Annotated in this window: 50 protein-coding genes, 1 tRNA gene and 1 other RNA gene (2 of these 52 only partly in view); 34 read left to right on the top strand and 18 right to left on the bottom strand. The window is 70.8% G+C overall.

The annotated features are described in order from the left end of the window. The 4 genes from MTE01_RS05935 to MTE01_RS05920 all read right to left on the bottom strand — a co-directional run. Window positions 1-247, bottom strand: the 5' portion of a protein-coding gene (locus MTE01_RS05935; protein WP_103206424.1) for a methyltransferase domain-containing protein. The gene continues 416 nt to the left of window position 1, outside the view; the window shows 247 of its 663 coding nt (coding positions 1-247); the start codon lies at window positions 245-247; its stop codon lies beyond the left edge, outside the window. 38 nt (window positions 248-285) lie between these two features. Further along, complete coding sequence (locus tag MTE01_RS05930) at window positions 286-1380, bottom strand: type III polyketide synthase (RefSeq protein WP_141376241.1); 1095 nt, start codon at window positions 1378-1380, stop codon at window positions 286-288. Between the two features lie 77 nt (window positions 1381-1457). Further along, window positions 1458-2654, bottom strand: coding sequence for a glycosyltransferase (locus MTE01_RS05925; RefSeq protein ID WP_141376239.1), 1197 nt, complete (start codon window positions 2652-2654; stop codon window positions 1458-1460). Window positions 2655-2828: 174 nt separating this feature from the next. After that, window positions 2829-3017: a hypothetical protein gene (locus MTE01_RS05920; protein ID WP_103206050.1), complete on the bottom strand. Its 189-nt coding sequence runs from the start codon at window positions 3015-3017 to the stop codon at window positions 2829-2831. A gap of 215 nt (window positions 3018-3232) precedes the next feature. On the opposite strand from MTE01_RS05920, the gene MTE01_RS05915 reads away from it, so the two are divergent. Next, the gene (locus tag MTE01_RS05915; RefSeq protein ID WP_103206051.1) at window positions 3233-3685 is read left to right on the top strand and encodes a MarR family transcriptional regulator; all 453 of its coding nucleotides are present in this window, start codon (window positions 3233-3235) and stop codon (window positions 3683-3685) included. A gap of 33 nt (window positions 3686-3718) precedes the next feature. Here MTE01_RS05915 and MTE01_RS05910 read toward each other — a convergent pair whose 3' ends face one another. Then, complete coding sequence (locus tag MTE01_RS05910; RefSeq protein WP_103206052.1) at window positions 3719-4060, bottom strand: hypothetical protein; 342 nt, start codon at window positions 4058-4060, stop codon at window positions 3719-3721. 419 nt (window positions 4061-4479) lie between these two features. On the opposite strand from MTE01_RS05910, the gene MTE01_RS05905 reads away from it, so the two are divergent. Beyond that, on the top strand, window positions 4480-5415 hold the full coding sequence (locus MTE01_RS05905) for an AraC family transcriptional regulator (protein ID WP_218026325.1): 936 nt from the start codon (window positions 4480-4482) through the stop codon (window positions 5413-5415). An 11-nt stretch (window positions 5416-5426) separates the two neighbouring features. Here the strand turns inward: MTE01_RS05905 and MTE01_RS05900 are convergent, their stop codons facing one another. After that, a complete protein-coding gene (locus MTE01_RS05900; protein WP_141376237.1) occupies window positions 5427-6920 on the bottom strand; it encodes a SulP family inorganic anion transporter in 1494 nt (497 codons plus the stop codon). 117 nt (window positions 6921-7037) lie between these two features. Here MTE01_RS05900 and MTE01_RS05895 point away from each other — a divergent pair, with 117 nt between their 5' ends. Next, the gene (locus MTE01_RS05895; protein ID WP_141376235.1) at window positions 7038-7409 is read left to right on the top strand and encodes a MerR family transcriptional regulator; all 372 of its coding nucleotides are present in this window, start codon (window positions 7038-7040) and stop codon (window positions 7407-7409) included. Next, complete coding sequence (locus MTE01_RS05890) at window positions 7406-7981, top strand: GNAT family N-acetyltransferase (RefSeq protein WP_141376233.1); 576 nt, start codon at window positions 7406-7408, stop codon at window positions 7979-7981. Before MTE01_RS05895 ends, MTE01_RS05890 begins: the two co-directional genes overlap by 4 nt. A gap of 99 nt (window positions 7982-8080) precedes the next feature. On the opposite strand, the gene MTE01_RS05885 is transcribed toward MTE01_RS05890, so the two are convergent. Further along, a complete protein-coding gene (locus tag MTE01_RS05885; protein WP_116239162.1) occupies window positions 8081-8824 on the bottom strand; it encodes a FadR/GntR family transcriptional regulator in 744 nt (247 codons plus the stop codon). A 78-nt stretch (window positions 8825-8902) separates the two neighbouring features. Between MTE01_RS05885 and MTE01_RS05880 the strand changes: the two genes are divergently transcribed. From MTE01_RS05880 to MTE01_RS05860, 5 genes are all read left to right on the top strand, one after another. Then, the gene (locus tag MTE01_RS05880; protein WP_141376231.1) at window positions 8903-9793 is read left to right on the top strand and encodes a proline iminopeptidase-family hydrolase; all 891 of its coding nucleotides are present in this window, start codon (window positions 8903-8905) and stop codon (window positions 9791-9793) included. 34 nt (window positions 9794-9827) lie between these two features. Then, window positions 9828-11252: an APC family permease gene (locus MTE01_RS05875; protein WP_103206059.1), complete on the top strand. Its 1425-nt coding sequence runs from the start codon at window positions 9828-9830 to the stop codon at window positions 11250-11252. Continuing rightward, entirely contained in the window at window positions 11249-12175 is a 927-nt protein-coding gene (locus MTE01_RS05870; protein ID WP_141376229.1) for an acetamidase/formamidase family protein, read from the top strand. Before MTE01_RS05875 ends, MTE01_RS05870 begins: the two co-directional genes overlap by 4 nt. A 52-nt stretch (window positions 12176-12227) precedes the next feature. Next, window positions 12228-12968: an MgtC/SapB family protein gene (locus tag MTE01_RS05865; RefSeq protein ID WP_116239359.1), complete on the top strand. Its 741-nt coding sequence runs from the start codon at window positions 12228-12230 to the stop codon at window positions 12966-12968. A 22-nt stretch (window positions 12969-12990) separates the two neighbouring features. Continuing rightward, window positions 12991-13082: transfer RNA gene (locus MTE01_RS05860), tRNA-Ser, on the top strand. 51 nt (window positions 13083-13133) lie between these two features. Here the strand turns inward: MTE01_RS05860 and MTE01_RS05855 are convergent. The 3 genes from MTE01_RS05855 to MTE01_RS05845 are packed head-to-tail and all read right to left on the bottom strand — an operon-like array spanning window position 13134 to window position 17747. Beyond that, window positions 13134-15455: a transglutaminase TgpA family protein gene (locus tag MTE01_RS05855; RefSeq protein WP_246078007.1), complete on the bottom strand. Its 2322-nt coding sequence runs from the start codon at window positions 15453-15455 to the stop codon at window positions 13134-13136. Beyond that, window positions 15442-16698, bottom strand: a complete 1257-nt coding sequence (locus MTE01_RS05850; protein WP_246078000.1) for a DUF58 domain-containing protein — start codon at window positions 16696-16698, stop codon at window positions 15442-15444. Before MTE01_RS05850 ends, MTE01_RS05855 begins: the two co-directional genes overlap by 14 nt. Continuing rightward, a complete protein-coding gene (locus tag MTE01_RS05845) occupies window positions 16695-17747 on the bottom strand; it encodes an AAA family ATPase (protein WP_103206061.1) in 1053 nt (350 codons plus the stop codon). Before MTE01_RS05845 ends, MTE01_RS05850 begins: the two co-directional genes overlap by 4 nt. 167 nt (window positions 17748-17914) lie before the next feature. Here MTE01_RS05845 and MTE01_RS05840 point away from each other — a divergent pair, with 167 nt between their 5' ends. The 6 genes from MTE01_RS05840 to MTE01_RS05815 all read left to right on the top strand — a co-directional run bounded on the left by MTE01_RS05840 (window position 17915) and on the right by MTE01_RS05815 (window position 26536). After that, on the top strand, window positions 17915-18847 hold the full coding sequence (locus MTE01_RS05840; RefSeq protein WP_141376227.1) for an ROK family protein: 933 nt from the start codon (window positions 17915-17917) through the stop codon (window positions 18845-18847). Between the two features lie 88 nt (window positions 18848-18935). Further along, window positions 18936-20141, top strand: coding sequence for an ROK family transcriptional regulator (locus MTE01_RS05835; RefSeq protein ID WP_141376225.1), 1206 nt, complete (start codon window positions 18936-18938; stop codon window positions 20139-20141). Between the two features lie 137 nt (window positions 20142-20278). Continuing rightward, on the top strand, window positions 20279-21637 hold the full coding sequence (locus MTE01_RS05830) for an extracellular solute-binding protein (protein WP_103206064.1): 1359 nt from the start codon (window positions 20279-20281) through the stop codon (window positions 21635-21637). Between the two features lie 2 nt (window positions 21638-21639). After that, the gene (locus MTE01_RS05825) at window positions 21640-22572 is read left to right on the top strand and encodes a carbohydrate ABC transporter permease (protein ID WP_103206065.1); all 933 of its coding nucleotides are present in this window, start codon (window positions 21640-21642) and stop codon (window positions 22570-22572) included. Next, entirely contained in the window at window positions 22569-23480 is a 912-nt protein-coding gene (locus MTE01_RS05820; protein ID WP_174799647.1) for a carbohydrate ABC transporter permease, read from the top strand. The genes MTE01_RS05825 and MTE01_RS05820 overlap by 4 nt, the downstream gene beginning before the upstream one ends. A gap of 29 nt (window positions 23481-23509) precedes the next feature. After that, window positions 23510-26536 (top strand): alpha-mannosidase, encoded by a 3027-nt coding sequence (locus tag MTE01_RS05815; protein ID WP_141376223.1) that lies wholly within the window; start codon window positions 23510-23512, stop codon window positions 26534-26536. 335 nt (window positions 26537-26871) lie between these two features. Here the strand turns inward: MTE01_RS05815 and MTE01_RS05810 are convergent, their stop codons facing one another. The 3 genes from MTE01_RS05810 to MTE01_RS05800 are packed head-to-tail and all read right to left on the bottom strand — an operon-like array spanning window position 26872 to window position 29143. Beyond that, a complete protein-coding gene (locus MTE01_RS05810) occupies window positions 26872-27699 on the bottom strand; it encodes an alkaline phosphatase family protein (RefSeq protein ID WP_141376221.1) in 828 nt (275 codons plus the stop codon). Further along, a complete protein-coding gene (locus MTE01_RS05805) occupies window positions 27699-28388 on the bottom strand; it encodes a phosphonatase-like hydrolase (protein ID WP_103206068.1) in 690 nt (229 codons plus the stop codon). The genes MTE01_RS05810 and MTE01_RS05805 overlap by 1 nt, the downstream gene beginning before the upstream one ends. After that, a complete protein-coding gene (locus MTE01_RS05800) occupies window positions 28385-29143 on the bottom strand; it encodes a GntR family transcriptional regulator (RefSeq protein ID WP_141376219.1) in 759 nt (252 codons plus the stop codon). Before MTE01_RS05800 ends, MTE01_RS05805 begins: the two co-directional genes overlap by 4 nt. 171 nt (window positions 29144-29314) lie before the next feature. Between MTE01_RS05800 and MTE01_RS05795 the strand changes: the two genes are divergently transcribed. From MTE01_RS05795 to MTE01_RS05770, 6 genes are read left to right on the top strand one after another with little or no spacing between them, the layout of a single operon-like run. Beyond that, window positions 29315-30454: a TIGR03364 family FAD-dependent oxidoreductase gene (locus MTE01_RS05795; RefSeq protein WP_141376217.1), complete on the top strand. Its 1140-nt coding sequence runs from the start codon at window positions 29315-29317 to the stop codon at window positions 30452-30454. Window positions 30455-30499: 45 nt separating this feature from the next. Next, window positions 30500-31675 carry an ABC transporter substrate-binding protein gene (locus MTE01_RS05790; RefSeq protein WP_116239358.1) on the top strand — a complete coding sequence of 392 codons (1176 nt, stop codon included), beginning with the start codon at window positions 30500-30502 and terminating at the stop codon, window positions 31673-31675. A 7-nt stretch (window positions 31676-31682) separates the two neighbouring features. Continuing rightward, complete coding sequence (locus MTE01_RS05785) at window positions 31683-32603, top strand: ABC transporter permease (protein WP_116239152.1); 921 nt, start codon at window positions 31683-31685, stop codon at window positions 32601-32603. Continuing rightward, window positions 32600-33412, top strand: a complete 813-nt coding sequence (locus MTE01_RS05780; RefSeq protein ID WP_141376215.1) for an ABC transporter permease — start codon at window positions 32600-32602, stop codon at window positions 33410-33412. The genes MTE01_RS05785 and MTE01_RS05780 overlap by 4 nt, the downstream gene beginning before the upstream one ends. Then, window positions 33409-34476 carry an ABC transporter ATP-binding protein gene (locus MTE01_RS05775; protein WP_103206072.1) on the top strand — a complete coding sequence of 356 codons (1068 nt, stop codon included), beginning with the start codon at window positions 33409-33411 and terminating at the stop codon, window positions 34474-34476. The genes MTE01_RS05780 and MTE01_RS05775 overlap by 4 nt, the downstream gene beginning before the upstream one ends. A gap of 41 nt (window positions 34477-34517) precedes the next feature. Next, a complete protein-coding gene (locus MTE01_RS05770) occupies window positions 34518-35015 on the top strand; it encodes a hypothetical protein (RefSeq protein ID WP_141376213.1) in 498 nt (165 codons plus the stop codon). On the opposite strand, the gene MTE01_RS05765 is transcribed toward MTE01_RS05770, so the two are convergent. The 3 genes from MTE01_RS05765 to MTE01_RS05755 form a co-directional block, all read right to left on the bottom strand. Next, window positions 34993-35487 carry a hypothetical protein gene (locus tag MTE01_RS05765; protein WP_141376211.1) on the bottom strand — a complete coding sequence of 165 codons (495 nt, stop codon included), beginning with the start codon at window positions 35485-35487 and terminating at the stop codon, window positions 34993-34995. The genes MTE01_RS05770 and MTE01_RS05765 overlap by 23 nt on opposite strands. Before the next feature lie 4 nt (window positions 35488-35491). Then, window positions 35492-37498 (bottom strand): primary-amine oxidase, encoded by a 2007-nt coding sequence (locus MTE01_RS05760; protein ID WP_141376209.1) that lies wholly within the window; start codon window positions 37496-37498, stop codon window positions 35492-35494. 80 nt (window positions 37499-37578) lie between these two features. Beyond that, window positions 37579-39054, bottom strand: a complete 1476-nt coding sequence (locus tag MTE01_RS05755; RefSeq protein ID WP_141376207.1) for an APC family permease — start codon at window positions 39052-39054, stop codon at window positions 37579-37581. A 213-nt stretch (window positions 39055-39267) separates the two neighbouring features. Here MTE01_RS05755 and MTE01_RS05750 point away from each other — a divergent pair, with 213 nt between their 5' ends. The 3 genes from MTE01_RS05750 to ffs all read left to right on the top strand — a co-directional run bounded on the left by MTE01_RS05750 (window position 39268) and on the right by ffs (window position 41575). After that, on the top strand, window positions 39268-40767 hold the full coding sequence (locus tag MTE01_RS05750; protein ID WP_141376205.1) for an APC family permease: 1500 nt from the start codon (window positions 39268-39270) through the stop codon (window positions 40765-40767). Further along, window positions 40760-41458, top strand: coding sequence for a helix-turn-helix domain-containing protein (locus tag MTE01_RS05745; protein WP_116239147.1), 699 nt, complete (start codon window positions 40760-40762; stop codon window positions 41456-41458). Before MTE01_RS05750 ends, MTE01_RS05745 begins: the two co-directional genes overlap by 8 nt. A gap of 20 nt (window positions 41459-41478) precedes the next feature. Beyond that, window positions 41479-41575: signal recognition particle sRNA small type (gene ffs, locus MTE01_RS05740), an RNA gene on the top strand. A gap of 25 nt (window positions 41576-41600) precedes the next feature. On the opposite strand, the gene MTE01_RS05735 is transcribed toward ffs, so the two are convergent. Continuing rightward, window positions 41601-42269, bottom strand: coding sequence for an NUDIX domain-containing protein (locus MTE01_RS05735; protein WP_141376203.1), 669 nt, complete (start codon window positions 42267-42269; stop codon window positions 41601-41603). Between the two features lie 41 nt (window positions 42270-42310). On the opposite strand from MTE01_RS05735, the gene MTE01_RS05730 reads away from it, so the two are divergent. Genes MTE01_RS05730 through MTE01_RS05720 form a run of 3 tightly spaced genes read left to right on the top strand, consistent with a single transcriptional unit; the run spans window position 42311 to window position 46501 of the window. Next, window positions 42311-43069: a DeoR/GlpR family DNA-binding transcription regulator gene (locus MTE01_RS05730; protein ID WP_141376201.1), complete on the top strand. Its 759-nt coding sequence runs from the start codon at window positions 42311-42313 to the stop codon at window positions 43067-43069. Window positions 43070-43127: 58 nt separating this feature from the next. Next, window positions 43128-45272 (top strand): phosphate acetyltransferase, encoded by a 2145-nt coding sequence (gene pta, locus MTE01_RS05725; RefSeq protein WP_103206081.1) that lies wholly within the window; start codon window positions 43128-43130, stop codon window positions 45270-45272. Next, entirely contained in the window at window positions 45269-46501 is a 1233-nt protein-coding gene (locus MTE01_RS05720) for an acetate/propionate family kinase (protein WP_141376199.1), read from the top strand. The genes pta and MTE01_RS05720 overlap by 4 nt, the downstream gene beginning before the upstream one ends. An 11-nt stretch (window positions 46502-46512) precedes the next feature. Here MTE01_RS05720 and MTE01_RS05715 read toward each other — a convergent pair whose 3' ends face one another. After that, a complete protein-coding gene (locus tag MTE01_RS05715; protein ID WP_103206083.1) occupies window positions 46513-47262 on the bottom strand; it encodes a GntR family transcriptional regulator in 750 nt (249 codons plus the stop codon). A 168-nt stretch (window positions 47263-47430) separates the two neighbouring features. On the opposite strand from MTE01_RS05715, the gene MTE01_RS05710 reads away from it, so the two are divergent. The 7 genes from MTE01_RS05710 to MTE01_RS05680 all read left to right on the top strand — a co-directional run. Beyond that, window positions 47431-47880, top strand: coding sequence for a PTS sugar transporter subunit IIA (locus MTE01_RS05710; protein ID WP_141376197.1), 450 nt, complete (start codon window positions 47431-47433; stop codon window positions 47878-47880). A 29-nt stretch (window positions 47881-47909) separates the two neighbouring features. After that, entirely contained in the window at window positions 47910-49475 is a 1566-nt protein-coding gene (locus MTE01_RS05705) for a PTS transporter subunit EIIC (protein ID WP_141376195.1), read from the top strand. Between the two features lie 49 nt (window positions 49476-49524). Then, entirely contained in the window at window positions 49525-50310 is a 786-nt protein-coding gene (gene nagB / locus MTE01_RS05700; RefSeq protein WP_141376192.1) for a glucosamine-6-phosphate deaminase, read from the top strand. Beyond that, window positions 50310-51467 (top strand): N-acetylglucosamine-6-phosphate deacetylase, encoded by a 1158-nt coding sequence (locus MTE01_RS05695; protein WP_218026324.1) that lies wholly within the window; start codon window positions 50310-50312, stop codon window positions 51465-51467. Before nagB ends, MTE01_RS05695 begins: the two co-directional genes overlap by 1 nt. Before the next feature lie 83 nt (window positions 51468-51550). Then, window positions 51551-52285, top strand: a complete 735-nt coding sequence (locus tag MTE01_RS05690) for an HAD family hydrolase (RefSeq protein ID WP_103206087.1) — start codon at window positions 51551-51553, stop codon at window positions 52283-52285. A gap of 121 nt (window positions 52286-52406) precedes the next feature. Then, window positions 52407-54944, top strand: a complete 2538-nt coding sequence (locus MTE01_RS05685; RefSeq protein WP_103206088.1) for a glycoside hydrolase family 65 protein — start codon at window positions 52407-52409, stop codon at window positions 54942-54944. Window positions 54945-55345: 401 nt separating this feature from the next. Further along, window positions 55346-57671: the 5' portion of a DNA polymerase III subunit gamma and tau gene (locus MTE01_RS05680; RefSeq protein ID WP_141376190.1), read on the top strand. 608 nt of this gene lie beyond the right edge of the window; 2326 of the gene's 2934 nt are visible here — the first part of the coding sequence; its start codon is at window positions 55346-55348; its stop codon lies beyond the right edge, outside the window.

Here is a 57671-nt window from a genome sequence, read left to right as displayed (position 1 = left end):
GGTCGGGGTCGGCCCCGACGCAGTCGAGCTCGAAGCCGTCGCGCGCGGCCAGATCCGCCAGTCTCACGAGCACGTCCCCTCCGCCGCACCCCAGATCGAGCACGCGCGCGGGCCGGCCGAGGGCGCGCAGCTCGGGCCGCACGCGCGAGCGGTACACGTGCCCCCAGGCGGAGACCAGCCGGTTCACGAGATCGAAGCGACGGTAGGTCGCGGCCAGCGTACGGGGGTCGCAGTCGGGATCGTCCATGAGCTCGGTCAGCGCGGTGTCGCGCTGCGCCAACCCGGTCACGCCGTCGGGCGGCGCAGCGTCAGACGCGCCGCCTCCACCGTGAGGCCCGGGCCGAAGGCGAGGGCGGCCACGCGGTGGCCGTCGCCGCGAGAGGTGTCGGCGAGCAGGTCGCGCAGGATGAACAGCAGCGTGGCACTCGACATGTTGCCGTGCTGGCGCAACACCTCTCTCGAGGGTGCGAGCGCTGCGGCATCCAGGGAGAGGGCGCTCTCGACCCGGTCGAGGATGCTGCGCCCTCCGGGGTGGACCGCCCACGCGTCGATCTCGTCGATGTCACCGATCACGTCGGCGGCTATCGCGGATATCTCGCGGCCGATGATGCGCGGAACCTCGGGGGTGAGCGTCATCTGGAAACCGGAGTCGCCCACCGTCCAGGCCATGTCCTCTTCGCCCTCGTCGATCAGGCGCGTGGCGAAGCCCTCGAGGTCGAGACCCTCGTGTGTGGAATCTCCGGATGCCACGACGGCCGCCCCCGCCCCGTCGGCGAACACCGAGGCGGCGACGATCTGGTCGGGGTGGGAAGAGGTCTGCCAGTGCAGCGAGCACAGTTCGGTGCACGCGACGAGCACGACCGCATCCGGGTCGTCGCTCACGATGCGGGCCGCCAGGCGCAGCGCCGGGATCGCCGCCGCGCACCCGATGAAGCCGAGGTGATACCGCTCGACCGTCGCAGAGAGACCGAGGTCGCGCACCAGGTGGTAGTCGGGTCCGGGTGCGAACATACCGGTGCACGAGACGGTCACGACGTGCGTGAGGGCATCCGGGCTCCGTCCCGAACCGGCGATGGCGGCGCGAGAGGCTTCGGCGAACAGCGGCGGAGCGGTGCGGCGGTACTCGTCGTTGCGCGCACCGGTCGGGGGCATGAGAAGAGTGTCGCCGTCGCGAACCTCGAGCTCGTCTCCGGTTCCGCCGGCGAGTTGGGGAAGGACGACGTGCCGGGTGTCGATGGCTGCGGCGTCGAAGGCCGCCCCCACGAGGCGCTGGGCCTTGCGGTCGAATCCGGGCTGAGCGGCGAACAGGTCACGGAGGGTCGACTGGGCGACACGAGTGTCGGGCAGGGCCGTGCCGATCGAGAGGATGCGGGCGGTCATGCCTCACTGTAGGCACGCTCGCGTCTCCCTCGTCGGGGATAGCGCCGTGTCGGCACGCCGTCTATGGTGGGGCGGGGTCAGGCCGCGAGCGCGCGCGACACGAGCAGGCCCTCGACCGCTGCGCGGTAGTCGGCGATCATGCGACCGCGGTCCATCCGCGTTCGGGCGGACAGGGCGGCTGCGCGCAATGCCGGGCCGAGGGCGAGGGCGTCTCCCCAGGCTTCGACGATCGCGCCGACTTCGCGTGCCGTCACCAGGCCGAAGCCCTCGACGAGGCGCGCGGCGTCTCCGACGTCGGTCGTCACCGGAACGGCTCCGGATGCCGCTCCCTCGACGAGGCAGAGGGGAGAGGCTTCGCCGAAGGCGCTGGTCAGGGCGATGACGTCGGCGATGCGGTACAGCTCGGGCATGTCTTCCCGAAGACCGAGGGCGTGCAGGTCCACGCCTTCGTCGACGCCGCTGTCGGCGAGCAATGAGACGAAGGCCGGGTTCGTGCGGGTCATGCCCGATCCGCACACGACGTAGTGCGTCCCCGGCGCCGAGCGCGCGTGCGCCGAGACGGCGCGGAGGAACAGCCCCGGGTCTTTCATGGCGTCGAAACGTGCGGCCAGCAGCACCACGGGAGCAGAATCGGGGATGCCGAGACCCGCGCGGATCCGTCGCCGCTCGGCGCGCGTGCCGGGCCGGAAGCGACGGGTGTCGATGCCGTTGTCGATGACCCAAGCCTCACCGGCCGAGACACCGGCGCGCGCGTAGGCGCGGGAGGTCGATTCCGCGCAGGAGATCGTCGCCGTGACCGCCCCCGTCGCGGCCGCCTCGACCAGCCAGCCGAGGGCGGGTCCGGAGTGGCCGGGGTCGGAGCGGTGCAGGCAGGCGGCGATCGCCCGGTCGGGCAGCAGGCCCGCGCGCTCCAGAGCGACGACGAGGCTCAGGGGCTGCTCCTTGAGCGAGAGGATGACGTCGGCCTCGTCGAAGAGCCGCGCGGCGTGTTCGAGCTCGCTCCTCGTGAAGTCCTCGGGAGCGAGGGGACGGTCGCCCGCGATGCGCTCGAACGTGTCGATGCGCACCCCGCGGTCTTTCAGGCGACGGAATCGGGTGTCGTCGTGCGCGAACTGCAGGGAGGCGTCCCGCCGCGCGGCTGACGTCAGCGACAGCACGCGGTGCTCCTGCGTTCCATCGGCCACGAGCCCCGTGACGACGTCGGAATGAAGGATTCGCGCCCCTCCGGCGAAGAAGCCTTCATAGAGCGAGAGCACGCGCACGGGTCGGGTCATCGAGGTCGCTTTCCAGGCCGGGATCCACCACCGCGGGTGCGGTCGTCCCATGCTGAGGCCTCGACCCTGCGCGGTGGGTTACACCGCAGAGACCATCGTGTGAACGCCCGGGCACGAGCCGACGCGCCGACTTCCGGGGGAGAAGCCGACGCGCCGGGGAACGGGGCGGTGGGATCAGGCGCGGGGCGCGACCGTGATCTCTTCACCTGCCGAGTCCGGGCGCGACCACGGCCACCGTTTCGCCATCCGTGGCGCGGGGGACTCCTCGACGAAACGCGGCCCGATGCCGTTGCCCATGGCGGCGGTCATGGCGATGCTCCACACCGAGCCCGTCTGTCGTGCGCTCTGCTGTCCGTAGATCATGGCCTTCTCCTCATTCCCGTCTCCCGACGGGGTCGGCCGTCTCCCGACGGCGTGTGCTTCCGTCATAGACCTCGGAAGCGGGGCTGGAGACCGGCTTGACAGGGGTCTCGACGTGCCTGTCGCCCGTTGCGCCCGGCCGCGTGGGCGGTCGGACACGTCGGGACGATCGATGCGCGCTCCACGGCGCATGGCCGAAGTGGGTACGATCATGGGTCGTGCACCCGTCCAGCGAAACGTCGTCTTCCCCGTCACCGGGGTCGGAGCTCGGTCGTGCCCTCCTCGCCTACGGCGAAGCGCGCCGGGTGGCCGCCGCGGAGGCGCGCCGAGAGCTGTCGCTGAACGAGCTCGATGCCCGCGCCCTGCTCTTCGTCGCGGACAATCCCGGGGCCCGGCCCTCGCACGTCCGCGACCATCTCGGCATCACCTCGGCCGGCGTCACCACCCTGATCGACCGCCTGGTGCAGCGTGGGGCCGTGCGCCGCGACCTCGACGACGAGGACCGTCGCGTGAACCACATCACGGCGATCATCGACCTCGACAGTCCGCCCTGGTCTCAGCTCCGCGCCTTCGACGCCGCCGTGGAAGAGGCGGTGTCGGACGTGGATCCCGCCGAAGCTCATCGGCTGGCCCGACTCCTCGATCGCATCACCGCTCGCGCCGTCCGCTGAGCTCGCGGTACCGGACGGCCGCCGTATTCGGGGTCAGACGTTCGCGAGGAACGCCTCGGAACGCGCCTGCAGGAACGAGCACAAGGCGGACAGCGTCGCGAGTTCGCCCGACAGGGCCATGACGCGACCGGCAGCCAGGGGGGCGGCGTCTTCGCGGGGCTCGAACGTCACGGCCCACTCCGTGGAATGCAGCTCGGGGCCGGGTGCGATGAAGAATGTCGTCGAGACGCTCTTGAGCCGGGCGGCGATGAGACCCGCGTCGTCACCGTCGTCGTTGTCCTGGGGGATCACGCGCAGCATGTCGGCATTGTCGTAGCCCAGGGCTCGGAAGTCGTCGACCCAGGCCTGAAGTGTGGTCGTGGTCCGAAACGGCATGAAGCTCCCCTCCCCGGGTGGGTGCCGGGCGGCAGCCTCTCCCATTATGGTCCGCAGTCGGCGCCCCGGAGCGGGGTCACGAGCTCCGCGCCGAGGCACCTGACGACCACCGCGCCGGGGAACGGGGAGCGGCCGGCTTGCAACACGGGGTTGCTCGGGAATGGTGGCGCGCTGAGATGCATCCGGTCAATGTGGACTACGTCCACTTTTCGCATTGCGGATGTCTCCTCGCGCCTGTAGGCCGAATGCGCCGAAATGCGCATTGTGATTCCTATGAGCGATAGCGTGGATGCCGGATGGGGGGGCATCCACGACGCCGCAGTCTCCTGAACTGAGTGCGTGAGAGCGTTCCCATAGTGGCACCCGCCACGAAGCGCAATGGTCTTGCCGCATACTCTCGGACTCTTTAGGAAAAAGGCGTGGAGCACACGAACATCGAAACCCGCGACGCCGAGACGGTGGAGCACCTGTGGCAGACCGTCGTTCCCGGAGCGCGCATCTCGCGCGCTGATGTGATTCAGCCGGCTCTCGCCTGGCACGCGGCATCCGAGCCCGGCTTCGGTTTCTGCGACTACACGATCGGTTCGACGATGCTCGTCGAATCCGACCCCCTCGACCAGGTCGTGGTCGGGCGTATCGCGGGCCCGCGGGTCTCGGGAACGTACCGTCGCGAGCGCATCGACACCGCCGTGCCGTTCATGGTCGTCGACCGCCCTCTCGAGATCGCCTTCACCGGCCGCATCGCCGGCACCGCCGTCTCGTTCGCGCGCTCCGACTTCGACGAGGCCGCGCGGCGTCTGTCGGGCGACGACACTCTGCGCGTCCGACCGACCGGTTACGCCCCGGTGAGCGAGCAGCGCCTGCGCTACTGGTCGCGCACCTGGGAGTACGCCCGCGACGTGCTCCTGCGGTCGCCTGAACGGACCCCCCTCATCGAGCAGCAGGCGCGGACGCTCCTGCTCGAGGCTTCGCTCCTGGCCTTCCCGACGACCTTCACCGAGGCCCTCGCCGCCGGTCGCCCGTCACGGCCCCTCCCCGCCCCGGTGCGCCGAGCCAAGGCGTACGTCGAGGCCCACGCGGCGGAGCCCGTGGTGCTGTCCGACATCGCTCAGGCCGCTCGGCTGTCGCCGCGCGGGCTGCAGTACGCGTTCCGTGCCGCCACCGGGCGCACCCCGATGCAGTACCTCCGCCGTGTGCGGCTGGACGCCGCGCGCGGCGAGCTGCGCAGCGCCGATCCGTCCGTGGAGACGGTGGCCGCGATCGCCGCTCGGTGGGGCTTTTCGAACCTCGGTCGCTTCGCGGCGATGTACCGCGGAGAGTTCGGCGAGACGCCGTCGGCGACGCTGCGGTCGTGACCCCCGCGCGGTCAGTGCCCCGCGCCGAGCCCTCCGCTCAGGCGCGCGTGCAGTCGGGCCGCGGTGTCGTTCATGCCCTCGATCTCGACCGTCGTGCCGAGGTGGGCGTATTTCGTCTCCACCGCGTCGAGCGCCGCCACCGTGGACGCGTCCCAGACGTGTGAACGCGACAGGTCGATGACGACCCGCTGGGGGTCATCGTGGTACGCGAACCTGGTGGTCAGATCGTTGCTCGAGGCGAAGAACAGCTCGCCCTCCACGGTGTAGCGCGCGGTCTCGCCCTCCACGGACCGCGTCACGGCCGTGACGCTCGCGACCCGTCGGGCGAAGAGCACCGCCGCGGCCACCACGCCCACGCCGACGCCGATCGCGAGGTTGTGCGTCCAGACCGTGATCGCGACCGTGAGGACCATCACGATCGTCTCGCTCAGCGGCATCCGCCGCAGAGTGGACGGGCGGATGCTGTGCCAGTCGAACGTGGCGATCGAGACCACGATCATCACGGCCACGAGCACCGCCATGGGGATGACCGCCACCACGTCGCCGAAGACGAGCACGAGCACGAGGAGGAAGACGCCCGCGAGGAAGGTGGAGATCCGCGTGCGCGCACCCGACGCCTTGACGTTGATCATCGTCTGACCGATCATCGCGCAGCCGCCCATCCCGCCGAACAGCCCCGAGAGGACGTTCGCAACGCCCTGGCCGAGCGATTCGCGCGTCTTCGACGACGGGGTGTCGGTGATGTCGTCGACGAGGGTCGCGGTCATGAGCGATTCGAGCAGGCCGACGACGGCCATGGCGACGGCGAACGGCAGGATGATGGCGAGCGTCTCACCGGTGAGCGGCACGTTCGGGATCAGCAGGGCGGGCAGGCTCTCGGGCAGGGCGCCCTGGTCGCCGACGGTGGGTACCGAGATGCCGAAGACGACCGCGGCACCGGTGAGCAGCACGATCGCGACCAGCGGGGCGGGCACGATCCTGGTGAGACGCGGGAGCAGATACATGATGGCCAGTCCCGCCGCGGCGATCGGGTAGACCGCCCAGGGCACGCCGATGAGCTGCGGCACCTGGGCGATGAAGATGAGGATCGCGAGGGCGTTGACGAACCCCACCATGACGCTGCGCGGGATGAAGCGCATGAGCTTCGCGACTCCGAGGAGGCCGAGGATCACCTGCAGGATGCCGCCCAGGACCACGGTCGCGAGCAGGTATTCGGCCCCGTGCTCGCGGGCGACCGGGGCGATCACGAGCGCGATCGCTCCGGTCGCCGCCGTGATCATGGCCGGGCGGCCGCCGAGGAACGCGATGGCCACGGCCATCACGAACGACGAGAACAATCCGAGGCGCGGGTCGACCCCCGCGATGATCGAGAAGGCGATCGCTTCGGGGATGAGGGCGATAGCGACCACGAGTCCGGCCAAGACCTCGCGGGTCAGGAGGCGGGGGGATCGTAGCGTCTGCAGGACGGTGGGATCGGTGTGCGGGCGCGCAACGGAAGTTGTCATGGGCAGGCTCCGGGGTGGGGGAGGAGGGACCCGCGTCGACGCGGGGGAGAATAGGGGGGTCGCGATCGCGACATCGAAGACTCTACCGTAACGAGAGGGTTGCGGGATGGGGGATACATGACCGACGCGCGACCGATGCAGATCGGTGAGCTCGCCGAGCGGACCGGGCTGTCCATCCGCACGCTTCGCCATTACGACGAGATCGGGCTCCTCCGGCCCTCCGCGCGGAGCGAGGGAGGGTTCCGGCTGTACACGGCCGACGACGAGTCGCGCCTGCTCCTCATTCGCCGCATGAAACCGCTCGGTTACTCCCTCGAGCAGATGGGAGAGCTGCTCGAGGTGGTCGACGGGCTCGCCGAGGCGCCGGGCGACTCCGCTCTCGCGGCCCGTCTCGCCGATATCCGCGACGAGGCGCACCGCCGCCGCGAAGACCTGCGTCGCCAGCTCGACGCCGCCGACGAGTTCGTCCGCCAGTTAGAGTCCCGATGACCGCGCACGACACCACGCTCGAGGGGTACGGCATCCGTCTGACTCCGGCGGAGCCGCGCGACGCGACGGAGGCCTGGGCGCTGACCGATGCGGAGCTCTGGAGCCGGATGACGACCCCGTGGGCGGACTCGGTCGAGGCCTACGCCGCTCGTGTCGAGCAGCAGCGTGCCACGCCGGGCCTGTACGCCTTCACCGTGCGGGAGGCCGAGACGGGGGAGGTCCGCGGGGCGACGACGTTCTACGAATACGTTCCCGCGCAGGGGCGGGTCGAGATCGGGACGACCTGGTACGGCCGCGCCTTCCAGGGCGGGCGGACCAATCCCGCCGCAAAGCTGTTGCTGCTGACGCACGCGTTCGACGAATGGCGCGTGAACCGGGTCGCGCTGCGCTGCGACGCGCGGAACGAGCGCAGCGCGCGAGCGATCGAGCGCCTCGGCGCGACGCGCGAAGGACGGCTGCGGCAGCACCGCATCGCGCCCGACGGCAGCGTGGCGGACACGCTGTACTTCTCGATCCTCCGGGAAGAGTGGCCGGCCGTGCGGGCGGGTCTTGAGGGGCGTTTGCGCGACTGACGGCGCCCTCGGGAGGAGGTTCGCGCGGCGGAGGACGTCGGCGCGCGCGGGCTTGCTCCCGAGGCGCATTCTCCTCCGCTCGCGGGACGAGCGGCGGGATCAGCCGGCGGCCGCCTCGGCTGCTCGGCGGCGCGCGAACGCGCGCGACTCGCTGAACAGCTCCAGGTCGATCTGCACGTGCCGCCGCGCGAGCTCGGCGGCTTCGTCGGGGGCGGCGTGGACGATCGCGTGGACGATCGCGTCGTGCTCCCGCGCGGCACGCGTCTCCATGCGGCGATGGCTCTCTCGGTCGCCCCACGGGTGCGCGGGGGCCGAGAGGGACAGGCGGCGTTCGTGCGCGAGCAGGATGTCGCGCAGCGCGGTGTTGTGGGCCGCCTCGATGATGGCGAGGTGCAACAGACTGTCGGCGCGCTGCTTGTGGTCGCCCGACTCGGCGGAATGGAAGTCGTCGAGGCGGCCGCGCAGGGCGGTGATGTCGGCGTCGGTGCGCCGCTCCGCCGCCAGGCGTGCGAGCGAAGAGTGCAGCATCGAGCTCGCGGTGCACGCGTCGACCAGGTCGCTCCAACGCTCCTCGAACCAGCGGTCCACGCCGACGACGATCGACGCGGGCCATTCCTCGGCCACGAACGTGCCGCCCCCGCGCCCGCGACGGCGCTCGATCAGACCCTTCGTGGACAGGTCGTCCAGGGCCGCGCGCACCGTCGTCCGACCGACGCCCAGCAGGGGCGAGAGCTCGCGCTCGGCGGGGAGCCGTGTGCCCGGGAGGAACTCGCCCACCGCCACGGCGGTGATGAGTCGCTCGGTCACGCGTTCCACCAGGGACGCGTCGTCGGTGTCGGCCATGGGCTCCCGTCGTTTCTTCCATGTTAATTCCGCAGAAAAGGTTTGCCAACGCACCTTTAAGGGGTCCACGATGACTCCATGCAACACGAGACCACCGTTCCCTTCCGCGACGGCTTCACCTGGGCGCGCCTTACCGAACCCGCCGAGCCCACCGGTCGGGCCCCCCTGTTCGTCCTCCACGGCGGACCCGGAATGGCCCACGACTACGTGTCGAATCTCGACGCCCTCGCCGACCTGACCGGGCGCACCGTCGTGCACTACGACCAGATCGGCTGCGGCAAAAGCTCGCACCATCCCGACGCCCCGGCGTCGCAATGGGTGCCGCAGCTCTTCGTCGACGAGTTCCACAACCTGCAGCGCGCGCTGGGCTTCGACGAGTACCACGTGCTCGGGCAGTCCTGGGGCGGCATGCTCGGCGCCGAGATCGCCGTCCGCCAGCCCGCGGGGCTGCGGAGCCTCGAAATCTGCAACTCCCCGGCATCCATGGCTCTCTGGCTCGCCGGCGCGGCCCGGCTCCGTTCCGAGCTGCCCGCGGAAGCCCGCGAGGCGCTCGACCGCCACGAAGCCGCCGGCACCCTCGACGACCCCGAGTACGCGGAGGCCACCCGCGTGTTCTATGAGCGGCACGTCTGTCGCGTGACGCCCATGCCGCAGGACTTCGTCGACAGCGAGCAGCAGATGCTCGCAGACCCGACCGTCTACTTCACCATGAACGGCCCGAACGAGTTCCACGTCGTCGGCACCGGTCGCGACTGGTCGATCATCGACCGCCTTCCCCTGATCGCGGCACCCACCCTCGTGGTCGCCGGCGAGTTCGACGAGGCCACTCCCGAGACGTGGGAGCCCTTCGTCGAGCACATCCCCGGCGCCCGTTCGCACGTCTTCGCCGGGGCGAGCCACTGCACCCACCTCGAGATGCCCGAGGCCTTCCGCGCGGTCATCGCCGACTTCCTCGCACCCCTCCCCTGACACCCGCCCCGCCCCACCCGAACCAGGAGACCCGATGTCGCACCCCGCCCCCGAGGCCCAGCAGTCGCTGGAGTCGTTCGGCTACACGCAGGAGCTCAAGCGCTCCATGTCCACCCTCGACCTCGTGGTCTACGGTCTCGTCTTCATGGTGCCCATCGCCCCGTGGGCGATCTTCGGCGTCGTGTTCAACGCCGCGAGCGGCATGGTGCCGCTGGTCTACCTCACCGGCGTGATCGCCATGATCTTCACCGCCCTCGCGTACGCGCAGATGTCGAAGGCGTTCCCGATCGCGGGCTCCGTGTTCTCGTACGTCGGGCGCGGTCTGCACCCCACCGTGGGCTTCTTCGCCGGCTGGGCGATCCTGCTCGACTACCTGCTCGTGCCGACCCTGCTGTACGTCTTCGCCGCGTCGTCGATGGCGGGCATCTTCCCCGACGTCCCGCAGTGGATCTGGGCCGTGGCCTTCGTCATCATCAACACCGTCATCAACGTGCTCGGCATCGGTTCGATCAAGATCGCCAACCGCGTCATGCTCACCATCCAGCTCGCCTTCGTGGTGATCTTCGTCGTGATCGCGATGGTCGCCCTGTCGTCCGGCACGATTCCGGGTGCGCAATTCACGATGGCTCCGCTCTGGGATGCCGAGAAGGTCAATCCAGCGCTGATCGCCACCGCCCTCTCGATCGCGGTGCTGAGCTTCCTCGGCTTCGACGGCATCTCGACCATGGCCGAGGAGTCCACGGGGGATCGTAAGTCGGGCGGCCGCGCCATGATCATCGCTCTGCTCGTCGTCGCGGTGCTCTTCATCGCGCAGACGTGGTTCGCCAGCGCCCTGGCCGCCGGCACCATCGCCTTCGGCGACGACGAGGTCAACAACGCCTTCTTCCTGCTCGTGGCCAAGGCCGCGGGCAGCGGGTGGGCGACCGCGTTCCTCGCGGTCAACGTCATCGCGGTGGGGATCGCCAATGCGGTCGCGGCTCAAGCGGCGACCTCGCGTCTGCTCTACTCGATGAGCCGCGACCGGCGCCTGCCCGCCTTCCTGTCGAAGGTCACCTCGCGCCAGGTGCCGATGGCGGCGATCCTTCTGGTGAGTGCGATCTCGCTCGTGCTGGTGCTGTTCTTCGTCGGCCAGATCGCGGTGATCTCGTCGCTCGTGAACTTCGGCGCCCTGCTCGGATTCATGCTGCTGCACGTGTCGGTCGCGGCGTACTACCTCGGCAAGAAGAAGTCGAAGAACTACCTGCTGCACCTCGTCGTGCCGCTCGTCGGGTTCCTCATCATCGGATACGTGCTGCTCAACGCCGACATGACCGCCAAGATCGGCGGCATCCTGTGGCTGGTCGTCGGCGGGATCGTCTACCTGATCTTCGCCCGCAAGAACGGCGGAGCCGCAGGTCCCCTGCCCGAGCACGCCACGGCCACCGCCGGAGAAGGCGGCGGCGAAGTGGCTCCGCGATGAGCGCCGAGCACTGGCTCGGCCGGGAGCACGGTCGTCCCGGGTACGACGCGGCGGTGGCCCCGGCGCTGCGCGTGCGGCCCGGGACCGGCGAGACCATCGCGTTCGAAACCGACGACGCGGTCTACGCCGAGCTCCACGATCACGGCGATCTCGGCGCCCTCACGGCCCCGATCAATCCGGTCACCGGCCCCGTGTACGTCGAGGGTGCGAAGCCGGGCGATGCCCTCGTCGTCCACGTGCACGAGATCCGCCTCGGGGAGTACGGGTGGTCGCAGAGCCTCCCCGGCGCCGGGGCGCTGCAGCACCGCATGCCCGATCGGGTCGTCAGCCGGCGCATCCCCATCGACGCGGGGGGCGTGCACCTCACCGAGAGGCACGTGGTGCCCCCGCGCCCGATGATCGGGTGCATCGGCACGGCGCCCGCCAGGGGGCGGAACTCCACCGTCATGCCCACGACGGCGCTCGGCGGCAACATGGATCTCACCGACGTCGCTCCCGGCGCCACGGTGTACCTGCCGGTCGAGGTCGAGGGGGCGCTGCTGTCGATCGGGGACATCCATGCCGTCATGGCGAGAGGCGAATCGTCGTTCGTCGCGATCGAGGCGGCGGGCGTCGCCGTGGTCTCGATCGATCTGCTGCCGGATGCCGCTCTGCGGGCGCCCCGCATCGAGACCGACGAGGAGTGGATCTTCGTCGGCCTGGGCGACCCGGTGCAGGAGAGCATCCGGCGCGGCTACGAAGACGTGTTCGACGAGCTCGTCGACGCACGCGGGTGGGACCCGATGGACGCGTACGCGGTCATGAGCGCGCTCGTGCACAGCGAACTGGGCGGCCCGACGGGCTCGGAGGCACCTGACCCTCTGCATCCGTTCCGGGCCGTGGGGGCGGTGACCGTGCACAGGTTGCCGAAAAGCGTGCTCTGACATACTGCGCCGGTGACTCGTGCTTTCGACCGCGTCGGGAGGGGTGCCGCCCGTGGCTGACCTGGACTTCGTGCTGCGGCTGCTGTTGGCCGCCGGCTGCGGCGTGCTCATCGGTTTGGAGCGGCAGTATCGCTCCCGCACGGCGGGCCTTCGCACGCAGGCGCTCGTGGCGATGGGAGCCGCCGCCTTCGTCCTCTTCGGCAGCGAGCTGGGGGTGGGTCAGGGCTCGCTGCAGATCGCGGCCTACGTCGTCTCCGGCGTCGGTTTCCTCGGCGGTGGGGTGATCCTCCGGCAGGGCCTGTCCGTGCAGGGGCTCAACACCGCCGCGACCCTGTGGTGCTCGGCGGCCGTCGGGTGCCTGGCCGCGGGAGGGCTGGTCGTGCCGGCGCTCGCGATGACGGCGCTGGTGCTCCTGGTACACCTGCTTCTGCGCCCGCTCGGGCGCCTCGTCGACCGCGCCCCCGACGCGAACGCCGAGACCATCGGGGCGTTCGTGCTCACGGTGCGCGCGCTCGAGGAGCGCGAGCAAGAAGTACGCGAGCTGCTCTCCGACACCCTGGAGTCACCCGATGTCCTGGTGCTCGCGATGTCGAGCCACGACGACGACGGCTCCGAGGACGAGCCGGCGGGCGTCGTCCTCGAGGCCGAGCTGCTCATCGAGGGAGACGCGCCCGAGTTCCTGGATGCCGCGACCACGCGGCTCTCCCGCGACACCGGCGTGCGCGCGATGTCGTGGAGGGCGGAGGACAGTCCGATCACCGTGCAGACCCGGCGGCGATTCGGGCGGGGCTGAGCGCCGTGTAAGATCGTCCCTTGGAAGTGTGTCCGAGCGGCCTAAGGAGCATGGCTGGAATCCATGTAGGCGGGGTAACTCGCCTCGCAGGTTCAAATCCTGTCACTTCCGCCACACGAAGAGCGTCACCCGGAAGGGTGGCGCTCTTCGCTTCTCCGGCCGTGACTACCGCGACACGCTCTCGCGCTCGACCGCGCCGACGGTGCCGGGTCGCGTGACGAGCGAGCGAGGGTACGCCCGCGCGAGGAACCGGCGCAGCGGTGCAGTTCTCTCATCGAGAGCCGCACGCACGCCCGTGACGGCGGCGACGAGACCGGGTCCCCGAGCGGGGTCGAAGCTGTCGCCCGCGTAGCTCACCCGTTCGACGGCCTCGCGGAGAAGACCGACGTCGTCGGACGGTGCGCCATGCTCCTCGACGAGCAGCACCGCGAAGGCGCGCGGAGACAGCGCGGACGAGACCGGGATGCCGAGATCCACCGCGTCCTCGAGCATCGCGGTCCACGCGGCCACCGGGTCGCCCGCGCGCGCGGCGGCGAGGCGTCGGCGACGCCGCACGATCCGGGCGACGGCCGGGACCCCGGCGAGCACCAGCAGCACGAGGATCCCGAGGACCGGGGCGACCCACGCGGTGCTCTGCCGCGCGGCGACTGAACCACCGCCGGTGGTCTGCGCCCCGGGGTCGTTCTCGGCGGCCTCCGACGGCGCCGACGAGGGCTGATCGGCCGGGGCCTCGGCATCCTGGCTCGGGGTGTTCGGGGTGGTCGTGTTGTTCCCGGAGGAGCCCGAAGCGAAGTTCGTGGGGACGCCGAGGCTGTTCGTCGGCTCGAAGGGCACCCATCCGATGCCCTCGAAGTACACCTCGGGCCACGAATGCAACTGACTCGAGCTGACCGAGTACTCGGTGCCGCCCTGCTGGGGGATGCTCGAGGCCGTGCCGGGAAGGTACCCGATGACGATGCGCGCGGGGATGCCGAGAGTGCGTGCCATGACGGCGAAGGCCGAGGCATAGTGCACGCAGTATCCGGCGCGCACCTGCAGGAACTGCGCCACCGCGTCGAGACCGGCTCCGTCGAAGCCGGAATCGACGGGAGCGTCGAGCGAGTAACGGAATTGACTGCTGCGGAACCAGTTCTGCAGGGCGACGAGCTTGTCATAGGGCGTCTGCGCGTTCGCGGTCACCTCGCGGGCGGTGTCGCCGATGACGGCGGGCACCTCGGCGGGGAGCGCGGTCAGCGCGGGGTCGAGGTCCGTCCCGCCCACGGTCTTCGAGCGGATCTGCTCGAGGGTCGGGCGGGGGACGCTCGCCTGCACCTCGTAGACCTGCTCGCGGGTGGACCCGGCGCGGGTGACCACCGTGCGGTTCTGCGGCATGCCCAACCAGTCGCCGTCCAGACCCGTGACCGTCGAGGCGGGGTAGGGCACCGGCAGCCACGGGCTGTCGAGCTGATCGACGGTGATCGTGGTCGTCCAGTCGGCGAGGGTGATATCGCCGTCCACGCTGACGCGGTCGAACACCGTGCCGTCGGAGGGGAGGGGGACCGTGTCGAAGGTATCGGGCTGCCAGACGGCGCCGTCGAAGCGGGACAGAGTGACCGCGCGCAGGTAGGGGGCCGTCGGGCCCGTGGTGCGCACCTTGAGCACCTCGACGTCGCGCGGCTGACGAAGGTCGTTGCCGAGCTCGAGGTTGGGGTTGATGGTCGTCCCCAGCCCGCCGGTGCCGCCGCTGGCAAACCTCAGGCCCGGCTGGGGGAGCAGAGGAGTGGCGACCACGGCGACGATCACAGCCACGGCCGCGACCCCCAGGGCGGTGGCCGATACCCCGAAGAGACGGCGGCCCTGCGCGGGGCGAGCGCGATCGTCGCGGCGTGCGGACGCCGCGGCACGTGCCCGTGTGTCGACCCGCAGCAGGAAGAGCAGAGCAGCCGCCAGCAGCACGAAGCTCGCGACGTCGACGTCGGAGGGGATCGCGATCGTGGGGATGAGCGAGACGGCGACCAGGCCCACTCCGGCGAGCAACGGCATCCGCGCCGTCAGGACCACGTGATCCAGCACGATGGCGAGCGCACCGATCGCGGCGACCAGGAGGAACGCCAAGCCCTCATCCGGCGGGACGGGGGCGACGCCGTCGCGGATCTCCGCCGAGGCCTGGGCGACGAGGCCGGGGACCGAGGCGAAAGTCGAGGGGGTGGGGATGATGCCGAGCAGGGCCGTGGAGCGGCCGAAGATCGCCGTGAGCAGCACGATCCACACGGTCACCTCGGCGAGGCTCGCCACCAGGGCGGGCAGCCGCGACAGGCGGACGATCAGTCCCGCGCCGAGCGCACCTCCTCCCACGAGAAAGGCTCCCGCGACCCACGCCCCCGGGGCGATCACCGAGAACACCGGAAGCATCGCGGCGGCGATCGCGGAGAACAGACCGATCGTCAGCAGGGTCGCGTCGCGGCGGCGGCGGGGCGTGCGCAGCACGTTGAGATCAGCGGCCGACACGGGCGTACCCCTGTTCCATCGCGTCGTCCCAGGCGAGGGCGACGTCCGTTCCCGGACGCAGGTGAGCCGCGCGCCAGCCGGCGACACGAACGGCGTCGAGCTCCGCGTGCTCGGCCACCACGATCAGGACGGGAAGGGCCGAATGCGTGCCCATCTCGCCGAGGGCCGCGCGGTCTTCGGGCTGCAGGTCTCCCGTGATCACGACGACGGGACCCAGCAGAGCGGAGGCGGTCGCCGGAACGACGCGGTGGGAGGCGTCGTCGACGCGGGCTCGCAGGCTCGCGAAACCCGCGGCGGCCGCTCGGGCTTCGACGTCGTCGCCGCCTTCGACCGGGTCGGCGAGAAGAGTTCCGTCGCTGTCGACGACGTCGACCGTGTAGCCCTCGTGCACGAGGTGGGCGACGGCCGAGACGCACGCGGTCACGGCCGTCTCGAAAGCCGGGTCGCCGCCGGGGGCATGAGCGGCCAGCGGCGACCACCGCGAGAGCGCGCGGTCGATCACGACGGTGGCGGCCGGCGAGGACTCCTGCTCCTCTTGACGCACCATGAGGGTGTCGCGGTGGGCGGTGGCGCGCCAATGGATGCGCCGCATCGAGTCGCCGGGCGCGTACGGTCGCGCGACGAGGTTGTCGGCCCCCTGACCGAGCTGCAGGGCCGCGGTCTGGCGCGTGCCGCCCGCTTCGCCGGAGGAGGAGGGCAGCGGCGCCAGGTCGACGATCGCCGGGGCAACCGTCACCGGCGTCGTCCGGCCCAGGGCGATCCGGCGGCGCACCAGGCCGAAAGGATCGGTGGTCGTCACCTCGAGCGGACCGATCGAATGGATGCCGCGCGCCGCGCCGATCACGTCGTACCGCACCTCGATCGTCCCCGTGGTGCCCGAAATCGTCGACGCGAGGGAGGCCGACGTCCCGTGGGCGCGTCCGGTCAGTCCCGTCGGCAGCGTGTCGTTCCATCGCGCGGGGCCCGCGGGGAGGGCGCTCGAGAGTCCGGCGCGCACCACGACCGTCGCCGAGCCCCCGACCTCGGGCGTTTCGGGCGTCACGACGCGCGAGACCGCACCCCTGCCGCGCGTCAGCAGCAGCGCGATCGCCGAAACCGCCAGCAGGGCCACGAGAAGGGTGGCGAAGTACAGCAGTTCCGGGATGCCGGCGCGTTGCGCGATCGCGAACCCCGCCACGGCGAGGAGCACGGCCCCCGTGCCCCGCAGGGTGAAGGGCCACAGGCGCGTCACGCCGGTGCTCACGGCCGGGGAGCGAGGGGAACGCGCACGCTGGACGCGATGCGCTCGAGCGCGTCGGCGACCACCGCAGCCCCGGCCCGACCGCCCGCGGCCGAACGGTTCGCGATGAGGCGGTGGGCGAAGACCGGCGACAGCAGGGCGGTGATGTCGTCGGGGATGACGTACGCGCGCCCGTCGAGGGCGGCGCGCACCTTGGCGGCGCGCACGAGCTGCAGGGTCGCGCGCGGGCTCGCCCCCAGACGGATGTCGGGGTGGCTGCGGGTGGCCTGCGCGAGGGCGACGACGTACTCCTCGAGAGCGGGGGCCACGTGCACACCGCGTGCCCAGGCGATCAGCGCGGTCACCTGACGCGCGGTCACGACCGGCGTCAGGGCGTCGAGAGGGTTCACCGCGTCGCGCTGGCGCAGCATGAGCGCCTCGGCCGCGGCATCCGGATACCCCATCGAGATCCGCAGCAGGAAGCGGTCGCGCTGCGCCTCGGGGAGCACGTACGTGCCCTCCATCTCGAACGGGTTCTGCGTCGCGACGACGAGGAACGGGGAGGGGAGCACGTGCGTGCGGCCGTCGACCGTCACCTGGCGCTCCTCCATGGCCTCGAGCAACGACGACTGCGTCTTGGGGGAGGAGCGGTTGATCTCGTCGGCGATGACGATGTGGGCGAACACCGCGCCGGGGGTGAACTCGAACTGCCGCTGCACGGGGTTGAACACCGACACGCCGGTGATGTCGCCCGGCAGCAGATCGGGGGTGAACTGGATGCGACGCACGTCGGCGTCGACCGTGGCGGCCAGAGCCCGCGCGAGCATCGTCTTGCCGACGCCCGGGACGTCTTCGATGAGCAGGTGGCCTTCGGCGAGAAGGGCGATCAGGGCGCTGCGCACCGCGTCGGGTTTGCCGTCGATGACCCGCGACACCGACGACAGGATCTCCCCGGTCAGACGGGCGAAAGACGCCGCATCGAGAGGGGCGTCGACCCCGGGCCGGGCGGGGCCGGTGGCGGTGTCGGCGCGGCGCAGCCGCGTGGTCGCCTCGGGCGTGACCGTCTCGTCCATGGCATCCCTCGTGTCGCGGAGGCGGGAGCGTCCTCGCCAACGTGACCCGATCGTAACCCGCGCCACGGTGGCGGGGGTCGGAAAGCCGCGGGTGCACAGGCGTCACTCGGGGAGAGGGGGGTCGCCCCTAGGATCGGGGAGCGTTGGTCCACCCGAGGAGCCCGCGCATGTCGCACACCACCCCGTCCCTGCCCGCCGCCGCCCACGTGCTCGCTGTCGACATCGGCGGGACCAAGGTCGACGCGGCCCTGGTCTCGACCTCCGGCGAGGTGATCCGTTCGAGCGTGACCCGACGCCCCACCGGTCGCGGGAACGACCGCGACACGATCGCCCGGAACGTCCGTCAGGCCGCCGAAACCGCGCTCGCCGCCGTTCCGGAGGCGAGGGTCACCGCGATCGGCGTGGGCAGTGCGGGTCCGGTGGACCTGCCCTCGCGCTCGGTGTCTCCCCTGAACCTTCCGCTGGCGGCGGGACTGCGCATCGACGAGGTGCTGGGCGGGCTCGTCGACGGCCCCATCCATCTCGCGCTCGACGGCACCTGCATCGCCCTCGCCGAACACTGGCGGGGAGCCCTGGTCGGCTGCGACGACGCGATGGCGATCGTCGTGTCGACCGGTGTGGGCGGGGGCCTCGTGCTCGGAGGTCGCCCCGTCAGCGGCGCCAGCGGCAACGCGGGTCATCTGGGACAGACCTTCGTGCGCACCCTCGAAGGCGACGACGTCGTCGCGGCCACCCTCGAAGCCGTGGCCGCGGGGCCCGGCACGGTCGCCTGGGCGAAGAAGCAGGGGTGGGAGGGCGAGACCGGTCTCGATCTCGCGGCCTCGCACGCGTCGGGGGATGCCGTGGCCATCGCCGCCGTGAGCCGTTCGGCGACCGCGGTGGGCCAGGCCATCGCCGCGGCAGCCACCCTGTGCGATCTCGAGGCGGTGGCCATCGCCGGCGGCTTCTCGCAGGTCGCCCCCGACTACGTCGACCAGGTGCGCGCGGCCGCCCAGGCCGCCTCGCTGCACGCCTACGCCCGGCGCTGCCGCATCGTCGGCTCGGGACTCGACGGAGACGGTCCCCTGCTCGGGGCGGCGGCGCTCGCGTTGCAGTCCTGACCGACCGCGCGAGAGGAGCGCGCCGATGGGCGGGCATAATCTGGACGAGAGGGCCCGCGCCGCGGACCGGCGAACGAGGGCGGGGATCATGCGTACCGGATCCAACCTGCCCGCCGTCGGGGAGTACAACCAGACCCTCGTGCTCGACCACATCCGCCGTTCGCCCGAGGGGCTGAGCCGCGTCGAGCTGTCGGCGCGCACGGGCCTCAGCGCCCAAACGCTCAGCAACGTCACCCGGCGGCTCGCCGACGAGGGGCTGATCGTGGAGGCGGGCAAGGTCATCTCGGGACCCGGGAAGCCCCGCACGCTGCTCAAACTCGCGCCGCGCTCGCGATTCGCGGTCGGAGTGCACCTCGACCCGGTGGTCGACACGATCGTGGTGGTCGACATGGCCGGCGAGGTCATCGCGCATGACGAGATCGGCCGCCCGGCCCTGTCGACGCCCGCGGGGCTGGTGGATGCCGTGGGCGCCGCGGTCGACGCGATCGTCGAGCGCGCCGGCATCCCCCGCGAGCTCGTCCTCGGGGTCGGTGTGGCCGCTCCGGGGCCCTTCGACGCGCGCGGCGGGCGCCTTCTCGATCCGCCCCTGCTGCCGGAGTGGCACAACGTCAACGTGCGAGAAGACCTCGGCGCCGTCACGGGCCTGCCCGTGATCGTCGAGAAGGACGTGACGGCCGCCATGGTGGGCGAGATGTGGTTCGACCGTTCCGACGCTCTCGGCGACGCGATGTTCCTGTACTACGGCGCGGGTGTCGGCGTGGGGCTCGCGATCGCGGGTGCTCCGGTGCGCGGACGCACCGGCAACGCCGGCGGCATCGCGCACGTGATCGTCGATCCCGATGGTCCGCCCTGCGCGTGCGGCGCTCGCGGGTGCCTCGGGGTGTCGATCGAGCCGCGCGTGCTGCTGGCCGAGGCCGGGTACGCCCCGGCGGCGGCCGGTGACACGCGCCCCGACCTGGACCGGCTCGTGCGCGACGCGCGCGAGGGCGAGGAGGGTCCGGCCGCGGTGCTGCGGCGGGCGGGGGAGCGGATCGCGCGCGCGCTGGTCGTGACCAACAACCTGATCGACGTCGACGAGGTCGTCCTCGGCGGCCCCGTGTGGGAGCGCCTCGCGGAGGTGCTGGGCGACGTCGTCGCCGAGCGCGTCGCCGTCGACGCGGCCTCGACCGCGACGCGCGAGATCGTCGTGCGTCGCTCACGGGTCGGAGCCGACGTCGCGGCCGTGGGGGCCGCCTGCCTCATGCTCGACGGCGCCTTCGCGGCGCGGCCGGCGCGCATGATGATCGCCCTCTGAGCCCGTCCCCCTTCCGCCGACGCCGGGCGTTTCCCGATCGTTACGAGCGTGGCGACTCTGGGACTTGCCGAGTTAGTCCATTTGATTTATAAAAGGTTCTGGCGACGTGGTGTCTCCACCCGAGCAAGGGAGCTTTCATGAAGAAACTGACGATGGTGACCGGTCTTCTGACCGCCACCGCCCTGACCGCGGCCCTGGCCGGTTGTTCCGCGGGCAGCGGCGACGCCGGTGACGCGAAGACCATCCGCGTCGCGTACCAGACCACGGCGACCTTCAACCAGATGCAGACGCTGATGGAGACGGCGAAGTCGCAGTACGAGGCCGCACACCCCGGCATGACCGTCGAGCTCGTGCCGATCCAGGCCGAGGGCGCCGACTACTACACGAAGCTCGCGCTGATGAACAAGTCGGCCAGCACCGCCCCCGACGTCCAGTACGAAGACACCTTCAAGATCCAGTCCGACGCCGCGGCGGGGTACCTGTTGCCCCTCGACGACTACCTCGCGAAGTGGAGCGACTGGTCGCAGTTCGCCGACGGCGCCAAGCAGGCCGGCCTCGGCCCCGACGGCAAGACCTACGGCGTCTCGCTCGGAACCGACACCCGCGGCCTCTGGTACAACAAGGAGATCTTCGCCAAGGCGGGCATCTCCGTCCCGTGGCAGCCCAAGACCTGGGCCGACGTCCTCTCGGCGGCCAAGAAGGTCAAGGCGGCCGACCCCGACGTCATCCCGATGAACGTGTACTCGGGCAAGACGGCCGGTGAAGCGGCATCCATGCAGGGGCTCGAAATGCTCCTCTACGGCACCGAGGACACCCTTTACGACACCTCCTCGAAGAAGTGGGTCGTCGGCAGCCAGGGCTTCAAGGACTCGCTGACCTTCGTCTCCGACGTCTACCAGGGCGGCCTCGGACCCTCGCTCCAGCAGGCGCTCGACCCCAACATCTTCACCAGCGTGACCGCCGACTGGCTGCCGAAGGGCAAGCTCGCGATCGCCCTCGATGGCTCGTGGCAGTCGGCCGCGTGGGTCGACGGCGGAACCGCCCCGTGGCCCGCGTGGAGCGACACGCTCGGTATCGCCGCGATGCCCACCCAGAACGGCCAGGCACCCGGCACCACGAGCATGTCGGGCGGGTGGACGCTCGCCATCGGCAAGAACACCAAGAACGCCGACGCGGCCTGGGACTTCCTCTCCACCGCGGTGAACAAGGACAACGCCACGTCCTACGACATCAACAACAGCCAGATCGCCGTCCGTGCCGATGTGGCGCAGTCCACCGAATACCTCGACGCCAACCCGAGCTTCAAGACCTTCTCGAGCTTCGTCGCAACGACGCACTTCCGACCGGCCACCGAGGACTACGACAAGATCTCGAACCAGATCCAGGTCGCCATGGAAGCGGTCATGACCGGGCAGTCCAGCGTCGACGACGCCGCCGCAGCCTACGACCAGGCCGTCATCGGCATCGTCGGCGAAGACAACACCCAGCAGGGCTGATCGTGACCGCCCTGGCTCAGACCGGGGCGACCGGAACCGACCGGAGGTCGCGCGCCACCACGCGCGGCCTCCGGTCCTCGGCCCGGGCGCTCCCGCTCCTTCCCGCAGCGCTGCTGCTCGCGGTGTTCCTGCTCGGACCGATCCTGGTGTCGCTGTGGGGCTCGCTCACCAACGCGACCCTGTCGGGCTCGACCGCCGTCGCGAGCCAGTTCATCGGCTTCGACAACTACACCCAGCTCTTCAAGGCCCCCGACTTTCCCGTGGCGGTCGTCAACACGATCGTGTTCGTGTTCTTCTCCGCCGTGATCGGTCAGAACATCCTGGGCCTGGCCCTCGCTCTCATGATGCGCTCGGGCAATCGCGTCGTCACCGCGGTGGTCGGCACGATCGTCGTCACCGCGTGGGTCCTGCCCGAGATCGTCGCGGCATTCGCCGCGTACGCGTTCTTCCGCGACAACGGGACCCTGAACGTGATCCTCGGGATCTTCGGTCTCGACCCCGTCAGCTGGCTCTTCACGATGCCGGTGCTCATGGTCGTCTTCGCCAACATCTGGCGCGGGACGGCGTTCTCGATGATGGTCTATTCGGCGGCCCTCGCCGACGTGCCGCCCGAGATCACCGAGGCGGCCGAGGTCGACGGAGCGAGCGGCATCAAGCGCCTCTTCCTCATCACGATCCCCATGATCCGTTCGACCATCGGAACCAACTCGATGATCGTGACGCTGCAGACCCTGTCGGTCTTCACACTGATCTTCGTCATGACCGGCGGTGGCCCCGGCAACAAGAGCACGACGCTGCCGATCCTCGCCTACCAGCAGGGCCTCAAGTTCGGCGAGCTCGGCTACGGCACCGCGATCGCCACGATCATGCTGCTCATCGGTGCGATCTTCTCGTTCTTCTACGTCCGCGCGCTGCGCGAGGAGGTCTCGTCATGACCACCGCCACCCTGCCCGAGGTGACCGGCGCCCGCTCGCGCTCCGCACGCCGCGCTCCCGGGCGCAAGAAGGCGTCGCTGTCGTCGCCGCGCACCCGCGCCCTGCGCGTCGTCGCCAACACGCTGCTCATCGTGGTCGGCGTGCTGTTCGTGGTGCCGCTCGTGTGGCTCGTCACGGCCTCGCTCGACGCGCAGCCGACGCTGGCCATCAAGATGCCCGAGGTCGTCACCCTCGACAACTTCGCGGCCGTGATGAAGCCGGATCTGCTGTTCCAGCCCCTGTGGAACAGCGTGCTGCTGGCGGGAGGCACCTCGATCGCAACGGTCGTGCTCGCCTCGCTCGCCGCCTATCCGCTCTCGCGGTACAAGATGCGCGTCGGCAAGCCCTTCCTCTACGCGGTGCTGTTCGGCACATGCCTGCCGATCACGGCGATCATGGTGCCGGTCTACAGCCTGTTCGTGCAGCTGAACCTCATCGACTCGATCGGGGGCACGATCCTCTTCCTCACCGCGAGCGCTCTGCCGATTGCGATCTGGATGATGAAGAACTTCATGGACGGCGTGCCCGTCGAGCTCGAGCACGCGGCCTGGATGGACGGCGCGGGGTCGATGCGCACGCTCGTGCAGATCGTGCTCCCGCTCATGCGCCCCGGCATCGCGGTCGTGTTCATCTTCACCTTCATCCAGGCGTGGGGCAATTTCTTCGTCCCCTTCGTGCTGCTGCTCAGTCCCGACTACCAGCCGGCCGCCGTCAGCATCTTCAACTTCTTCGGGTCGTTCGGAGCCGTGGCCTACGGCCAGCTCGCGGCCTACTCGATCGTCTACTCCCTCCCGGTCCTCGGCCTGTACGTCCTCGTGCAGCGCGGACTCGGCGGCCCGTCGGCCCTCGCCGGCGCGGTCAAGGGCTGACCCGTCCCCCCAGACAAGGAACCCACGTCATGCACGACCGCACCGCGCTCATCGAGATGCGCATCGAACGCTTCGTCCGCGAGCGTCTCGCCCCCGCCGTCTACCGCGCCCGTCAGCCCCTCGACATCCAGGCATGGGAGGCGCCGGGCGAGCCCGTGACCTTCGCCGAGGCTCGGGATGCCGAGTACCGCCCCTTCGCGATCGGAACGCCGTGGGGTCGAGCGTGGGGGACGACCTGGTTCGCCGTCTCCGGCGAGATCCCCGCTGCGTGGCGCGACGCGCACGGTTCCCTGCCGGAGGGCACCGTCGCCGAGCTCGTGATCGATCTCGGCTTCACAGCCGGACAGAGCGGCTTCCAGTGCGAAGCGCTCGTCTGGAACCGCGAGGGCGCCCCCATCAAGGGCGTCTCGCCGTTCAACAACGCCAGCCCGGCCGCGGTCGACCCCGACGGTCGCGTCGACGTGCTCGTCGAGGCCGCCTCGAACCCCGACGTGGGCAGCCTCTTCACCTTCGAGCCGACGCACCTGGGTGACCTCGCCACCGCGGGCGACGCTCCTCTCTATACGCTCCGCGACATGTCGATCGGCCTCCGCGATCTCGCGGTGTGGGAGCTCCTGCAGGACTTCCGCCTGCTCCACGGCCTCATCGCCGAGCTCGACGCCACCTCCGCGCGCCGAGCAACACTCGTCGAGGCGATGGATGCCGCGATCGACGCGGTCGATCCCGAGGACGTCGCGGGCACGGCGCAGGCCGGTCGCGACGTGCTCGCTCCGCTGATGGCGGCGCCCGCGGCATCCAGTGCCCACGTCCTGCACGCCGTCGGGCACGCGCACATCGACTCGGCGTGGCTGTGGCCCGTACGTGAGACGGCGCGCAAGGTGTCGCGCACGTTCAGCAACGTCCTCTCGCTGATGGACGAAGATCCGGAGTTCGTGTTCGCGTCGTCGTCGGCGCAGCAGTTCGCGTGGATGAAGGAGCACTACCCGGCGCTCTGGGACCGGCTGAAAGCGCGTGTCGCCGAGGGACGCTTCGTGCCGGTGGGCGGTATGTGGGTCGAATCCGACACAAACATGGTCGGCGGCGAGGCGATGGCCCGGCAGTTCGTCGAGGGCAAGACGTTCTTCCTCGAGGAGTTCGGCATCGACACCGAAGAGGTGTGGCTGCCCGACTCGTTCGGCTACAGCGGTGCCCTTCCGCAGATCATGAGAGCCGCGGGCGCGCGCTGGTTCCTCACGCAGAAGATCTCGTGGAACGAGACCAACCGCATCCCGCACCACACCTTCCGCTGGGAGGGCATCGACGGGTCGCGCATCTTCACGCACTTCCCGCCGGTCGACAAGTACAACTCCGAGGTCACCGCGGCCGACCTGGCCCACGCCGAGCGCAACTTCGCCGACAAGGGTCGCGCGCGCACCTCGCTGCTGCCGTACGGCTTCGGTGACGGCGGCGGCGGACCCACGCGCGAGATGACCGCGACGATCGCCCGCACGCACTCGCTCGAGGGCGCGCCGGTGGTGAAGCACTCCACCCCGCGGGAGTTCTTCGAGACCGCCGAGGCCGAGTACGCCGACCCGGCCGTGTGGGCGGGGGAGCTGTACCTCGAGTTCCACCGCGGCACGTACACCAGCCAGCTGCGCACGAAGCAGGGCAACCGCCGCAGCGAGCACCTGCTGCGCGAGGCCGAGCTGTGGGCGGCCACCGCGACCGTCCGCACGGGCGCCGCCTACCCGGCTGAGACGTTCCAGCGCCTGTGGCGCCTGGTGCTGCTGCAGCAGTTCCACGACATCCTGCCCGGCACGTCGATCGCCTGGGTGCACCGGGATGCCGAGCGCAATTACGCCGCGATCGCGGCGGAGCTCGAGCAGATCATCGCCGACAGCCTCCGGGCGCTCGTGGGCACGGGCGACCGCGCGGTCGTGGCGAATGCCGCCCCGCACCGCCGTTCCGGTGCTCCCGCTCTCGCGATCGCCCCGGCGAGCCCCGACGGCGACGTGACCCCGAGCGCCGAGGGCGACGGCTTCGTGCTCGACAACGGCGTCGTGCGCGCGGTCGTCGACGGACGCGGTCTGATCACCTCGCTGGTGGAGGTGGACAGCGGCCGCGAGGTGGTTCCGGCCGGTCGCACCGCGGGCCTGTTCGAGGTGTTCCGCGACACGCCCACCCAATGGGACGCGTGGGACATCGACGAGACTTACCGGCGCCACGTCACGCCCCTCGACTCCGCCGAGGCCGTCCGCCTCGACGGACGCGCGATCGTCGTCGAGCGCCGCACGGGGGCGTCCACGATCGTCACGCGCATCGCTCTCGCGAACGGCTCGCGCACCGTGCGTCTCTCCCTCGACGTGGACTGGCACGAGCAGCAGAAGCTGTTGAAGCTCGGCGTCCCGGTCGACGTCCACACCGACCGCGCGGCGTCCGAGATCCAGTTCGGGCATATCGTCCGACCCACTCACACGAACACGTCGTGGGACGCGGCTCGCTTCGAGACCGCCGCGCACCGCTGGGTGCGGGTCGCCGAGCCGCGCTTCGGCGTGGCGGTGACCAACGACTCCACCTACGGTCACGACATCACGCGTCACGAGCGCGAGGCGGGCGGCACGTTCTCACTCGTGCGGCTGTCGATCATCCGGTCGGCGAAGTTCCCCGACCCCGGCCAGGATCAGGGCGCGCACCACCTCGAGGTGGGGATCGTCGTGGGCGCCGAGGTCGTCGACGCCGTCACCGAGGGATACCGCACCAACCTGCCGGAGCGGACGGTGACGGATGCCGCCGAGACCTCGATCGCGCCTCTCGTCGCGGTCGACCAGCCCGGTGTCGTCGTCGAGGCGGTCAAGCTCGCGCAGGACGGATCGGGCGATGTGATCGTGCGCCTGTACGAGGCTCTGGGCGAGCGCATGCACGCGCGTCTCGACGCCGGCTTCGAGGTCGTGGGCGTCGTCGAGACCGATCTGCTCGAGCGCGAGGTCGACGCCGCGGCGGTGTCGAGTGCTGCCGGTGGTGCGGTCGAGCTCGATCTGCGCCCGTTCCAGCTGGTGACGCTGCGTCTGAAGCGCTGAGGCCCGCTGCGCGTCGTCGCTGCGGGCCTCCGGGACGAGATCCCGGGGGCGGAGGACGGATGCGAGGGGTTTGTCCTCCTGTCCCGGGTTTTCCTCCGCGGCGCGGTGCGGCCATGCGGTGGGGCTGCGCGGTGGGGCGCGGGGGTCCGGGCGCGGGTTGGTGCGGGGCCGGGCGCGAGGTTGTCGAGCCCGCGGGAGGAGATTCCGGGGGCGGAGGATGGATGCCGAGGGATTGGTCCTCCCGTCCCCGGGTTTTCCTCCGCCGTGCGGCGGGGCTGGGCGGCGGGCTCGCGCGGCGGGCCGCCGAGCCCGTGGGATCAGACGCCGGGACGACCTTACGCCGGGAGAAGCCCGAGGTCGGTGAGCAAGAGGTCGCGGACCTCGTGAGGCGCAACCGGACCCGCGGGCAGCGAGTCGCGACCGCCGAACCGGCCGAGCGCCAGGAACGAGCGCCGCTCGAGCGCCGACCCGCCGCCGTGGCCGCCCGCATCGACGTGCCCGTGATCGGTGGTGACGGCGACGAGCCAGTCCTCGCCGTGCGTCTCGGCGCGGTCTTCGACGACGTCCAGGATGCCGCCGAGCAGCGCATCGACGCGCACGATCGCGGCCGTGTACTCGGGCGCGGTCCCGCCGTGCCGGTGGCCGGCCTCATCGACCTCGCCGAGGTAGACGAACGACACGTCGGGACCCGTCTCGCGCAGATGCGCACGTGCGGCGGCCGCGATCTCGGCATCCATCGGGTCATATCCTCTCGACTCCCCATCGCGCAGGACGACGTGGTGCAGGCCTGCGCGTTCCCTCTCGGGCGCGGGCGCGATGATCGGTCCCGGGCCGTCGGGGTCGATCAGCGGGGGCCAGTCGGCGGCCGCGAAGGTCGAGCAGCTCGGGCGCGCGTCGACGGCCCGGGAAAGGAGGTCTCGACAACGGCGCAGACGATGACCCTGGAAGTGGTTGTCGACGACGCCGTGCTCGGCGAGCCGCATGCCCGTGAGCAGCGACGACCAGCCGGGGCCCGAGATGGTCGGGACCTCCATGGTCATCGGCAGCACGACTCCCGCGCGCCCGAAAGCCGCGAGTCGAGCAGCCGGGGCGGGAGAGCGCAGCGCATCGTCGACGCGCAGGCCGTCGATGCCGATCAGCAGCAGCTTGCGCGCCGCGGTCATCAGTGGGGAAGCTCGCTCGCGGAGTGCAGCAGAGCCGGGATGTCGGCGACTCCGCCCACGAGGTGCGTGTGGCGCGACCGTCCCAGATCGGCGGCGGATCCCGCACCGGTGAGAACCCCGACGACGAACCGCGCCCCGGCGGCGGTGCCGGCGGCCAGATCATTGGGGGTGTCTCCGGCGACCAGCACCTCGTCGACCGACCGGATGCCGGTGAGCTCCATCGTGCGGAACACGAGGTACGGAGCGGGCCGCGACGCGGTCACGAGCTCCGACGTGGCGAGAGCGTCGATGTCGGTGCCGACCTCCCATCCGACCTTCGCCAGGAGCCCCTCGGCCACCGGGCGGGTGTAACCGGTCTGCAGAGCGACCTTCACCCCGGCCGCGCGCAGCGACACCATCGCCTCGCGCACCCCGGGAAACAGCGTCGGGGTCGCCGCGGCGTACGCCGCGTCGAGCTGAGCGGCGAAACCGGCATACACCGCGTCGGTGCGGGCAGGGTCGCCGCCGAGCTCGGTGAGGAGGCCGCGGATGGCCTCGGTCTTGTCGGTGCCCGTCCAGGGAGCCAGAACCTCGGCCGGAACCGGAGCGCCGAGCTCGTCACCGACGCAGCGTGCGAGCAGGTCGTAGACGACCCCGCCCTCGTCGATCGTGGTGCCGGCCATGTCGAGGGAGAGGAGGGAGACGGTCATCGGGAGCCTTCCGTGGTCGTTCGGCGCACCGCCGACGGGGCCGGGGCGGTGCGAGTGCGGGAGTTGTGGACGATCAGGGACGCACGATCGGGGCGGTAGCGGTCGTCGGCCACCTCGATCACCTCGCCCGCGGCGCTGCGGGTGAGACGGTGGACGCGCAGCAGCGGCGTGCCGACGGCGACGTCGAGCGCGGCGGCATCCTGGTCGTTCGCGGCGACCGCGTTGATCGTGTGCTCGCCGTGCTCGAGTGAGACGCCTCGGTCGAGCAGCGCGGTGAAGACCGATCCGGCGTCGGGGTCGAAGTCGAAGATCAGACGCCCCACGTGCTCGACGAACGTCGAGCGCTCGATCATCACCGGTTCGTCGTCGATCGATCGCACGCGCACCAGGTCGACCGCACGGGTGTCGCCGCCGACGCCGAGGGCGGCTGCCACCGAGGCCGGCGGTCGGCGCAGCGCCAGCTCGATCGTGCGCTGGCCCGGCACCCGGCCCATCGCCGTGACCCAGGCCGAGAACGAGAAGAAGTCGTCGATGGCGTGAGCGAAGGGCGCACGCATGACCGTCGGCACACGCCCCTGCCCGGTGCTGATCAGCCCCTCGGTGGCGAGAGCGGCAAGCGCCTGCCGCACGGGACCACGTGAGGCCCCGAACTCGACGCTCAGCTCGGCTGTGGTCGGCAGCGCCGCGCCGACGGGGAGCGCACCCGAGAGGATGCGATCGCGCAGCGTCGTGCGGACGGTCTCATGCAACGACATGAAGCGATCTTGTCATGACAAGCGGACGGGGAAGCGGCGACATAGGTTGTGTTCGCTCGCCGTTCACCGATCCTGGCGCGCATATATAAGAGGAGGGGCGGCGGTGAACATTGCATGACAAGTCGCGATACCGGTCGAACTCCGGTGCGATGAGAGCCGAGACTCGACCCCATGCACTCCCACTCGAGTCCGGCTCCGCTGCGCGCCGACGTCGTCGTCGTCGGCGCGGGCATCGTCGGTCTGGCCCACGCCTGGCACGCCGTGCGCGCGGGGCTCTCGGTCGTCGTCGTGGACCGCGACGACCGCGCCGTCGGCGCGAGCGTGCGCAACTTCGGGCACATCTGCACCACCGCGCAATCGGGCCGCGCGCGCGAGTACGCCGTCGTGGCGCGAGAGACCTGGCTGCGTGCCGGTGCGGAAGCGGGGCTCGCGGTGTCCGCCCACGGCACCGTCGTCGCCGCGCGCAGCGTCGCCGAGATGGCCGTGCTCGACGAGTTCGCCTCAGGACGCGACCGCGACGAGGTGTGCGTCCTCGGCGCCGACGAGACCGCCGACCGGCTCGGCTGGGCGGTGCCGGGACTCGTCGGCGGTGCCCTCATGCCGCGGGATCTGCGCGTCGACTCGCCCGCGGCCGTTCCCGCATTGACGGCGCATCTCGCGCGGCTGGGTGTGGTGTTCCGTTTCGGTGAGAACGTCGTCGACGTCGTCGACGGGGTGCGCACGACCCACGGATCGTACGTCGCCGACACCGTCATCGTCTGCGTGGGGCACGACGTCGACCGGCTCTTCCCCGTGCTCGCCAGCGACGGCGAGGTGCGTCGCTGCCGCCTACGCATGATGGAGATCGACCCGCCGCGGGGCGTGCGAATCGACCCGGGCGTCTTCACGGGCAGCTCGCTGCTGCGCTACGGCGGTTTCGCCGAGACCGCCGCCGCCGACACGGTGCGGGCCGAGCTGGCATCCCTCGATCCCGACATGCTGACGCACACGGTGAACCTCATGTGCACCCAGCGCCCCGACGGCCGCGTCGTGATCGGCGACACCCACCATTACGAGCGCACGCTCGACCCGTTCGACGACGAGGCGCTCGACGCGTTGCTGCTCGACCGCTTCTGCGGCCTGTTCGGCGTCGACGACCTCGTCGTGCGGCGACGCTGGCGCGGCGTGTACGCGGCCAGCGCCCAGGGCCCTTATCTGCACGCCTCCCCGCGGGCCGACGTGGTCGTCGCCTCGGTCACGAGCGGCATCGGCATGACCACCGCCTTCGGGTTCGCGCGCGACGTGCTCGCGCAGCGCGGCCTGATCCCCTGACCCCCTCCCTTCCGATCCGCCTGACCCGAAAGGACCACCCCTATGATGCGTTCCACTCACCGCTCGCGATCCCGTCGTATCGTCCGCGTGACCGCTCTCGCCGCGATCGCCGTGGCGTTCGCGGGCTCACTCACCGCTTGCGCCGGCACGTCGTCGGACGCGGCCGCCTCGAGCATGACCCTCGAGCAGAAGCAGAAGGCGACCAGCGCCGCCGACTTCGGCGGCATGGACGCGCTCGTCGCCGCCGCCAACGCCGAGGGCAAGCTCAACGTCATCACGCTGCCCCCGTCGTGGGCGAACTACGGAAAGATCATCGCGGGCTTCCAGAAGAAGTACCCCGGCATCACCATCGACTCGCAGAACCCCAACGGCTCCAGCGCCGACGAGGTCGCCGCGGCGAAGGCGCAGAAGGGTCAGGACACCGCGCCCGACGTGTTCGACCTGGGCACCGCGGTGCTGCGCCAGAACCTCGACCTGCTCGCGCCCTACAAGGTGTCGAACTGGGCCGACATCCCCGACGATTTCAAGGACCCCAACGGCACGTGGTTCTACGACTACACGGGCCTGATGTCGATCGGGTACGACTCGTCGGTCATCACCACCCCGCCCACGTCGATCAACGACCTGCTCGGCTCGCAGTACCAGGGCAAGGTCGCCATCAAGGGCGACCCGACCCAGGCCAACGAGGCCGCGAGCGCCGTCTACTGGGCGACCCTGCAGAGCGGCGGTACCGCCGACGACATCACGCCCGGTGTGCAGTTCTTCTCGAAGCTCAAACAGGCCGGCAACTTCCTCTCGGTGCTGCCGACCCAGGCGACGGTGTCGTCGGGCGAGACCCCCGTGGTCATCCAGTGGAGCTACAACAACCTCGCGTGGGGACCCGATGGCGGCTCGACCGGAAACCCCAACTGGAAGACCCTCGTGCTTCCCGGTGTCGCCCTGGGCAGCTACTACAACCAGGCCATCAACGTCGACGCCCCGCACCCCGCGGCTGCGCGACTGTGGGAGGAGTACCTCTACAGCCCGGAAGTGCAGAACCTGTTCCTCGCCTCGGGTGCCTACCCGTCCACGCTGCAGGCGATGATCGCGAACAACACCGTCGACCAGTCGGTGCTGCAGTCGGTGGGCGAGCCCCCGAAGAACTTCGTGCAGTTCACGAGCGACCAGGCCGCGGCTGCGGCGAAGGTGCTCGCCGCCTCATGGTCGTCGGCGATCGGCTGATCCCCGCATGACCGTCGCCTCCTCCTCTCGGATCGCGACGGCCGCCCCCACCGCCTCCGGCGCCGGACCCCTCCGGCGCCGGAGTGCGGGCTGGTGGGGGTTCGCGCCGTTCGCGGTCTACGTCGCTCTCTTCCTGGCCGTTCCGACGGTCGTCGCCATCGCGAGCGGGTTCTTCACGGCGAAGGGCGCGTTCACTCTCGGCAACTTCGCCGCGCTGGCCAGCCCCGCCATCATGACGGCCTTCGTGAACTCCCTCTGGCTGTCGGCCGTCGTGGCCGTCGTCTCGGCGGTGCTCGGGGCGATCCTCTGTCTCGCACTGTCGAGCATGCCTCCAGACGGCTGGGTGCGCTCGATCGTCGACTCCGCGGCCAGCACGCTCGCGCAGTTCGGCGGCATCATGCTGGCCTTCGCCTTTATCGCGCTCATGGGCGTGCAGGGCGCCGCGACGCTCTGGCTGCAGCAGACTTTCGGTCTCGACATCAACACCCTGTCATCGGACGGCCCGCTGCTCTATCAGGTGGGCGGCCTCGTCTTCCCCTACGTCTACTTCTCGGTGCCACTGATGGTGCTCACCTTCCTTCCCGCGCTCGAAGGTCTGCAGCAGCAGTGGGCCGAGGCGGCGGCGACGCTCGGCGCGTCGCGGTGGGTGTACTGGACCCGCATCGCGATGCCCCTCCTCGCCCCCGCGTTCTGGGGATCGACGATCCTCGTGTTCGCCGGCGCCTTCTCGTCGTTCGCGACGGCCGCGGCCCTGATCGACCAGGGCGGTCTCGTCGCCCTCGCGATCAAGCAGCAGCTGACGAGCGAGACGATCGTCGGCGTCGCCAACACCGCGGGTGTGCTCGCCCTCGGCATGGTGGTCGTGATGGCCGCCGTGATGGCCGTGTACTCGCTGCTCGAGCGTCGCGCCCGGCGGTGGCGACGATGAGCCGGCCCGTCACCGCCGGCCTCGGAAAGGTCGCCGGGGGAGTCATCCTCGCGATCGCCGCCATCGCCTTCGCCCTGCCCCTGCTCGCGCTGCTGCTGTTCACGTTCCGGATGCCGGGACGCTCGGGCGGTCTGACGCTCGATCACTACCTCGCGATCGTCGACCCGACGCAGGAGCTCACCTACGACGGCCTGTTCATGGGTCTCGCCAACTCGCTCGGCATCGCCGTGGTCACGGTCGCAATCGTGTTGCTGCTGCTCGTGCCGACCCTCGTGCTCGTCGAGCTGCGCTACCCCCGCGTGCGACGCGCGATCGAGGTCGTCTGCCTGCTGCCGCTCACCGTCCCGACGGTGGTACTGGTCGTCGGGTTCGTGCCCGTCTACAAGGTGGTCTCCGGCGCCCTCGGCAGCGCGCCGTGGACTCTCGCCTTCGCCGTCGGCGTCATCGTGCTGCCGTACGCGTACCGTCCGATCCAGGCGAACATCGCCGCCCTCGACATCGTCGTGCTCAGCGAGGCGGCGCGGTCGTTGGGCGCCAACGGCGTGCAGGTGGTGTGGCGCGTCGTGCTGCCGAACCTGCGTCGCGGCATCCTGTCGGCCTGTCTGCTCACCGTGGCCGTCGTGCTCGGCGAGTACACGATCGCGGCATTCCTCAGCCGCACCACTTTTCAGACCGCGCTGTTCCTGCTGCAGCAGACCGACCCCTACGTCTCGGCGATCTTCTCGCTCGCGGCCCTGGCGATGGTGTTCGTGCTGCTGCTGCTGATCGGCCGGCTCGGTTCGTTCCGTCCCTCCAGGAGTGCCTCATGACCGTTCCCGCCCCCGTGACCGGCCCGTTGACCTTCGCCGGCACCGCCGTCTCGCTCGTCGGCATCGAGAAGTCGTTCGGATCCCACACCGCGCTGCGCGGGGTGAGTCTCGACATCCGCCCGGGCGAGTTCGTCGCGCTGCTGGGGCCCTCGGGCTGCGGCAAGACGACGCTGCTGCGGGCCCTGTCGGGGCTCGACCGCATCGACGCCGGACGCATCCTCATCGATGAGCAGGACGTGTCGGGCGTACCCGTGAACCGCCGCGACATCGGCATGGTGTTCCAGTCGTACTCGCTGTTCCCGCACATGACGGTGCAGCAGAACGTCGAGTTCGGGCTGCGGATGCGGCGCGTCGACGCGGCCCGCCGCGCCGCACGCGCGCGCGAGGTGCTCGAGATGGTCGGTCTCGGCGACCGCGGCGGCCGCTACGCGCACCAGCTGTCGGGCGGTCAGCAGCAGCGCGTCGCCCTCGCTCGCGCGCTCGTCACCCGTCCGCGGGTGCTGCTGCTCGACGAGCCGCTGTCGGCGCTCGACGCGAAGGTGCGCGTGCAGTTGCGCGAGCAGATCCGCCGCCTGCAGCGCGATCTGGGTATCACCACCGTGTTCGTCACGCACGATCAAGAGGAGGCGCTCGCCGTCGCCGACCGTGTCGCCGTGATGAACGACGGAGTCATCGAGCAGATCGGCACTCCGGAGGATCTGTACCGCCGGCCGGTCTCTCCGTTCGTCGCCGACTTCGTCGGGCTGAGCAACATGCTGGACGGTGTGGCGCGCGGCGGCGAGGTCGAGGTGCATGGTCACGTGCTGCCCGTCCTCGGGACGACGGTCGAGGGGCCCGTGCAGGCGTTCGTCCGTCCGGAGGATGTCGTCTTCACGAGTGGGGACGAGGGAGTGGATGCCATCGTGGTGGCATCGAGTTTCCTCGGGTCGTTGCGGCGTACCGTCGTGCGCGCGGCCGACGGCACGCTCATCGCGGTGCAGCACGACGCCTCCGACCGGCGTGAGCCCGACGACGCCGTGCGGCTGCGGTTCGCGGGTCACCCGGTGGTGGTGCGACCGCGCTGAGGGTTGAGCGGATCCCTAGCCGCTCGCTCTAGCGTCCGGCTATGTCGTCTCTCGCCCGACGGCGCGGCCGCCCCGCGCCGCTGCGCACCACCCCGGCCGTCCGCGTCGCCGCGGTGCTCTCGTTCCTCTACGGGGGTGCGGTTACGGCGCTGGGCGTAGGGTTGACGGTCGCCCTCGCGACCGGTCAGGGACTGGGGGCCGACACCCACGAGTACCTCGTGTTCCGCGGGGTCACGACGACGATCGTCTTCTCCCTGATGGCGGGTGGGATCTTCGTGGCCGACGCGTTCCTCGTGCTGCGCGGTGCCCGGGGCACCGGTGTCGTCGTCGTCGCCGGGATCGTCGTGCTCGCGGGCCTGATCGGCGAGGTGATCGAGGCGGTCACGGGTGGGAGCGCCGCGTCCCTCGCGATCAGTGCGGGCATCATCGTGGCGGCGGCCCTGCCTGGGGTGCTGCTCCTTCTGCCTCGCGGACTCCGGTCGACGCCTCCGGTGACCGCGGACCCCACGCCCGGGGTCACACCGCCGCCACAGCCATGAGAACGACGGATGCCGCCATAGTGCCGATCTGGGCACGGTCGAGCCGTGCCGGCATCCGTCGTATCGCAGCGACCGACAGGCCCGCGTACCCGACCGCGACGGCCAGCAGGAACGGGGCCAGGGCGACACCGTGAGCATGAGCGGGGGAGGGGCCGTGTCCGCCCATCCCGAGTGAGAGAGCAGCCATCACCACCATGCCCAGCGTCGTGTGCAGCGTCATCAACGCGGGGATCCGCGGGGAGCGCCGCTGGCGCGGACGACGCCATACCGCGAGCACCAGGGCCGCCGTCAGTAACAGCGCCGTCCACCCCACCGGAGCGATCACGCCGAACACGGCGGCATCCAGCATCGCCAGGAGCATGAGCACGGATGCCATGACCTCGGGCGGCCGCACCCGCGCGCGATCGGCGGCCAGACAGCAGGCGCCGATTGCGGCGGGAGCGACCGCGGCAGCATGGAGGATCTCGCTCATCGCCTCAGCAATGGCATTCGGACGCAGGTGACTCGTCCCCGTGCGGGCCATGCCCGTGCGCACACCCGTGCGCGGCGGGCGCGCAGTGGGAGTTCGCGGGGGCGGGGACGTTCAGGACGGGGTTCCGCTCGAAGAAGTTGTACGGCTTGAGCGTGAACTTCGCGTAGTCCATGGGCATGACGGGCCAGTCCTCGTTGCGCGGGAAGTGCGTGAGACCGAAGGTGTGCCACAGCACGACGTCTTCGCCCACGAGCGGCTCGTCGCCCGCGATGAAGGCCGGGATGCCGGCCCCGCCCGGGTGCTGATTCACGAAGTCGCCGGCGGCGTAGCGCTCGTCGGGGTCGTACTTCGTGACGAACAGGTTCTTCGTGGCGAACGCCGCGCGCGCGGCGATCGACGAGTCGTCATCGGCCAGCAGCACCGGGGTCTCGGTGGGGAAGAGCACGTACGAGGTCGCCTGCCCGCGCTCGGTGGTCTTCTCGGTCGAGGCGATCTGCCAGACCCGGTTCACCGCGCCGTCGGCGACGCGGCCCGACACCTTCTCGCTCGTGATGGGCGTGACCCTCTTGGTGAAGGCGTTTCCGGCGGGGTTCGCGATCGAGATGGGCACGCGCACGGCATCGATCTCGTTGACGACGTTGGCGACGCCGTCGACCGTCATGTCCAGCCGCGCCGAGAACAGGTGCTGGTGGTACGGCGCCCCGAGGCCGGGGGCGACTTCGGAAGCGTAGGGGTACCCCTCACCCGGGTAGGCGGAGGTGAAGAGGATGCCGGTGAGCTTGGCCTCGCACTCGATGGTGCCGTCGAGATAGAGGTACCAGTAGAAGCCGTAGTCGTAGTTGCCGACGGTGGTGAAGAACGAGATGACGAGACGCCGGGAACGGCGCACCTCGCTGGACCCGGTGAAGATGTCGGTGTGCTTCCACAGGGTGCCGAAGTCCTCCTCGTGCATGCACACCGCGTTGCGGACGGTGCGCGGCATCCCGTTCTCGTCCGCCAGCACCGCGTCGACGTAGGTGATGTCGCCCACGCAGTCGCAGCCGAGCTCGAGCTCGTTCGTGTAGCGGCCGAAGAGGTACTCGCCCGTGTCGAAGTAGTTCTGCCAGAAGCGGTTGGGCGCGGGATCGGCATAGGGAACGACCATCTCGCTGATCGAGCCGCGGTACATCACGGGGCGCCCCGCGAACGACAGCTGGCGCAGGATCAGGCCCTCGCGCGTGTCGAAGCCGATGCGCAGGTCCCACTCGCCCCACGTGACGCGCTCGCCGTCGACGCTGAAGCTCGACCCCTCGGGCTGGGTGATGACGATGGGCTTGAGGCCCTCCAGCGGCGGGCCCTGCAGCTCGGGGTCGTCGAAGTTGCCGTGCTCCTCGGGAACCGTGAACCCGGGGGTGTCGACGATGTCGATGATGCGTCGTGCGGCGACGTCGATGTAGGCGGTCAGGCCGTCGACGGGGTGCGCCCAGGGGTGGTCGGCGGGGTGGTCCTGGCGGAAGGCGAAAGTGCGCAGCACCCGGCGCCCCACCTCGTTCTCGTAGCCGTAGTGGCCGGCCGACAGCGGCACGAGCACGACGTCGGCGGTGGTGAGGCCGCGCGCCGCCAGGGCGGCGACCCACTCGGCGCTCTCGTTCGCGATGACACCGACCTCTTCGAACTCGGCGTCGAGGATCGGCAGCTGTCCATCTGAGCCGTCGAGCTCGGTCTGGCGCAGCACCGTGCCCGTGGCGAGCGATACGACCACGTCGAGCGAGTGCGCCGTGCGCAGGTTCAGCAGTTGCACGCGGGCGCGGCGCTCGGGAAAGCCGCCCTCGCCCCGCTCCCACGCGAGCACGTCGCCTTTCGGTGCCTCTTCCAGGCCGACGTAGGCGAAGCGGCTGGCCTCATCGATGCCGTCGAAGCCGGCGACGATGGCGTGCACGGCGGTGATCTCGGCGGGGGAGAGGGATGCCAGGGGATGGGCCGGCGTCGCGGGGGCGACGAAGGCGGTCGAGGTCGGGTCGGTGAGCGTCATGATGTCTCTCTCGGGTGCAACGGGGGTGGAACGGACGGGCGGGAACGGATGCCGCGGCGGTGAGGCCGCGGCACCCGGGGTCAACCGGCGATGGCGTCGGTGAGCTTGGCGTAGGCGGCGGGGCGGCGGCGGCGGATCCAGGCCGCCTGCAGGTAACCGAAAGCGGGCACGATGATCACGAGCGCGAGCAAGGCCCACGTCACGACACCGAACGTGGGCGCCCCGTCGGCGTCGACGTCTCCGACCATCACGGGGAAGTAGGCGACGATCACCACGGCCGAGACCGCGAGACCGACGAAACCCAGCGCCGGCGCGATCACCGTGTTCCACGGGCGCCGGTCCTGGCGGTTCCGGGTGAAGTACACGATCACCGCGACGGAGGTCACCGCCATCAAGACGACGATGGCGACGGTGGCGACGCCCGAGAGCCAGGTGAAGACCTGCAGGAGCGGATCGAGTCCGAGCAGGGCGAAGGCCGCGAGGAGGACACCGGCGGTCGCGGTCTGCACGATCGACGACACGTGCGGGGAGAGGTGCCGCGCGTGCACGCCTGACACCGACTCGGGGAGCACGCCGGCGCTCGACATTGTGTGCTGGTAGCGCGTCAGCACGTTGTGGAACGACAGCACGCACGCGAACATCGACGTCAGCAGGAGGACGTTGACGATGACCTCGCCGACCGCGCCGAGGTAGATCGCGACGGTACGGAGCATCAGCGTCGCGGGGTTCTCGGCGGCGGCGGCGAGCACGCCGCTCGGACCCCAGGCCATCACGAGCCCCCACGTCGACAGCGTGTAGAAGACGCCGATGCCGATGACGGCACCGTACGTCGCCCGCGGGATCGTGCGGTCGGGGTCGCGCGCCTCGTCCCGGAAGATCGCGGTGGCCTCGAACCCGATGAACGCGGCGATCGCGAACATGAGGCCCACCCCGGGCGAGCCGCTGGCGATGTTCGCCGGCTCGAAGGGGGCGAGGCTCAGTCCCTCGGGACCCCCGTCGAGGACCACCGCGCCGACGAGGACGAGCACGATCGCCACCTCCGCGATGAGCAGGACGCCCAGCACCTTGCTGGAGAGGTCGATGTGGCGGTAGCCCAGCACACCGACCAGCGCGACGGTGGCCAGTGCGTACAGCCACCACGGAATATCCGGCCCGCCCAGCGAGACGACGGTGATCTCGAGGAGGTACCCGACGTAGCCGTACACCGCGACCTGGATGGTCGTGTAGGTCAGGATCGCGGTCCACGCCGCTGCCAGTCCGGAGGGGCGTCCCAGCCCGTAGCCGATGTAGGTGAAGAAGGCGCCCGGGCGGGGGACGTGCCGCGTCATGGCCGAGAGACCCACGGCGAACAGGAGCAGGATCACCGCGCTGACGGCGTACAGCGCCGGGTAGCCGACACCGTTGCCGATCAGGATGCCGAGAGGCCCCGCGCCGCCGACGACGGTCAGCGGCGACGCAGCGGCGACCACCATGAAGACGATGGCCGTCACACCGAGGGAGCCCCGCAACGTCCGCTTCGCCGACGTCGCCGCTCCCTTCGACTCGAGTTGGGTCATTTCGATTCCTCCGGGATTCGGGTGGGGTACGCGGTCGTGAGTCGAGGTTCCTCCGGCGCCGTTGCCGGGCCGTGTTCTCGTCGTGAAGGTGTGGCCTCGCCGAGTGAGACGGCGCTCGAGGGGTGTCTCACTCGGGGTCACGCGCACGAAACACGCGGTTCGCGGGGGTGCAACGCCCGGCGCGTACGGTCGACAGCACCCATCGGAGACCCTGTGAACGCACTTGCCCGCGCCATCGAGCGCCCCGACCCCGTCGCCGGTTTCGGCGACCGTTCGCCGCTGCACGGGCTCGAGCGACGTCGGATCGGCATCATCGACCTCGCCGCCCAGTCCATCGCGGCGGTCGCCCCGGCAGCGGCGGCGACGACGGTCGTCCTGCTGGTGGCGGGGGTCGCCCCTCACGCGACGGTCGCCTCCATCGTGGCCGCGGCGATCCTGAGCCTCGGGGTGGCCCGGACGGTCTCGCAGTTCGCCCGCCGCTTCGCCGCCACAGGCGCCGTGTACACCTACACCGCTCGCGGTCTCGGCACGCGGGCGGGTCTCGCGGCGGGCGTCGCGATCCTCACGGGGTACGGCGCTGTCGCGATGTTCGCGCTGCTCGGCGGTGCGTACTACGCCACCTATCTCACGGCGGGGCTCTGGCCGTCGATCGATCGGGCGCTGGTCACCGCCCTGTTCGTCGTGGGGCAGGGCGTCCTCGTCGCGTTCGTGCTCGTCCGCGGCATCCGCATCTCCGCTCGCGCGGCACTCGTCGTCGAGACACTGTCGGTCGCGCTGATCGTGGTCCTCCTGATCGTGCTCCTGGTGAAGATCGGGCCGATCGACCTCGCCGCCGTCGCGGGAGTCGGTGTGGCGCACCTCGATCCGACCGCGTTCGCGGCGGGGGCGGTGATCGCCCTGACGGCGTTCGTCGGGTTCGAGTCCGCCGCCACCCTCGGCGTCGAGTCGGTGTCGCCGCTGCGCAACGTCCCGCGCGCGATCACCGGCACCGTCGTGCTGTCCGGTCTGCTCTACGCCCTGGCGGCGGTGACCCAGGTGGCCGGGTTCGACGCCCTCGGGTCCGACCTCTCGACGAGCGCTTCGCCGGTCAACGAGCTCGCCGAGGCATACGGCCTCGGCGGGTGGGGGGTCGTCGCCGATCTCGGCATCGCGGCGTCGTTCCTCGCCTGCACGATCGGCACGACCACCGCGCTCGTCCGGGTGCTGTTCGCGCTGAGCCGTGACGGGGTGCTTCCGACCGCGGTCGGTCGGGCGCATCGGCGCTTCGGCACCCCCGCCGCGGCCGTCGGATGGGCGCTGCCGATCATCATGGCCGTGCCGGTGCTCGTCATCGTCGCGGGGATCGACACCCGCGACGCGATGCACGTCACCATCGGGGTGGGCGCTGCGGGATACATCGTCGCCTACATCCTCGTCTGCGTGGCCGCGCCCGTCTTCCTCCGCCGCATCGGGGAATCCACGATCGGCGTCACGGTGGTCGCCGGGGTCTCGGCGCTGGCCCTCGCTGCGGCCCTCGTGTTGTTCTTCGTCGACGACGCGGTCGAGGGAGGAGCGGTCGTCGCGGTCGTCGGGGTGCTCGCCGTCGTGTCCACCGCGGTCATCGCCGTCCTCCGCCGGCGCCACGGGCCGAGGGCGCTGGGGGTGTACGACGAGCCGGTCGCGGCGCAGGTGCTCGGGGGAGTGGTGTCGACGCGGCATCCCGGCGATGCGTGAGCAGCCGGCGCTCGGAGCGCGACAGCCCGGCGCCGTGCACTCCGCACTCGCGGTCCTCGAGGCCGTGGCTCAGCTCGGTGCCGGGGTGAGCGCCCAGCGTCTGTCGGCCGAGCTCGGCCTGCCGCGCGCGACGACGTACCGTCTCGTCAACCTCCTCGTCGAGGACGAATACCTCGTCCGTACGCCGGACCTGGCGGGGTTCGCCCTGGGCGCGAAGGTCGCGCAGCTGGCCGCGGTGATCGCTCCGCCGGCACGCCTGTCGTCGGCTGCCCGAGCGGTGCTCGCCGAGGCGCGTCGGAGCGTGCGCGGGGGAGTGCACGTGGCGCTCTTCGTCGACGGGCGGATCGCCGTGGTCGATGCCGATCCCGACTTCCCCCTGTCCGACGAGGCGCGTCTCGCGCGCGAACCCGCCCGCTCCGCGCTCGGCCGGCTCATGCTGGTGTCTCAGGGCGAGCGGGGGACGCCGGAACTCGATCGGGCTCGGGACGACTTCGCGCGGTGGGGTGCGACACGCCAGAGCGGAGAGGTGATCGCGGCGTCCGGCTGTCTCGCGGTGCCGATCGTCGACGCGAGCGGTCTCGCGGCGGGTGCCGTGGCGTTCTCCGGGCCGAGGCACCGGGTGGACGATCCCGACGATGTCCTGTCGGTCCTCCGCCCGGCGGCCGACGCCCTCGCCCCGCTGATGGTGTGACGCGCATCGGGTAGGCTGTACACGGCTCTCCGCGTGGCGGTATCCCGGCCAACTCCCCCAGGACGGAAACGTAGCAAGGGTAACCAGGCTCTATCGGGTGCGCGGAGGGTCTTTTCTTTGCCCTGACGAGGCCGCCGGCAGGTCACCGGCGGGCGAAGGGTCCGTCGAGCACCGCCCACTGCAGCAGCATGATGGTCTTGGCATCCTGGATCGATCCGTCGCGGATCTTCGAGAGCGCGACGTCGATGTCGTACTCGAGGATCTCGATCTCTTCATCCTCTTCGGCGAGACCACCGCGGTCGCCCTCCCGCCCGGCCCCGTCGTACGCCGCGGCGAAGAAGTGCAGCCTCTCGGTCACCGAGCCCGGGCTCATGAACGCGTCGAAGACGTGCTCCACCTCGGCGACCCGCACGCCGGTCTCCTCTTCGGCCTCGCGTCGGATCGCGGTGACGGGATCGTCGTCGTCGAGCAGTCCCGCGGCGGTCTCGATCAGCATGCCGTCGGGGTGGTCGTTGACGTAGACCGGGTAGCGGAACTGCCGGGTCAACAGCACGGTCCGCCGTGCAGCGTCGTAGAGCAGGATCGTCGCGCCGTTGCCGCGGTCGTAGGTCTCGCGCGTGAGCGTCGTCCACTCGTCGTCGTCGCCGCGGTAGCGGAACGTCGTCGCCCGCAGCACGTGCCAGCCGGCCGCGAGGAGATCGACATCGGTGACCTCTACTCGCGGGTTGCGGTCGAGGTCGCGACCGGTGAGGTGCAGGCCGGTGCGGCCGCGGTGATCGGGCACGGTGGTGCCGGGGCGTGCATCGTTCATGATTCGGAACGATAATGCAGAAACATGCAACAATGTGAACCATGCTCGCCGCCGCCCGTAAAGACGCCCTGCTCGACCGGCTGCGCCGCGACGGGCGTCTCGTGGTGAAAGACATCGCCGTCGAGTTGGGACTCTCCGAGGACAGCATCCGCCGAGATCTTCGAGAACTGGATGCCGCGGGCCTCGCGGTCCGCGTCTACGGCGGCGCCCTTCCGGCATCGCCGGCCGTCGTCGACTACTCCGCGCGCGTCGAGGTCGCTCGCTTGAGCAAGGCGCGAGTCGCCGCGATGGCGGTGGGCCTGATCGAGCCGGGCGCCACCGTGCTGCTGGACGGCGGCACCACGACTCTCGCGATGGTCGACGCGCTCCCGCGGTCGTTCTCCGGGACCGTCATCACGCACTCTCCGACGATTGCCGCCGCGCTGCTGCACCACGACGCGGAGGTCATCGTCCTGGGCGGGCGCATCTTCAAGCACTCCGCCGTGGCATGCGGGGCCGCGGCGATGGAGGCGGCGCAGAACCTCCGCGCCGACCTCTTCTTCCTGGGGGTGACGGGCGTGCATCCCGAAACGGGCCTTTCGACGGGGGATGCCGAGGAGGCGGCGATGAAGAGAGCGCTCGCCGCCCGCGCGGCCGAGACGTTCGCCCTCGCGAGCGAGGAGAAGCTCGGCGCGGCCTCGCGCTTCGGCATCCTGCCGCTCGACGGGGTGACCGGGATCATCGCCGACCTCGGGCCCGAGACCGTGCTCGCACGGGACCTGGGGGCGGCGGGAGCACGCCTGATCCCCGCGTCGACCTGATCACTCGACGCCGAAGCAACCCCGGAACGGTGTCGGAGGCCCGCAATAGGCTGGACGCGTGACGCAGAGCATCTACATCACGTCGGCCGAAGGTCATTCGGGCAAGTCCTCGGTGGCCCTGGGCGTCCTCGACGCGCTCAGTCGTGTCACTCCGCGCGTCGGCGTGTTCCGCCCCATCGCGCGCTCCACCGCGGAACGCGACTATGTGCTCGAGATGCTGCTCGACCACGACAGCGTCGACCTCGACTACGACGACTGCGTCGGCGTCACCTACGACGACGTCCGCGACGACGCCGATGCCGCCCTGGCGCGGATCGTCGAGCGCTACAAGGCCGTCGAGGCGCAGTGCGACGCCGTCGTCATCATCGGCAGCGACTACACCGACGTCGGAAGCCCCGCCGAGCTGGCGTACAACGCCCGGATCGCCGCCAACCTCGGTGCCCCCGTGCTCCTCGTGCTCGGAGGCCGCGCCCAGCAGGGCCACAGTGAGACGCTCGGCATGTCGGTCGCCCGCACCCCGCAAGAGGTCGGCCAGATCGCCTCGCTCGCGGTGGCCGAGCTCCAGCACGAGCGCGCAGCGCTCTTCGCGGTGATCGCGAACCGCGCCGATCCCGACCACCTCGACGAGATCGTGGCATCCGTCCGCCAGGTGGTCGACACCGTTCCCGTGGGTGCCCCCGCCGAGCACCGGAGCGTTCCCGTCTGGGCCCTGCCCGAAGACCGTTTCCTCATCGCGCCCTCGGTGCGCGGCGTGCTCCGTTCGGTCGAGGGAGAGCTGATCAAGGGCGACCCGGCGCTGCTCACGCGCGAGGTCCTCGACGTCGTCGTGGCCGGTATGTCGATGGTCAACGTGCTTCCGCGTCTCAAGGAGTCGGCGGTCGTGGTCATCCCGGCCGACCGCAGCGAGGTGCTTCTCGCCGCCCTCCTCGCCAACGCCTCGGGAACCTTCCCCTCGCTCGCGGGCATCGTGCTCAACGGCGGGTTCGAACTGCCCGATGCGATCGTGCGCCTGATCGACGGGCTCGGCTCGCCCCTGCCGATCATCGCGACCGACCTCGGCACCTATGACACGGCCGTGCGCATCATGAACACCCGGGGCCGCCTCGCCGCCGACTCGCAGCACCGCTACGACACGGCGCTGGCGATGTTCGAGCGCCACATCGACACCGAGCTGCTCACGCGCGAGCTGGGTGTCGCGCGCCCGAGCGTGGTCACCCCGCTCATGTTCGAGTACGGCCTCGTCGACCGCGCCCGCAGTGACCGTCGCCGTATCGTGCTGCCCGAGGGCAGCGACGACCGCGTGCTGCGCGCCGCCGCCACCGTGCTCTCGCGCGGCATCGCCGATCTCACGATCCTCGGCGAGCCGATCGAGGTGCGCGGGCGTGCGATCGAGCTCGGCATCGACATCCGCGACGCCGAGGTGCTGAGCCCCTTCGACGCCGTGCACGTCGACAAGTTCGCCACCGAGTACGCCCGGCTCCGTGCCCACAAGGGCGTCACCTACGCGCAGGCCGCCGACACCGTGACCGACGTGTCGTACTTCGGCACGCTCATGGTGCACCTGGGGCTGGCCGACGGGATGGTCTCGGGTGCCGCGCACACCACGGCCCACACCATCCGTCCCGCGTTCGAGATCATCAAGACCGCCCCCGGCGTCTCGGTCGTCTCGAGCGTGTTCCTCATGGCTCTCGCCGACCGCGTCCTCGTCTACGGCGACTGCGCCGTCATCCCCGACCCCACCAGCGAGCAGCTCGCCGACATCGCTGTGTCGTCGGCCGCGACCGCCGAGCAGTTCGGCATCGCGCCGCGTGTGGCGATGCTGTCGTATTCGACGGGGGAGTCCGGTACGGGCGCCGACGTCGAGAAGGTGCGCACCGCGACCGCCCTCGTGCGCGAGCGGGCGCCTGAGCTGCTGGTGGAGGGACCCATCCAGTACGACGCCGCCGCCGACGCGGCCGTGGCGCGGGCCAAGATGCCCGACTCCGAGGTCGCGGGACGCGCGACGGTGTTCGTCTTCCCCGACCTGAACACCGGCAACAACACGTACAAGGCCGTGCAGCGCTCGGCCGGTGCCGTCGCGATCGGCCCCGTGCTGCAGGGGCTCAACAAACCGATCAACGACCTGTCGCGCGGCGCTCTCGTCGACGACATCGTCAACACCATCGCCATCACCGCGATCCAGGCCCAGGGGGGCACCTCGTGAGCGTCGTCCTCGTCGTCAACAGCGGTTCGTCGTCGTTCAAGTACCAGTTGCTCGACATGGGCCGCGAAGAGGTCCTCGCCTCGGGCCTAGTCGAGCGCATCGGTGACGGCGTTGGCGTCGCGAAACACACGGTGAGGGCAGCGTCGTTCGGCGTCGAGGGCGAGCCCGCCCCCACGGTGACCGACGTCACCACCACCATCGAGCGGGAGATCCCCGACCACACGGCCGGGTTCGCCGTCATGCTCGACGCCTTCGCCGCGCACGGACCCTCTCTCGACGAGTACCCGCCCGTGGCCGTCGGCCATCGCGTCGTGCACGGCGGAGCGCGCTTCTTCGCCCCCACCGTCGTGACGCCTCTCGTCGAGATCAACATCGACGAGCTCTCGGTGCTGGCTCCCCTGCACAACCCGGCGAACCTCGCCGGTATCGTCGCGGCCAAGAAGGCCTTCCCCGGCGTCCCGCACGTCGCCGTCTTCGATACCGCGTTCCATCAGTCCCTCGCTCCCGAGGCGTACACCTACGCGATCGACCGCGAGATCGCCGAGGCCCACCGCATCCGTCGTTACGGCTTCCACGGCACGAGCCACAAGTTCGTCAGCGAGGCCGCGGCCGCCTTCGTCGGCCGCCCGCTCGGCGAGCTCAAGCAGATCGTCTTCCACCTCGGCAACGGCGCCTCGGCCGCCGCGATCGAAGGGGGGCGCTCGATCGACACGTCGATGGGACTCACGCCTCTCGAGGGGCTGGTCATGGGCACGCGCTCGGGTGACCTCGACCCCGCGGTACTGCTGCAGCTCGCCCGCCGTGCCGACCTGTCCATCGCCGACCTCGACACGCTGCTCAACAAGCGCTCGGGTCTGCTGGGCCTGGCCGGGGTGTCCGACATGCGCGACATCGGGGAGCGGAGGGATGCCGGCGACCCGGCCGCTCAGCTGGCCTTCGACGTCTACATCCACCGTCTGCGCGCCTACGCGGGTGCCTATCTGGCGCAGCTCGACGGTGTCGACGTCATCTCGTTCACCGCGGGGGTGGGGGAGAATTCGATCCGCGTCCGCGAGGAGGCCATGGCGACCCTCGGCTTCGCGGGCGTCGAGATCGATCCCGATCGCAACGCCTCGCGCGAGCGCGGCATCCGGCGCATCTCCGCCGAGTCGTCGCGTGTCGAGGTGCTGGTCGTCCCCACCGACGAAGAGCTCGAGATCGCTCGGCAGACGCTGTCGGTCACGGCCTGACGCCGCCGTGATCAGGTGCCGGCCAGGGCCATGTGCACCTGGTAGCGGTCGCCGCGGTACCACGACGTGACGTGCTCGACCGGGGTGCCGCTGGCACGCGAGGTGCGGCGGAACACGAGCACGGGCGACCCGGCTGAGACGTCGAGGGCCGTCGCCACACCGTCGTCGACGGTCTCGGCCCACACCGTCTGCTCGGCGGCGTCGATGCGCACCCCGTACCGCTCGGCCAGCACCCCGTAGAGCGAGGTACTGAGGTCACGCTCGCCGAGGTCCGCGGCCACGCGCGGCGAGTACCAGCCGAGCTCGAGGGCCATCGGGATGCCGTTGGCCAGGCGGAGCCGCTCGATCGACCAGGCCTGCTCGCCCTCGTCGAGGCCGAGGGCGGCGCGAACGTCGAGGGGCGGCGTCGCGCGCTCGGCGCGGCGCACCAGGGTGGTGGCGACCATCCCCCGGCGGCGCATGTCCTCTGTGAACGAGGCGAGGTGCAGCTGCGACTGCACGCGCCCACCCGCGACGAAGGTGCCCTTTCCCTGGACGGTGTAGAGCTTCTGCTCCTCGATCAGCTGGCGCAGTGCCTCACGTACGGTCGCACGGCTCACCGCCAGTCGCGTCGAGAGTTCTCGTTCCGAGGGGATCGCCGCGTGAGCGGGCCAGGTGCTGCCGATGTCGGCGAGGAGGATCGCGCGCACCTGCGCGTGCTTGGGGACCGGCCCGGGGGTGATTGCGGCGGGCGGGCTGTCGGCATCGCGGAGACGGGGCATGGCGGCGTCGGCTTTCGATGTTGACACGGTCGCCCCAGGCCATTAGCTTCACTGGTACGTACCAGTCTGAGCCAGTGGGCGGATCGTGCGGTGGAAGGTCGTTCCCTTCCAGCCTAGGCGTCTCGGGTGGTGCGTACCGCTGACCCGCCGTCTCACCGAGGAGTGCCCGTGCCCGACATCCTGTCTCCGCTCGTGGGGACCGTTCTGCCCCTGTCGGCGGTCCCCGATCGGCTGTTCGCGCAGGGAGCCATGGGCCCCGGCGTGGCGATCGACCCGCCCGCCGAGGTCGTCGACGCGGTCGCCCCCCTCGCCGGCACCCTCCTGCAGGTCTTCCCGCACGCCTTCGTCGTCGTCGCCGACGACGGTCTCGCCGTGCTCGTACACCTCGGACTCGACACCGTCCAGCTGAAGGGGGAGGGGTTCACCGCGTTCGCGGCGAAGGGGGACCGCGTCGAGGCCGGCGCCCCCGTCATCGCCTTCGACGTGCCCGCGATCCGGGCCGCGGGCCTGTCGAGCATCGTCCCCGTCGTGGTCCTCGAACGCTCCGCCGACGAGATCGCCGTCCTTTCCTCCGAGGGGGCCGCGATCCTTCCCGGCGCCCCGCTCCTGTCCATCTGATCCGCTCCGCCACCGTCGAGAGAGACCCCATGAGCGCTCCCACCCCCGCCACTCGCCGTCGCGGCATCCCGGGCTTCGCCCACATGCAGCGGCTCGGCAAGAGCCTGATGCTGCCCATCGCCGTTCTGCCGGCGGCCGGCATCCTGCTCCGTCTCGGTCAGCCCGACCTTCTGGGCCAGATCGACCTGCCGGTCATCGGACCCTTCTTCCAGGCGATGAGCGCCGCCGGCGGCGCGCTCTTCGACAACCTCGCGCTGCTGTTCGCCGTCGGCGTGGCGATCGGTTTCGCGAAGAAGGCCGACGGCTCGACCGCACTCTCGGCGGTCGTCGGCTACCTCGTTCTCGCCAACGTCTTCAAGGCCATGTCGCCGGTCGTGCTCGCCGGGCAGACGACCGCGGCGGGCGAGCAGGTACAGATCAACTACAGCGTGTTCGGCGGCATCGTGATCGGACTGCTCACCGCCTGGCTGTTCGACCGCTACCACACGATCCAACTGCCGTCCTACCTGGGCTTCTTCGGGGGACGTCGCTTCGTGCCGATCGTCGTCTCGCTCGTCAGCCTCGTCGTCGGCTTCGGGCTCAGCTACTTCTACCCGATCTTCGACACGGGCCTCACGGGCCTCGGCGCCTTCATCGGCGGCACCGGGGCGATCGGCGCTTTCGTGTACGGCTTCACCAACCGCATGCTGATCCCTCTGGGCCTGCACCACATCCTCAACTCGTACGTGTGGTTCCTGCAGGGCTCGTACACGAAGGGCGACGGCAGCGTCGTGACGGGCGAGCTCACCCGGTTCGCCGCCGGCGACCCCACCGCCGGCGCCCTGACTTCGGGGTTCTACCCGGTGCTGATGTTCGGCCTGCCGGCCGCGGCGCTGGCGATGATCCACCTCGCCAACCCCGCTCAGCGCAAGGCCGCGATCGGCATCCTCGGTGCCGCGGGGCTCACCGCCTTCCTGACCGGGGTGACCGAACCGCTCGAGTTCGCGTTCATGTTCGCCGCGTTCCCGCTGTACGTCGTGCACGCCGTGCTCACGGGCATCTCACTCGCCGTCGCCTATCTCCTCGACATCCACCTCGGCTTCTCGTTCTCGGCCGGCCTGTTCGATCTGCTCCTGTACGGAACCGCCCCCGCGGCGAACAACGTCTGGCTGCTCGTGATCATGGGCGTCGTCTACTTCGGCGTGTACTACCTGTTGTTCCGCCTGGTGATCAAGAGATGGAACCTGCGGACCCCGGGCCGCGAGGATCTCTCCGCGCCGACCGATGACGCTCCCGCGGTGGTCGCCGAGACGGCCGCCCCCGCGGAGGGGACGTCGCCGAGCGCACAGGCCACCGCCGCGACCACGACGACCGCCGTCGCCGAAGGCTCCACGGCCGAGCAGCTCATCGCGGCCTTCGGCGGGCGCGGGAACCTCGTGCACGTCGACGCCTGCATCACCCGCTTGCGCATGGAGGTGGCCGATCGCGGGCTGGTCGACCACGCACGCTTGAAGCAGCTCGGCGCCGCGGGCGTGCTCGAGGTCGGCGACAATGTGCAGGCCGTCTTCGGCCCTCGCGCCGAGATGCTCAAGAACGACATCCTCGAGGTGCTGTGATGCAGAGCGGATGCCGATTCCTCGGCGCCCGAGCGAGAGGGGGGCTGTGATGGAGGTCGTCGTCGTCTCCACCCCCGAGGAGGCCGCTCGCGTGGCCGCCGATGCCTACTCGGTGCTCCTGCGCGACACCCCTTCGGCGGTGCTCGGTTTCGCCACGGGATCGACGCCCCTGCCCCTGTACCGCGAACTCATCCGCCGCCATCGCGAGGAAGGGCTGAGCTTCGCTCGAGCGCGGGCGTTCCTGCTCGACGAGTACGTCGGTCTTCCGGCCGGACATCCGGAGCGCTACCGCGAGTTCATCCGCGGCGAGCTGGAGCAGCACGTCGACTTCGCCGCCGACGCGATCGTCGGCCCGGGCGATCTCGACGTCGCGCCGCTCGACGCCGGTCCCGCGTACGAGCAGCGGATCCGCGCGGCGGGCGGAATCGATCTGCAGATCCTCGGCATCGGCTCCGACGGGCACCTCGCCTTCAACATGCCCATGTCGAGCCTGGCCAGTCGGACGCGTCTGAAGACTCTGACGCCCCGCACACGTCAGGACAACGCCCGCTTCTTCGACGGCGACATCGATCAGGTGCCCACCCACTGCCTGACGCAGGGGCTCGCGACCATCCTCGACAGCCGTCACGCGATCATGCTGGGCTTCGGGCGGGGCAAGGCGCAGGCCGTGCGCGAAGCCGTGGAGGGGCCGCTGTCGTCGCGGTGGCCCGCCTCGGTGCTGCAGCTGCATCCGCACGCCACGGTGGTGGTGGACGACGACGCCGCGAGCCAGCTCGCCTTCGCCGAGTACTACCGCACGACCTACGCCGGCAAGCCGGCGGGGCAGGGGCTGTGATGCGCCTGCGTGCCGCCCGCGCCCTCGTGGGCGGTTCGTTCGTGGGGCCGATCGTCGTCGATGTCGCCGCGGGGCGGATCGCCCGCATCCGTCCGGCGACGGGGGGCGAGGACGTCGATCACGACATCGTCGACGGCGTCCTCACGGCGGGGATGCTGGATCTCCAGGTCAACGGCTCGTTCGGCGTCGATGTGGCAGCGGCCGACGACGCGGGCTGGCGGAATCTTCTCGCGGGTCTCGCGGCCCGCGGCGTCACGGGGGTCGAGCCGACCGTCATCACGGCGCCCCTGCCCGACATGATCGGCGCTCTCGAACGCGTCGGTCGCGCGCGCACGGAGTTCGCCGGTGAGCCGGTCGCGCGCATCCTCGGGGCCCATCTCGAGGGGCCCTTCCTCTCTCCCGCCCGCAAGGGTGCCCATCGCGCCGCGTGCATGCTCGCACCCGAGCCCGCGCATCTCGACACCCTGCTGGCGCGCCCCGCCGCCCGAGACGCCCTGCGCACGATCACGCTCGCGCCCGAACTCCCCGGCGCGCTCGACGCGGTCCGCCGCTTGAGCGGAGAGGGCTATGTCGTGGCGGTCGGCCACAGCGACGCCACCGCCGCGCAGGTGCACGCCGCCGCAGACGCGGGCGCGACCATGACCACGCACGTCTTCAACGCCCAGCGACCCCTCAAGCCGCGCGAGCCGGGCGTTCCCGGCGCGGTGCTGTCCGACGATCGGTTCTTCGTCGGCACCATCGTCGACGGCCAGCACCTCGATCCGAGCATCGTCTCGCTCGTGCTCGCCTCGGCCGGTCGTCGCACGGTGGCGGTCACCGATGCCATCGTCACGGCGGGACTCGGCGCCGACCGGTGGTGCGACTTCGGCGGACAACCCGTGGCCAACGACGCGAGGGGACTCGGCCGCCGCCGCGATGGCACGATCGCCGGTGCGGGCATCGTCCTCGACGAGGGCGTCCGTCGCATGATCGCCGCGGGACTGGACCCCGCCGCCGTGCTGTCGGCCTGCACCGAGAACGCCGCGCGCTCCCTCGGACGCACCGACATCGGCCACCTCGCCGAGGGATCGCTCGCGGATCTCGTGCAGTGGGATGCCGACTGGCATCCGTCCTCCGTATGGATCGGCGGACGCGCCCTGTCGGCGACAGTCCGCTGAGGCCTTCCGCCCGCCCTCGCCACTACGCTGGAAGGGCGGCGCTCCGGGCGTTCGCGCCACCGCACCCCGATCTGGAGCCAGCCGTGACCGACAGCCCCGACCTGCCCGACCTCACCGGTTTCCAGGGGGTCCTCTTCGACCTCGACGGGGTGCTCACCCCCACCGCCGAGGTGCACATGCGGGCGTGGAAGACGATGTTCGACGAGCTGTTCGCGGCATGGAAGATCGAGCCCGCCTACACCGATCGCGATTACTTCGAGTACGTCGACGGCAAGAAGCGCTACGACGGGGTGGCGAGCCTGCTGCGCAGCCGCGACGTCGAGGTCCCGTGGGGGGAACCCTCCGACGATCCGTCCGAAGACACCGTCTGCGGCGTCGGCAACCGCAAGAACGAGGTGTTCTCGCGGATCCTCCGCAGCGAGGGCATCGCGCCCTACCCCGGTTCTGTCGCCCTCCTCGACGTGTTGCAGGCCGCGGGGACCCCCATCGCGGTGGTCTCCAGTTCGAAGAACGCCGTCGAGGTCCTCGACGCCGCCGGCATCCGCGAGCGCTTCCCCGTCGTGATGGACGGCGTGATCGCCGAGCGCGACCACCTCTCGTCCAAGCCCGCTCCCGACGTGTTCGCCGAGGCCGCACGTCTGCTGGGCGTCGACCCCGCGCGATCCGTGGCCGTCGAAGACGCGCTGAGCGGCGTGCGCTCCGCCGTCGCCGCAGGCTATGGCGTCGTCGTGGGCGTCGACCGCGGGGTCGGCGCCGACCCGCTCCGCGCCGCCGGGGCCACCGTGGTCGTCGACGACCTCGCCGCGTTCGTAGACTGAGCCGTCGCCACCCGCGACACCCGTCGTCGCCCGCCCCACGGGCGAGACCGAGCACCACCCGCGCGAACGGCCCGAGGCCGCCCCGCGCCGACCCGAACCTGCCACCGGAAGGCACGCCCCGATGATCGATCGCGATCGCTTCCCCGTCGACGAATGGCGCCTCGTCGAGACCGAGTTCTCGCTCGACGACGTGGGGGTCACCGAGACCCTGTTCGCCGTCGGCAACGGCTACCTGGGCCTGCGCGGCAACTCCATCGAGGGCCGCTTCGCGCTCGAGCAGGGCACGTTCATCAACGGCTTCCACGAGACGTTCCCCATCCGGCACGCCGAGCAGGCCTACGGCTTCGCCGAGGTCGGCCAGACGATCATCAACGCCCCGGATGCCAAGGTCATGCGCGTCTACGTCGACGACGAGCCCCTTTCGCTCGACGTCGCCGACGTACGCGAGTACGAGCGCGTGCTCGACATGCGCCAGGGGATCCTCCGTCGCCATCTCCTGTGGGTCACGCCCTCGGGCAAACGCGTCCGCATCGAGGACGAGCGCTTCGTCTCGTTCGACGAGAAGCACCTCGCCGTCCTCCGTCTCACCGTGACGGTGCTCGATGCCGACGCCCCGGTCACCGTGAGCAACCAGCTGCTGAACCGCCAGGACGGCGAGGGGATCTACGGCGGCTCGCCCATGGCATCCAAGCAGTCCGGTTTCGACCCGCGCAAGACCGAGAGACTCAGCGACCGGGTGCTGCAGCCGCGCGAGTACTGGCAGGACGGCAACCGCTCGGCGCTGAGCTACGAGGTCAGCGAATCGAACATGACGCTCGCCGTCATCGCCGATCACCTCGTCGAGACCGAGAACGAGTACACCTCGCGTCAGCTCATCGAGCCCGACATCGCCAAGAACGTCTATCGCGTGCACGCGAAGGCCGGCGTGCCCACGACCATCACCAAGCTCGTGAGCTATCACACCTCGCGAGGTGTCCCCACGGGCGAGCTCCTCGACCGCTGCCGCCGCACGATCGACCGTGCCGTCGAGACGGGGATCGACGGGCTCGTCGAAAAGCAGATCGCCTGGTACGCCGACTTCTGGGACCGCTCCGACGTGCGTATCGGGGGCCACGGCGACCTGCAGCAGGCCACGCGCTGGTGTCTGTTCCAGCTGGCGCAGGCCGCGGCCCGGGCCGATGGGCAGGGGGTCCCCGCCAAGGGCGTCACGGGTTCCGGATACAGCGGCCATTACTTCTGGGACACTGAGGTCTACGTCCTCCCGTTCCTCGCGTACACCTCGCCGCTCTGGGCCCGGAACGCCCTGCGCATGCGCTACCTCATGCTCCCCGCGGCCCGAAAGCGCGCGCACCAGCTCAACGAGGCGGGAGCCCTGTTCCCCTGGCGCACGATCAACGGCGAAGAGGCATCGGCGTACTACGCCGCCGGCACCGCTCAGTACCACATCAATGCCGACGTCGCCTTCGCGCTGGCCAAATATGTCCGCGCGACCGGGGACGAGGAGTTCCTCGCCCGCGAGGGCGTCGACATCGCCGTCGACACCGCCCGCCTGTGGTCGACGCTGGGGTTCTGGCGCTCGAGCGACGCGGTCGATGAGGGCGAGCACGACTCCTTCCACATCCACGGCGTGACCGGACCCGACGAGTACACCACCGTCGTCAACGACAACCTCTTCACCAACGTCATGGCGCGCTTCAACCTGCGCTTCGCGGCGCGGACCGTCCGGGATCTCGCCGAGAACAACCCCGAGGCCTACGCCCAGATGGCCGACCGCATGAACCTCGATCCCTCCGAGCCCGAGCGCTGGGACAAGGCGGCCGAGGCCATGCACATCCCGTTCAGCGAGGCCCTCGGCATCCATCCCCAGGACGCCGTCTTCCTCGAGCGCGAGATCTGGGACCTCGAGAACACCCCGCCCGACCAGCGTCCACTGCTGCTGCACTTCCACCCGCTGGTGATCTACCGCTACCAGGTGCTCAAGCAGGCCGATGTGGTGCTCGCCCTGTTCCTGCAGGGGAATCACTTCACGGATGCCGAGAAGCTCGCGGACTTCGAGTACTACGACCCGCTGACCACGGGCGACTCGACGCTGTCGGCGGTCGTGCAGTCGATCCTGGCGGCCGAGGTGGGCTACCAGGACCTCGCGCTCGAGTACTTCCGTCAGGCCGCGTTCGTGGATCTCGGCGACCTGCACCACAATGCCTCGGACGGTGTGCACGTGGCGTCGGCCGGCGGGGTGTGGACCGCGCTCGTCAGCGGCTTCGGAGGCATGCGCGATCACTTCGGTCTGCTCACCTTCGACCCGCGCCTGCCCGCGGACTGGCCCGAACTGTCGTACGTGCTGCACTGGCACGGCACGCGCCTCGACGTCACGCTCACCGAGACCGCGCTGACACTGCGCGCCGGAGGAGAGGGCGCGCCCGTCACCTTCGCCGTGCGCGGGGTGGATTACACCGTGGCTCCCGGCGAGATCGTGCGCGTCGCGCTGCACGGGCAGGGCCCGGTACGACCGGGGCGGCCGTCGATCCGCCAGCTCGAGGGGTCGGTACGCGAGGACGGAACGCTGCTGTCGGCGTCGGTGCCGATCGTCACGACGGCGATCCCGATCGTGAGCGACGACGACGGTCCGATCGCGGTCGGGCTCGACGGCGGTTTCTGATCCCTTCGAACGCGGCGGCATCCTCCGTGGTGTCGCCGCGTTCGGCGTTTCCGGGTGGATACCGCGCGTCGGGTGGATGCCGGGCGTCGGGTGGATGCCGCGCGTCGGGTGGATGCCGGGGGACACCGGGGTCGGTGAGGGTGCCGGGGCTCGTGGCGCGGTGTCCTCGCCCGGGGGCGACGGGAGGTCCGTCTTCCCGTACCGCTCTTCTCGACGCACGGGAGGAGAAACGGGGAGGGGAGGATGCCGCGAGCCGGTCGAGTCCTCCGTAGCCGCATTCTCCTCCGCTCCTCGTGGCTCGGCGGTCCATCGTCGGGGTCGCGGGGGTCGATCCGCGCGCGCGAGGTGTCGATGACGAGGACGGCGGAGGCGATGTCGGAGGGACGCCGTAGGCTGGTGGGGTGACGACAGCCCTGTACCGCCGATACCGCCCCGAGGCGTTCGGCGAGATGATCGGGCAGTCGCAGGTGACCGAGCCGCTCATGACCGCCCTGCGCAGCGACCGCGTCGGTCACGCGTATCTGTTCTCGGGTCCGCGCGGCTGCGGAAAGACCACGTCAGCCCGTATTCTCGCGCGCTGCCTCAACTGCGCCGCCGGCCCCACCGACACCCCGTGCGGCACGTGCGACAGCTGTGTCGAACTCGGTCGCGGCGGCGGCGGATCGCTCGACGTGGTCGAGATCGACGCGGCGAGCCACAACGGTGTCGACGACGCCCGTGACCTGCGCGAGCGCGCGATCTTCGCCCCCGCCCGTGACCGCTTCAAGATCTTCATCCTCGACGAGGCGCACATGGTGACCCAGCAGGGCTTCAACGCCCTGCTCAAGCTCGTCGAAGAGCCTCCCGCGCACGTGAAGTTCATCTTCGCGACCACCGAGCCCGAGAAGGTGCTCGGCACGATCCGCTCGCGCACGCACCACTACCCCTTCCGACTCGTTCCGCCCGCGGCGATGCTCGAGTACGTTCAAGAGCTCTGCGAGAGCGAGGGCGTGGGTGTCGAGGCCGGCGTCCTGCCGCTCGTCGTTCGCGCCGGGGGTGGCTCGCCCCGCGACACGCTCTCGCTGCTCGACCAGCTCATCGCCGGCTCCGACGCCGATGCCGAGGGGCACGTCCTCGTGCGGTACGAGCGCGCGGTCGCGCTGCTCGGGTACACCCACTCCGAGCTGCTCGACGAGGTCGTCGACGCCTTCGCCGCGAACGACGGCGGGGGAGCCTTCGCCGCCGTCGACCGCGTCGTGCAGACCGGTCAAGACCCGCGCCGCTTCGTCGACGACCTGCTCGAGCGGCTTCGCGACCTCATCGTCGTGGCGGCGACCGGTGCCGGTGCTTCAGCGATCCTGCGGGGCATCCCCGACGACGAGTTCGATCGAATGTCGCGTCAGGCGACGGCATTCGGCGCTGCGCGGCTGTCGCGCACGGCCGACCTGGTGGTCGCGGCTCTCGACGAGATGACCGGGGCCACGTCCCCGCGCCTGCAGCTCGAACTCCTCGTCGCCCGCGTGCTCACCCACGCCGGTATCGCCCAGGGCACGTCACCCGCGATGGCGCACGATCTCGATGCGGCGCGCGGCGGCCCAGGCGCTCCTGCACCGGTTCCGGCGACGGGACGCCCGGCATCTCCCGCGGCGGACATCGCCGCCCCTGGAACGACGCCGGCGGTCGCGAGCCCGGGCAGGTCGCGGGTTGCCGCCCCCGCAACCGTGTCTCCGGCGGGCGTCGCTCCCGCGGGTCCCTCACCCTCCGGGTCTCCTTCCGGGGCTCCTTCCGGGGCTTCGCCCGTGGCTGCGCCGACGGTCGCTGCGCCGACGGTCGCTGCGCCCGGCGTCGCCGCGCCGACCGTGGCATCTCCCGGCGCGATCGCCTCGCCCGGGCCGGGCTCTTCTCCCACGAGTTCTCCGGCGGTGGCGTCGTCCGGTGTCGCCTCACCCGGTTCCGCATCGTCCGCCGCAACCTCGCCGCACGGCTCCGAGGCCGCTCCGGCGCGGCCCACCGACACCGAGTCGACCTCTTCCGCGCCGAGCGACGACGACGTCCCGCCGCCGTTCACCGACGACGACGCTCCGCCGCCCTTCGACGACGACGAGCCCTCTCCGCCCGTGTCGCCTGCGCGCACCGACCGCGGCGCGGCTGAGGCGACGGCGCTCGCCGACCCACGCTCGCAGGGCGACACTCGCGCGACAGCGGAAGCACCTTCCCTCCCCGCCGCGTCGGCAGGTGCGGGCCGTGCAGAAACGACGGACGATGCCCATCCGTTCGATACGGCTCCCACCCCGCAGACCGCGTCTCCCGAGCCCGAGAGCGACCCGGCGCCGACCGACCGGGCGGCGGCGACCCCGCCCCGCGAAGCGACCCCGCCCCGGGAAGCGACCCCGCCCCGGGAAGCGACCCCGCCCCGGGAAGCGACCCCGCCCCGCGAGGCTGCCGTGTCGTCCGCGTCGGAGCCGATCGAACAGCGACCCGTCCCGGCGCCGATCTCGAACGCGCCGTCCGACGACACCGAAGACGCGTCACCGCTCGACCCGATTGCGCCCACACCGCCGGCCACTCCGGTCGGTCCGATCGAGCTCGGGCACGTCCGCGACGCGTGGCCCGAGGTTCTCGGTCAGCTCGAGGTCGCGAGTCGCTCGTCGTGGCTCGTCGTCTCGACGGCGGCCGTCGCCGCCTTCGAGGGCGACGTCCTCACCCTGGCGTTCCGCACGGGCAGCGATCTCACCGCCTTCAAGACAC

Source organism: Microbacterium testaceum, from assembly GCF_006539145.1.
Classification (GTDB): Bacteria; Actinomycetota; Actinomycetes; order Actinomycetales; family Microbacteriaceae; genus Microbacterium; species Microbacterium testaceum.
This window is presented reverse-complemented; position numbering and strand designations above follow the sequence as displayed.

Bases quoted from the DNA above. Each gene is read 5' to 3' on its own strand.
- MTE01_RS05715 (WP_103206083.1), bottom strand. From the start codon at position 47,262: ATGCCCCGTCTCCGCGATGCCGACAGCCCGCCCGCCGCAATCACCCCC.
- MTE01_RS05835 (WP_141376225.1), top strand. From the start codon at position 18,936: ATGCGTACCGGATCCAACCTGCCCGCCGTCGGGGAGTACAACCAGACC.
- MTE01_RS05795 (WP_141376217.1), top strand. From the start codon at position 29,315: ATGCACTCCCACTCGAGTCCGGCTCCGCTGCGCGCCGACGTCGTCGTC.
- MTE01_RS05925 (WP_141376239.1), bottom strand. From the start codon at position 2,654: ATGACCCGACCCGTGCGCGTGCTCTCGCTCTATGAAGGCTTCTTCGCC.
- MTE01_RS05890 (WP_141376233.1), top strand. From the start codon at position 7,406: ATGACCGCGCACGACACCACGCTCGAGGGGTACGGCATCCGTCTGACT.
- MTE01_RS05735 (WP_141376203.1), bottom strand. From the start codon at position 42,269: ATGAACGATGCACGCCCCGGCACCACCGTGCCCGATCACCGCGGCCGC.
- MTE01_RS05765 (WP_141376211.1), bottom strand. From the start codon at position 35,487: ATGAGCGAGATCCTCCATGCTGCCGCGGTCGCTCCCGCCGCAATCGGC.
- MTE01_RS05775 (WP_103206072.1), top strand. From the start codon at position 33,409: ATGACCGTTCCCGCCCCCGTGACCGGCCCGTTGACCTTCGCCGGCACC.
- MTE01_RS05770 (WP_141376213.1), top strand. From the start codon at position 34,518: ATGTCGTCTCTCGCCCGACGGCGCGGCCGCCCCGCGCCGCTGCGCACC.
- MTE01_RS05900 (WP_141376237.1), bottom strand. From the start codon at position 6,920: ATGACAACTTCCGTTGCGCGCCCGCACACCGATCCCACCGTCCTGCAG.
- MTE01_RS05920 (WP_103206050.1), bottom strand. From the start codon at position 3,017: ATGATCTACGGACAGCAGAGCGCACGACAGACGGGCTCGGTGTGGAGC.
- MTE01_RS05820 (WP_174799647.1), top strand. From the start codon at position 22,569: ATGACCACCGCCACCCTGCCCGAGGTGACCGGCGCCCGCTCGCGCTCC.
- MTE01_RS05840 (WP_141376227.1), top strand. From the start codon at position 17,915: ATGTCGCACACCACCCCGTCCCTGCCCGCCGCCGCCCACGTGCTCGCT.
- MTE01_RS05910 (WP_103206052.1), bottom strand. From the start codon at position 4,060: ATGCCGTTTCGGACCACGACCACACTTCAGGCCTGGGTCGACGACTTC.
- MTE01_RS05780 (WP_141376215.1), top strand. From the start codon at position 32,600: ATGAGCCGGCCCGTCACCGCCGGCCTCGGAAAGGTCGCCGGGGGAGTC.
- nagB (WP_141376192.1), top strand. From the start codon at position 49,525: ATGGAGGTCGTCGTCGTCTCCACCCCCGAGGAGGCCGCTCGCGTGGCC.
- MTE01_RS05845 (WP_103206061.1), bottom strand. From the start codon at position 17,747: ATGGACGAGACGGTCACGCCCGAGGCGACCACGCGGCTGCGCCGCGCC.
- MTE01_RS05930 (WP_141376241.1), bottom strand. From the start codon at position 1,380: ATGACCGCCCGCATCCTCTCGATCGGCACGGCCCTGCCCGACACTCGT.
- MTE01_RS05875 (WP_103206059.1), top strand. From the start codon at position 9,828: ATGTCGCACCCCGCCCCCGAGGCCCAGCAGTCGCTGGAGTCGTTCGGC.
- MTE01_RS05810 (WP_141376221.1), bottom strand. From the start codon at position 27,699: ATGACCGCGGCGCGCAAGCTGCTGCTGATCGGCATCGACGGCCTGCGC.
- MTE01_RS05815 (WP_141376223.1), top strand. From the start codon at position 23,510: ATGCACGACCGCACCGCGCTCATCGAGATGCGCATCGAACGCTTCGTC.
- MTE01_RS05730 (WP_141376201.1), top strand. From the start codon at position 42,311: ATGCTCGCCGCCGCCCGTAAAGACGCCCTGCTCGACCGGCTGCGCCGC.
- MTE01_RS05705 (WP_141376195.1), top strand. From the start codon at position 47,910: ATGAGCGCTCCCACCCCCGCCACTCGCCGTCGCGGCATCCCGGGCTTC.
- MTE01_RS05880 (WP_141376231.1), top strand. From the start codon at position 8,903: ATGCAACACGAGACCACCGTTCCCTTCCGCGACGGCTTCACCTGGGCG.
- MTE01_RS05760 (WP_141376209.1), bottom strand. From the start codon at position 37,498: ATGACGCTCACCGACCCGACCTCGACCGCCTTCGTCGCCCCCGCGACG.
- MTE01_RS05885 (WP_116239162.1), bottom strand. From the start codon at position 8,824: ATGGCCGACACCGACGACGCGTCCCTGGTGGAACGCGTGACCGAGCGA.
- MTE01_RS05785 (WP_116239152.1), top strand. From the start codon at position 31,683: ATGACCGTCGCCTCCTCCTCTCGGATCGCGACGGCCGCCCCCACCGCC.
- MTE01_RS05870 (WP_141376229.1), top strand. From the start codon at position 11,249: ATGAGCGCCGAGCACTGGCTCGGCCGGGAGCACGGTCGTCCCGGGTAC.
- MTE01_RS05685 (WP_103206088.1), top strand. From the start codon at position 52,407: ATGATCGATCGCGATCGCTTCCCCGTCGACGAATGGCGCCTCGTCGAG.
- MTE01_RS05695 (WP_218026324.1), top strand. From the start codon at position 50,310: ATGCGCCTGCGTGCCGCCCGCGCCCTCGTGGGCGGTTCGTTCGTGGGG.
- MTE01_RS05790 (WP_116239358.1), top strand. From the start codon at position 30,500: ATGCGTTCCACTCACCGCTCGCGATCCCGTCGTATCGTCCGCGTGACC.
- MTE01_RS05895 (WP_141376235.1), top strand. From the start codon at position 7,038: ATGACCGACGCGCGACCGATGCAGATCGGTGAGCTCGCCGAGCGGACC.
- MTE01_RS05755 (WP_141376207.1), bottom strand. From the start codon at position 39,054: ATGACCCAACTCGAGTCGAAGGGAGCGGCGACGTCGGCGAAGCGGACG.
- MTE01_RS05830 (WP_103206064.1), top strand. From the start codon at position 20,279: ATGAAGAAACTGACGATGGTGACCGGTCTTCTGACCGCCACCGCCCTG.
- MTE01_RS05805 (WP_103206068.1), bottom strand. From the start codon at position 28,388: ATGACCGTCTCCCTCCTCTCCCTCGACATGGCCGGCACCACGATCGAC.
- MTE01_RS05745 (WP_116239147.1), top strand. From the start codon at position 40,760: ATGCGTGAGCAGCCGGCGCTCGGAGCGCGACAGCCCGGCGCCGTGCAC.
- MTE01_RS05800 (WP_141376219.1), bottom strand. From the start codon at position 29,143: ATGTCGTTGCATGAGACCGTCCGCACGACGCTGCGCGATCGCATCCTC.